At 74.2% G+C, this 56695-nt stretch carries 48 protein-coding genes and 2 pseudogenes (2 of these 50 cut by a window edge); 25 read left to right on the top strand and 25 right to left on the bottom strand.

Going from position 1 to position 56695, the window contains the following annotated elements:
* On the top strand, positions 1-1005 hold the 3' end of the coding sequence (locus tag ACH4PY_RS31620; RefSeq protein ID WP_398190817.1) for a beta-galactosidase. Its footprint begins 3174 nt before the window's first position; only the last 1005 of its 4179 coding nucleotides appear in the window; its start codon lies off the left edge, out of view; it ends in the stop codon at positions 1003-1005.
* Positions 1006-1114: 109 nt separating this feature from the next.
* Here ACH4PY_RS31620 and ACH4PY_RS31615 read toward each other — a convergent pair whose 3' ends face one another.
* Together ACH4PY_RS31615 and ACH4PY_RS31610 are read right to left on the bottom strand one after the other, a co-directional pair.
* The gene (locus tag ACH4PY_RS31615) at positions 1115-1513 is read right to left on the bottom strand and encodes an alpha/beta fold hydrolase (protein WP_398190814.1); all 399 of its coding nucleotides are present in this window, start codon (positions 1511-1513) and stop codon (positions 1115-1117) included.
* A 137-nt stretch (positions 1514-1650) separates the two neighbouring features.
* Positions 1651-2781 (bottom strand): N-acetylmuramoyl-L-alanine amidase, encoded by a 1131-nt coding sequence (locus tag ACH4PY_RS31610; RefSeq protein ID WP_398190811.1) that lies wholly within the window; start codon positions 2779-2781, stop codon positions 1651-1653.
* 208 nt (positions 2782-2989) lie between these two features.
* On the opposite strand from ACH4PY_RS31610, the gene ACH4PY_RS31605 reads away from it, so the two are divergent.
* The 3 genes from ACH4PY_RS31605 to ACH4PY_RS31595 all read left to right on the top strand — a co-directional run bounded on the left by ACH4PY_RS31605 (position 2990) and on the right by ACH4PY_RS31595 (position 4397).
* Entirely contained in the window at positions 2990-3238 is a 249-nt protein-coding gene (locus tag ACH4PY_RS31605; RefSeq protein WP_398190808.1) for a DUF6480 family protein, read from the top strand.
* A gap of 108 nt (positions 3239-3346) precedes the next feature.
* On the top strand, positions 3347-3781 hold the full coding sequence (locus tag ACH4PY_RS31600) for a universal stress protein (RefSeq protein WP_398190806.1): 435 nt from the start codon (positions 3347-3349) through the stop codon (positions 3779-3781).
* A gap of 115 nt (positions 3782-3896) precedes the next feature.
* Positions 3897-4397 (top strand): macro domain-containing protein, encoded by a 501-nt coding sequence (locus tag ACH4PY_RS31595; RefSeq protein ID WP_398190803.1) that lies wholly within the window; start codon positions 3897-3899, stop codon positions 4395-4397.
* Positions 4398-4434: 37 nt separating this feature from the next.
* Here ACH4PY_RS31595 and ACH4PY_RS31590 read toward each other — a convergent pair whose 3' ends face one another.
* Complete coding sequence (locus ACH4PY_RS31590; RefSeq protein WP_398190801.1) at positions 4435-5040, bottom strand: GPP34 family phosphoprotein; 606 nt, start codon at positions 5038-5040, stop codon at positions 4435-4437.
* Positions 5041-5310: 270 nt separating this feature from the next.
* Between ACH4PY_RS31590 and ACH4PY_RS31585 the strand changes: the two genes are divergently transcribed.
* Entirely contained in the window at positions 5311-5748 is a 438-nt protein-coding gene (locus tag ACH4PY_RS31585; protein ID WP_398190798.1) for a VOC family protein, read from the top strand.
* Positions 5749-5763: 15 nt separating this feature from the next.
* Here the strand turns inward: ACH4PY_RS31585 and ACH4PY_RS31580 are convergent, their stop codons facing one another.
* Positions 5764-6129, bottom strand: a complete 366-nt coding sequence (locus ACH4PY_RS31580) for a DUF488 domain-containing protein (protein ID WP_398190795.1) — start codon at positions 6127-6129, stop codon at positions 5764-5766.
* Between the two features lie 123 nt (positions 6130-6252).
* Between ACH4PY_RS31580 and ACH4PY_RS31575 the strand changes: the two genes are divergently transcribed.
* Positions 6253-7059 (top strand): uracil-DNA glycosylase, encoded by an 807-nt coding sequence (locus ACH4PY_RS31575; protein WP_398190793.1) that lies wholly within the window; start codon positions 6253-6255, stop codon positions 7057-7059.
* A 103-nt stretch (positions 7060-7162) separates the two neighbouring features.
* Here the strand turns inward: ACH4PY_RS31575 and ACH4PY_RS31570 are convergent, their stop codons facing one another.
* The gene (locus ACH4PY_RS31570; protein ID WP_398190790.1) at positions 7163-7591 is read right to left on the bottom strand and encodes a hypothetical protein; all 429 of its coding nucleotides are present in this window, start codon (positions 7589-7591) and stop codon (positions 7163-7165) included.
* Entirely contained in the window at positions 7588-8259 is a 672-nt protein-coding gene (locus tag ACH4PY_RS31565) for a helix-turn-helix transcriptional regulator (RefSeq protein ID WP_398190787.1), read from the bottom strand. The genes ACH4PY_RS31570 and ACH4PY_RS31565 overlap by 4 nt, the downstream gene beginning before the upstream one ends.
* Before the next feature lie 178 nt (positions 8260-8437).
* Here ACH4PY_RS31565 and ACH4PY_RS31560 point away from each other — a divergent pair, with 178 nt between their 5' ends.
* From ACH4PY_RS31560 to ACH4PY_RS31545, 4 genes are read left to right on the top strand one after another with little or no spacing between them, the layout of a single operon-like run.
* Positions 8438-8824: a cupin domain-containing protein gene (locus ACH4PY_RS31560; protein WP_398190784.1), complete on the top strand. Its 387-nt coding sequence runs from the start codon at positions 8438-8440 to the stop codon at positions 8822-8824.
* A 30-nt stretch (positions 8825-8854) separates the two neighbouring features.
* Positions 8855-9316 (top strand): low molecular weight protein-tyrosine-phosphatase, encoded by a 462-nt coding sequence (locus tag ACH4PY_RS31555; protein WP_398190781.1) that lies wholly within the window; start codon positions 8855-8857, stop codon positions 9314-9316.
* The gene (locus tag ACH4PY_RS31550) at positions 9313-10170 is read left to right on the top strand and encodes a fructosamine kinase family protein (protein WP_398190778.1); all 858 of its coding nucleotides are present in this window, start codon (positions 9313-9315) and stop codon (positions 10168-10170) included. Before ACH4PY_RS31555 ends, ACH4PY_RS31550 begins: the two co-directional genes overlap by 4 nt.
* Positions 10171-10212: 42 nt before the next feature.
* On the top strand, positions 10213-11184 hold the full coding sequence (locus tag ACH4PY_RS31545; RefSeq protein WP_398190775.1) for an aldo/keto reductase: 972 nt from the start codon (positions 10213-10215) through the stop codon (positions 11182-11184).
* An 80-nt stretch (positions 11185-11264) separates the two neighbouring features.
* On the opposite strand, the gene ACH4PY_RS31540 is transcribed toward ACH4PY_RS31545, so the two are convergent.
* From ACH4PY_RS31540 to ACH4PY_RS31530, 3 genes are all read right to left on the bottom strand, one after another.
* Positions 11265-15239 (bottom strand): Ig-like domain-containing protein, encoded by a 3975-nt coding sequence (locus tag ACH4PY_RS31540; RefSeq protein WP_398190772.1) that lies wholly within the window; start codon positions 15237-15239, stop codon positions 11265-11267.
* 280 nt (positions 15240-15519) lie between these two features.
* Positions 15520-17226 carry a purine-cytosine permease family protein gene (locus ACH4PY_RS31535; RefSeq protein WP_398190769.1) on the bottom strand — a complete coding sequence of 569 codons (1707 nt, stop codon included), beginning with the start codon at positions 17224-17226 and terminating at the stop codon, positions 15520-15522.
* 404 nt (positions 17227-17630) lie between these two features.
* Positions 17631-18737, bottom strand: a complete 1107-nt coding sequence (locus ACH4PY_RS31530; RefSeq protein ID WP_398190766.1) for a substrate-binding domain-containing protein — start codon at positions 18735-18737, stop codon at positions 17631-17633.
* A gap of 149 nt (positions 18738-18886) precedes the next feature.
* Here ACH4PY_RS31530 and ACH4PY_RS31525 point away from each other — a divergent pair, with 149 nt between their 5' ends.
* Positions 18887-19384: a MarR family winged helix-turn-helix transcriptional regulator gene (locus ACH4PY_RS31525; RefSeq protein ID WP_398190763.1), complete on the top strand. Its 498-nt coding sequence runs from the start codon at positions 18887-18889 to the stop codon at positions 19382-19384.
* A 24-nt stretch (positions 19385-19408) separates the two neighbouring features.
* Here ACH4PY_RS31525 and ACH4PY_RS31520 read toward each other — a convergent pair whose 3' ends face one another.
* Entirely contained in the window at positions 19409-21811 is a 2403-nt protein-coding gene (locus ACH4PY_RS31520; protein WP_398190761.1) for a phosphoketolase, read from the bottom strand.
* A 200-nt stretch (positions 21812-22011) separates the two neighbouring features.
* Here ACH4PY_RS31520 and ACH4PY_RS31515 point away from each other — a divergent pair, with 200 nt between their 5' ends.
* Entirely contained in the window at positions 22012-22521 is a 510-nt protein-coding gene (locus ACH4PY_RS31515) for a signal peptidase II (protein WP_398190758.1), read from the top strand.
* A gap of 40 nt (positions 22522-22561) precedes the next feature.
* Here ACH4PY_RS31515 and ACH4PY_RS31510 read toward each other — a convergent pair whose 3' ends face one another.
* From ACH4PY_RS31510 to ACH4PY_RS31500, 3 genes are all read right to left on the bottom strand, one after another.
* Positions 22562-23017 (bottom strand): MarR family winged helix-turn-helix transcriptional regulator, encoded by a 456-nt coding sequence (locus tag ACH4PY_RS31510; RefSeq protein WP_398190755.1) that lies wholly within the window; start codon positions 23015-23017, stop codon positions 22562-22564.
* A 288-nt stretch (positions 23018-23305) separates the two neighbouring features.
* Positions 23306-23770 carry a DUF6220 domain-containing protein gene (locus tag ACH4PY_RS31505; RefSeq protein ID WP_398190752.1) on the bottom strand — a complete coding sequence of 155 codons (465 nt, stop codon included), beginning with the start codon at positions 23768-23770 and terminating at the stop codon, positions 23306-23308.
* A gap of 177 nt (positions 23771-23947) precedes the next feature.
* Positions 23948-24559, bottom strand: a complete 612-nt coding sequence (locus tag ACH4PY_RS31500; RefSeq protein WP_398190749.1) for a TetR/AcrR family transcriptional regulator — start codon at positions 24557-24559, stop codon at positions 23948-23950.
* Between the two features lie 205 nt (positions 24560-24764).
* Here ACH4PY_RS31500 and ACH4PY_RS31495 point away from each other — a divergent pair, with 205 nt between their 5' ends.
* The 8 genes and pseudogenes from ACH4PY_RS31495 (at position 24765) to ACH4PY_RS31460 (ending at position 34596) form a co-directional block, all read left to right on the top strand.
* Positions 24765-26678 carry a multicopper oxidase family protein gene (locus tag ACH4PY_RS31495; RefSeq protein ID WP_398190746.1) on the top strand — a complete coding sequence of 638 codons (1914 nt, stop codon included), beginning with the start codon at positions 24765-24767 and terminating at the stop codon, positions 26676-26678.
* Between the two features lie 84 nt (positions 26679-26762).
* Positions 26763-27221: a nitroreductase family deazaflavin-dependent oxidoreductase gene (locus tag ACH4PY_RS31490; RefSeq protein WP_398190744.1), complete on the top strand. Its 459-nt coding sequence runs from the start codon at positions 26763-26765 to the stop codon at positions 27219-27221.
* A gap of 247 nt (positions 27222-27468) precedes the next feature.
* Positions 27469-29106, top strand: coding sequence for an ABC-F family ATP-binding cassette domain-containing protein (locus ACH4PY_RS31485; RefSeq protein ID WP_398190741.1), 1638 nt, complete (start codon positions 27469-27471; stop codon positions 29104-29106).
* 87 nt (positions 29107-29193) lie between these two features.
* Positions 29194-29631, top strand: a pseudogene (locus tag ACH4PY_RS31480) (cellulose binding domain-containing protein); the annotation flags it as partial.
* A 150-nt stretch (positions 29632-29781) separates the two neighbouring features.
* Positions 29782-31530, top strand: a pseudogene (locus ACH4PY_RS31475) (rhamnogalacturonan lyase); the annotation flags it as partial.
* Positions 31531-31617: 87 nt separating this feature from the next.
* A complete protein-coding gene (locus ACH4PY_RS31470) occupies positions 31618-32439 on the top strand; it encodes a DUF4184 family protein (RefSeq protein WP_398190738.1) in 822 nt (273 codons plus the stop codon).
* Complete coding sequence (locus tag ACH4PY_RS31465) at positions 32436-33167, top strand: sulfite exporter TauE/SafE family protein (protein ID WP_398190735.1); 732 nt, start codon at positions 32436-32438, stop codon at positions 33165-33167. The genes ACH4PY_RS31470 and ACH4PY_RS31465 overlap by 4 nt, the downstream gene beginning before the upstream one ends.
* 661 nt (positions 33168-33828) lie before the next feature.
* On the top strand, positions 33829-34596 hold the full coding sequence (locus ACH4PY_RS31460; protein WP_398190732.1) for a L,D-transpeptidase family protein: 768 nt from the start codon (positions 33829-33831) through the stop codon (positions 34594-34596).
* A gap of 59 nt (positions 34597-34655) precedes the next feature.
* Here the strand turns inward: ACH4PY_RS31460 and ACH4PY_RS31455 are convergent, their stop codons facing one another.
* Positions 34656-35519, bottom strand: a complete 864-nt coding sequence (locus ACH4PY_RS31455; protein ID WP_398190729.1) for an NAD(P)H-binding protein — start codon at positions 35517-35519, stop codon at positions 34656-34658.
* A 127-nt stretch (positions 35520-35646) separates the two neighbouring features.
* Between ACH4PY_RS31455 and ACH4PY_RS31450 the strand changes: the two genes are divergently transcribed.
* Positions 35647-36075 (top strand): MarR family winged helix-turn-helix transcriptional regulator, encoded by a 429-nt coding sequence (locus tag ACH4PY_RS31450; protein WP_398190726.1) that lies wholly within the window; start codon positions 35647-35649, stop codon positions 36073-36075.
* 21 nt (positions 36076-36096) lie between these two features.
* On the opposite strand, the gene ACH4PY_RS31445 is transcribed toward ACH4PY_RS31450, so the two are convergent.
* The 6 genes from ACH4PY_RS31445 to ACH4PY_RS31420 form a co-directional block, all read right to left on the bottom strand.
* On the bottom strand, positions 36097-37482 hold the full coding sequence (locus ACH4PY_RS31445) for an alkaline phosphatase family protein (protein WP_398190723.1): 1386 nt from the start codon (positions 37480-37482) through the stop codon (positions 36097-36099).
* Entirely contained in the window at positions 37479-38657 is a 1179-nt protein-coding gene (eboE, locus tag ACH4PY_RS31440) for a metabolite traffic protein EboE (RefSeq protein ID WP_398190720.1), read from the bottom strand. The genes ACH4PY_RS31445 and eboE overlap by 4 nt, the downstream gene beginning before the upstream one ends.
* A 15-nt stretch (positions 38658-38672) precedes the next feature.
* A complete protein-coding gene (locus ACH4PY_RS31435) occupies positions 38673-39527 on the bottom strand; it encodes a TatD family hydrolase (protein ID WP_398190717.1) in 855 nt (284 codons plus the stop codon).
* Positions 39528-39574: 47 nt separating this feature from the next.
* Positions 39575-41107: an EboA domain-containing protein gene (locus ACH4PY_RS31430; RefSeq protein ID WP_398190714.1), complete on the bottom strand. Its 1533-nt coding sequence runs from the start codon at positions 41105-41107 to the stop codon at positions 39575-39577.
* The gene (locus ACH4PY_RS31425) at positions 41104-41967 is read right to left on the bottom strand and encodes an SCO3242 family prenyltransferase (RefSeq protein ID WP_398190710.1); all 864 of its coding nucleotides are present in this window, start codon (positions 41965-41967) and stop codon (positions 41104-41106) included. Before ACH4PY_RS31425 ends, ACH4PY_RS31430 begins: the two co-directional genes overlap by 4 nt.
* Before the next feature lie 419 nt (positions 41968-42386).
* The gene (locus ACH4PY_RS31420; RefSeq protein WP_398190707.1) at positions 42387-43559 is read right to left on the bottom strand and encodes an inositol-3-phosphate synthase; all 1173 of its coding nucleotides are present in this window, start codon (positions 43557-43559) and stop codon (positions 42387-42389) included.
* Positions 43560-44261: 702 nt separating this feature from the next.
* Here ACH4PY_RS31420 and ACH4PY_RS31415 point away from each other — a divergent pair.
* From ACH4PY_RS31415 to ACH4PY_RS31405, 3 genes are all read left to right on the top strand, one after another.
* Complete coding sequence (locus tag ACH4PY_RS31415; protein ID WP_398190704.1) at positions 44262-45566, top strand: ROK family protein; 1305 nt, start codon at positions 44262-44264, stop codon at positions 45564-45566.
* 434 nt (positions 45567-46000) lie between these two features.
* Positions 46001-47230 carry a ThuA domain-containing protein gene (locus ACH4PY_RS31410; protein ID WP_398190701.1) on the top strand — a complete coding sequence of 410 codons (1230 nt, stop codon included), beginning with the start codon at positions 46001-46003 and terminating at the stop codon, positions 47228-47230.
* Between the two features lie 231 nt (positions 47231-47461).
* A complete protein-coding gene (locus tag ACH4PY_RS31405; RefSeq protein ID WP_398190698.1) occupies positions 47462-50383 on the top strand; it encodes a PQQ-dependent sugar dehydrogenase in 2922 nt (973 codons plus the stop codon).
* A gap of 66 nt (positions 50384-50449) precedes the next feature.
* On the opposite strand, the gene ACH4PY_RS31400 is transcribed toward ACH4PY_RS31405, so the two are convergent.
* The 3 genes from ACH4PY_RS31400 to ACH4PY_RS31390 form a co-directional block, all read right to left on the bottom strand.
* Positions 50450-51511: a substrate-binding domain-containing protein gene (locus tag ACH4PY_RS31400; protein WP_398190695.1), complete on the bottom strand. Its 1062-nt coding sequence runs from the start codon at positions 51509-51511 to the stop codon at positions 50450-50452.
* 66 nt (positions 51512-51577) lie between these two features.
* Complete coding sequence (locus tag ACH4PY_RS31395) at positions 51578-52666, bottom strand: ABC transporter permease (protein ID WP_398190692.1); 1089 nt, start codon at positions 52664-52666, stop codon at positions 51578-51580.
* Positions 52663-54147, bottom strand: coding sequence for a sugar ABC transporter ATP-binding protein (locus tag ACH4PY_RS31390; RefSeq protein ID WP_398190689.1), 1485 nt, complete (start codon positions 54145-54147; stop codon positions 52663-52665). The genes ACH4PY_RS31395 and ACH4PY_RS31390 overlap by 4 nt, the downstream gene beginning before the upstream one ends.
* Positions 54148-54412: 265 nt before the next feature.
* Here ACH4PY_RS31390 and ACH4PY_RS31385 point away from each other — a divergent pair, with 265 nt between their 5' ends.
* On the top strand, positions 54413-55306 hold the full coding sequence (locus ACH4PY_RS31385) for an alpha/beta fold hydrolase (protein ID WP_398190685.1): 894 nt from the start codon (positions 54413-54415) through the stop codon (positions 55304-55306).
* 28 nt (positions 55307-55334) lie between these two features.
* Here the strand turns inward: ACH4PY_RS31385 and ACH4PY_RS31380 are convergent, their stop codons facing one another.
* Positions 55335-56129, bottom strand: coding sequence for a ferritin-like domain-containing protein (locus tag ACH4PY_RS31380; protein WP_398190682.1), 795 nt, complete (start codon positions 56127-56129; stop codon positions 55335-55337).
* Between the two features lie 176 nt (positions 56130-56305).
* Positions 56306-56695, bottom strand: the final stretch of a protein-coding gene (locus tag ACH4PY_RS31375; RefSeq protein WP_398190679.1) for an endo-1,4-beta-xylanase. 708 nt of this gene lie beyond the right edge of the window; the window shows 390 of its 1098 coding nt (coding positions 709-1098); its start codon lies beyond the right edge, outside the window — the gene reads right to left on this strand; the stop codon is at positions 56306-56308.

Raw genomic sequence — 56695 nt, 5'->3', positions numbered from 1 at the left:
GTCAACTACCTCGGCCCGCAGCACTCCTTCCCGATCCCCAACGGCATCCTGAATCCCGACGGGAACAACAGCATCGCCCTCGCGGTGTGGAACCTCGACGGCAGCACCGGCGGCCTCGGCACGGTGGCCCTGACGAACTACGGCAGCTACACCTCGCCGCTGAAGGTCGCGCAGAACCCCGCGCCGCGCTACAGCCACGCCGTCTACGCGATGCCGGCCGCGCCCGGCACCGACGTCACGCTGGACGTGCCCGGCACGGTCCAGGCGGGCAAGGCGTTCACGGCGACGGCCACCGTGGCCGTACCGGCGAACCAGCCGCCGGCCAGTTCGGTGTCGGCCGCGCTGAAGCTGCCCGCCGGGTGGACGGCGAGCGCCCCGCAGCCCGCGTCCGTCGCGCGGGTGCTGCCCGGCAGGTCCGCCGCGATCCGCTGGACGGTCACCCCGCCCGCCGGAACCCTGCCGGACGCCTCCGCGCTGAGCACGACCGCGCGGTACGTGCAGCGCGGCAGACCCGCCACGGCCGGGGACGAGCGCATCGTCAAGGCCATCCCGCCGCTGCCGCCGGCCGGGCAGAACGCCGTGAGCGACCTGCCGTTCCTGTCGTCGAGCAACGGCTGGGGCCCCGTCGAACGCGACACCAGCGTCGGCGAGCAGGCGGCGGGCGACGGCAAGCCCCTCACCGTCGCCGGCACGACCTACGCCAAGGGGCTCGGCACCAACTCCGTCAGCGACGTGCAGCTCTACCTCGCCGGCACCTGCACCCGGCTGACCGCGCAGGTGGGCGTCGACGACGAGACGGGCGGTGGCGGCACCGTCACCTTCTCCGTGATCGCCGACGGCAAGGTGCTCACCACCACCGGGACGATCCGCGGCAAGCAGGCGGCCGTGCCGCTCGACGTCGACATCACCGGCGCCCAGGTCCTCGACCTCAAGGTCGGCGACGCGGGCGACGGCAACGGCAACGACCACGGCGACTGGGGAGCGCCCACACTGACCTGCGGCTAGCCGCCACGGGAAGGACGGCGGCGCGGGCCGGCCGGGGAACGCCCCCGGCCGGCCCGCGCCGTGTCGCGCGGCTCAGGACAGGCTCAGGACAAGAAGGCGTCGGCCGCCTTCACGAAGGCCTCGGCGCCGTCGAACCACGGATAGTGCTCGGGGCGACCAGCACCAGCCGCCGCACCCGCACCGGGTGCCGGGCCGCGTACTGCACGGCGACGTCCGCCCCGCCGGCGTGCGCCAGCAGGTCGAAGCGCTCCAGCCGCAGATGCGCGCGCAGCGCCTCCACGTCCGCCACCTGGCGGTCGCAGCGGTACGACGACGCGTCCGCGGGCCGTTCGGAGCCGCCGGTGCCGCGCGGGTCGGCGAGGACCAGCCGCCGGTACGCCGCCAGGCCGTTCAGGTCGCCGAGGGGGCCGCAGCCGGCGGGCCCGCCCGGCGGGCAGACCAGCGGTGCGCCGCCGCCGGTCATGCGGTGGGCGAGACGGGTGCCGTCCGGCGCGGTGAAGGTGGGCATGCCCCGCAGTGTCGCAGGGCCCCGCGGCCGCCGGCCGATCCCGAGGTGAACGCGAGGGTACGCCCGGCGGGCGCGGGCGGGGCGCCGCACGGGGTGACCGTACGGCGCCCGCCCCCGGGCCGGGGTCCGCTACCGGCTCAGCCGCACAGCGCCTCGCGCACGGTGCCGCCGACCACCGCGCACCAGGTGCTCAGGTCGACCTTGCCGTTCGGGCGCAGCCCGTGCAGGCGCTGCATGGACTGCACGGCCTTCATGGTGGCGTGGTCGTACGCGCCGCTCGCGGTCACGTCCGCGTAGCCCTTGCGGGCGAGCATGAACTGCAGGGCCGTGACCGGCAGGCCGGTCGCGTGCTTGTCCAGCGGCGGGGCCAGCGCCTCCCACGTGGCGGTGTCGAAGGTGGCGTCGGGGGTGACCGGGATGCCGTGGGTGGTCTGGAAGTCGGCGAGCGCGTCGTTCATGTCGTAGCCGAAGACGCCGTCGGCGGTCAGGGAGTAGCCCGCCGCGTCCAGCAGGTACTGGCCGACCTGCACGACGGGGCTGTCCACGAAGCGCCAGATGTCCGGCCAGCGCCGCGCGGGCGCCGCCGACGCCGGGACGCCCAGCTCGTGCAGCACCCGGGTGCGGATCATCGGGAACTGCGCGTAGAAGGCGATGCCGGGGCAGTCGGTCTCCCGGAAGTCCCAGTGGCCGAAGATGTCCCACGCGTTCAGCCGGAACTGGCGGCACACCGCGGTGCACAGCTGCACGAGGGAGTCCAGCAGCGCCTCGGGCGGCGTCTCGGTGATGTACGTGCCCTCGTTCTCGATGCCGATCGCGTTGCCGTTCTCACCGGGGCAGTGCGCCGCGGTGACCTGGTGCTCACCGGCGTCCAGGGTCTCCAGGCTGCGGTGCCGCCCCTCCAGGACGTACCCGCCGCGGCTCACCGTGAAGTGCTGGCCGGTGTCCGCCCAGCCGTTGGTGTCCATGTGCAGGTCCTGGCAGTCCCGGGCCAGCTGGAGCGCGTGGTCGCGTGAGTAGTCGGTGACGTTGGGGAACGCCATGTGGTGGAGGATGATCTTGTTGGTGGTGTTGCCGGTGATCTGGATCGGGCTGGACGGCGGCCGCGCGCCCCAGCTGTCGCAGTCGATGATCCAGGGGAACTCGCCGGACGGCGCCGCCTGCGCGGCGCCGGGAAGCGCGAGTTCCGTGCCGACGACCGCGGCGACCGCGGTGCCCAGGCCGACTCTGAACAGCGTCCGGCGTTCTACCTCGTGCTCGTGTCGGGTCATGCACACTCCGCAACGGAGAGGGGACGGCAGCCGGATCGCGGCTGCCGATGACCTCCGGAGAATACGGAGCCAGCTGACGCGCAGCCAGGACTTCCGCGCAACGGGCCGCGCTTGACGTGGAAGATCCCCTTTGCGCCCGGTGGGGTTCACCCGTGCGGCAGCGGGTAGCCGAGGTGCGGAGCCAGGAACCACCACCACGGAGGCCACCATGGCGGTCACCCGCGCACCACAGCCCGTGAACCCGCACCTGCCCGACGAGGGCCTGGGCGTGCCCGGGGACTCGGTCCCGGCCGCCGGGCACTCCGCGCCCGCCGAGTCCGGCGTCTCGTCCCTCGACGCGCCCGAGCGCGTGGCGTTGAGCCGCGGCTGGGCGGCCGGGCCGGTCGTCTGGATCTTGCTCGTCGTCGCCGTCTTCGCCGCGGGTGTGCTGGGAATGGCGGTCGAACTGATGCGGTGACGTGGCCGTCGTCACGTCGCAGGGGGGAATGCACGCCCGTGTCCGGAGGCTGACCCATGAGGGCGGGCCACGAACCCCTGGGGCCCTTTCGGACAAGGAAGTTGATAAATGTACAAGAACATCCTCGCCGCCGTCGACGGTACCCCGCACGGCACCGGGGTACTGGACACCGTCGCGTCGCTGGCCAAGCTCACCGGTGCCGCGGTCCACGTCATCCACGTCCGGCCCTCCCACGTGGTGACCGACGGGATGTCCGGCAGCGTCTACACCTCGGAGGAGCCCGCCGAGGGGCGCCAGGTCGTCGAGGACGCGCTCGCCCGGCTGCGGGCGGACGGCGTCACCGCGGACGGCGAGGTCGACGAGGGCCTGAGCGAGGACCTGGCGGCCATCCTGGTCGAGCGCGCGTCCGCGCTCGGCAGCGACCTCATAGCGGTCGGCCCCGGCCACTACAGCGGCATCTCCGCGCTGCTCCACAACAGCGTGAGCCGCGGCGTGGCGAAGTCCGCGCCCGTGTCCGTCCTCCTGGTGCGCGCCGAGGCCTGATCCCCCCCGGGGACCCTCGGAACGCCGGTCCCGACGCCTGCTGCCCGACGCCCGGCCCCGGTGCCCTGACGGATATCAGGGGACCGTGGCCCGGTGCGGGTGCGAGGATCGGGACATGGTCGAGATCGAAGTGGTACAGGGCGACATCACGCAGCTGCCGGTGGACGCCATCGTCAACGCGGCGAACGAGTCGCTCGGGGGCGGTGGCGGGGTGGACGGCGCGATCCACTACGCCGCGGGCCGGGCCCTGGCGCCGTGCCCGCGGGGCGAGGCGCGCACGACACCCGCCTTCGACCTCGATCCGCCGGTACGGCACGTCATCCACACCGTCGGGCCCGCATGGCACGGCGGTGTGCGCGGCGAGGCCGCGACGCTGGCCTCCTGCTACCGCGCGTGCCTGGCCGAGGCCGACGCGGTGGGGGCGCGCACGGTCGCCTTCCCCGCCGTTTCCACCGGGATCTTCGGCTACCCGGCGGACAAGGCGGCCCGTATCGCCGTGACCACACTGCGGTCCTGCCCCACCGCGGTGGAACGCGTCCTGCTGGTCGCCTTCGACAAGGCGGCCCGCAAAGTGCTGGAGGCCGCGCTGGCGGAGAGCCCGGCGGGGGAGGGCTGAGCGGCTCCCCGCAGCGGGCGCGGCCGCCCGGGGCCGGTCAGCCGCCGCGCCAGATGTTGTCGAAAGCCGCCTGCTCGATCCTGCGGCGCTGGCGCACCGCGTCCAGCTCCACGACCGCGTCGCCGACCGTCGCGAGGACGGCCTCCACGGAGTCGCTGCTGATCGCGGGCGGCTCGGCGGCCGGCCCCGGGTGGATACCGAGGGCGCCCGCCAGGACCGTCAGCACCGGGTCGCCGGAGCGCCAGCGCTCGGCAGCCCGGCGGCGCGCCGGGGTGTCGGTGGCCGTCGCGGGCCCGGGGCGGCCCGGCAGTATCCGGCGGTGCCTGCGGGTGAGCTGCCCGGCCTCCTCCATGACGGCCAGATAGACCGCAGCCAAACCCTCACCGCGGCGCCACAGCCAGTCCTGCGCCGATTCGTACGGCGGCCGCCGCACCAGCGCGCTCGCCGCGTCGACCAGCAGCCGGTCGGCAGGCGTACGGGCCAGGCCGGGCACGATCAGCTCGCCGTCCAGCGTGACGGAGCCGTCGCCGAGCAGGTCGATCAGCTCCGCCCCGGCGAGCACGAGGGAGAGATCGCCGGACTCCACGGGCCGGCTGGACGGCACGTCCAGGCTCGTGATCAGCACGTCCTGCGGTGTGGTCATGCGGGCACTCCCGGCTCGGCCGTCGACGCCGTCCCCGTCCCCGCCCGTCACCCGGGCGGCGGCCCGGTGACCGCGCTTCCGCTACACCCCCGACGGTAGCGCCCCGTCACCCCGCCCGACACCAGGACACTCCTGACGGCGCCCCGGCATGCGCCGGCGCCTGCCGGTCCGGGCGCCGGACCGCCCGCCCCGCGCATGCCGGGCGATCCGAACGGGGCGCCTGTAGCGTGAGCAGGAGCATTCCCGGCGAACGCGCACGAAAGGGTCCGCATGGCATCGGATGCGTCGGCCGACCGTGGCCCCCGGCTGGCCTCCGTGGTCGTGTTCGTCCGCGACCTCGACCAGTCGGTGGACTTCTACCGGGAACTCCTCCTGATGACCGAATCCGTTCGCACCGCGACCGCGGCGCTGCTCGTCGGAGCGGGGGACGCACAGCTCTACCTGCGCGTCATGGGCGGGGGAGGCGAGCACCCGCTCGGGGCGATCGGCGTCCAGTACGTGATCTGGACGGCGGACGGCCCGCAGGACCTCGACCGCTGCGAGCGCATCCTCAAGCAGCGCGCCGCGCACGTGTCGTCGCGCGACAGCGAGGACGGCGTCCGGATGATCGAGGGCCGCGACCCGGACGGCCTCCCCGTCGTCATCTCCCACCCCGGCCCCCAGGGCGCCTCCCGCCACGACATCATGGCCCGCATCTACGCGTGGTAGCCGCGGCGGGGGAGGTCAGGAGGCCTTGGCGGTGAGCCATTCCGCGAGGACCGCGGCCTGACTGTGCGCCAGGTCCTTCGTGGCCGTCACAAGGGTCAGCCGCTCGTGCCCGGCGAGATCCCGCAGATGGGCCACCGCCTCCTGGTGCCCCGCGTCCCGCAGCTCCGCGCGGTAGCGGCGGCGGAACTCGGGGAAGCGATCGGGGTCGTGCCCGTACCATTGGCGCAGCTCGGACGAGGGGGCGGCGTCGCGCAGCCACTCGTCGAAGCGCGCGTCGTCCTTGCGCATGCCGCGCGGCCAGACGCGGTCGACGAGCACCCGGTGGCCGTCCCCGGGCGCGTTCTCCTCGTAGACTCGGCGGTAGCCGATCGGCTCGGTCATGGGCGACACCTCTCGCCGGCGCGGAGCCCCTCACGGGGCACGGGCGCCGCTGTCGGGCGGCATGTTCATTTTACCGGCGCGGCCCGGGCGCGCGCGGTCACCCACCGAGAGGCGGACCAGGGCATGGCGCCGAGCGCACCGCGGGACGACGGCGCCGAAGGCCCCGGTCCTGGCCCCGACGACCCCGGATTCCCCGCCGCGGCGGCCGCCTCCGCCGCCGACGTCGCCGCGCTCGACGCACGGCTCAGCGGCTGCCGGGCCTGCCCCCGGCTGGTGGCGTGGCGCGAGGAGGTCGGGCGGGTCAAGCGCCGCGCGTACCTCGGCTGGACGTACTGGGCCAGGCCCGTTCCCGGCTTCGGCCCGCCGGACGCGGCCCTCGCGGTCGTCGGCCTCGCTCCCGCCGCGCACGGCGGCAACCGCACCGGGCGGATGTTCACCGGCGACCCGTCCGGTGACGTCCTCTACGCGGCCCTGCACACGGTGGGCCTCGCGTCGCAGCCCACCGCCGTCGCAACCGGCGACGGACTCGCCCTGCGCGGCGTGCGCATCACCGCGCCCGTGCACTGCGCGCCGCCGGACAACAAACCCACCACCGTCGAGCGCGACACCTGCCGCCCCTGGCTGGCCCACGAGATGAGGATGCTGCGGCCGACCCTGCGCGCCGCCGTCGTGCTCGGCGGCTTCGGCTGGCAGGCCCTGCTGCCCGTCCTCGCCGACGCCGGCTGGCTGCTGCCCCGCCCCCGTCCCGCCTTCGGCCACGCCGCCCGGGTCCGGCTGCGCGCGTCGGACGGCGGCGCCGAGCTGGTGCTCATCGGCTGCTACCACCCGAGCCGGCGGAACATCTCGACCCGTACGGTGACCCCCGCGATGATCCGCGACGTCCTGCGGACGGCCGCGCAGGAGGCCGGCCTGCCCACCCGCACCGGGTGAGCCCCGCCGGGACCCGCCGCCGAGGCCTCGTCGCGGGCCACGCTCTCCGGCGCCGCCGTCGGGGCCCCGGACCGGGCGGACCACCGGCCGCCCGGCGGCCGGTTCAGGACGTGGCCGCTGCCACGCCCAGGGCGACGAGGAGGGCCACCTTCGCGATCTCGAAGGCCACGTAGGCGAGATGGCCGCGGGAGCGCGGGAGGGTCTCGCCGGCCAGTACGCGGTCGGAGCGGCGGGTGAGGCGGCGGCGGACCACGCCCACCTGGACGGTGAGCAGGACGGCGACCGTCGCCGCCAGTGCGGTGGGGGCGGCGGGGGCACCGCCCGCGGCCAGCGCGGTGAGCACCGCAGCCGCGAGCACCGCCTCGACGGTGTTGAGCGCGCGGAAGACGAGGCGGCCGATGCCCAGCCCGATCGGGATCGTCACGCCCGGGGCGCGGAATTTCAGCGGGGCCTCCAGGAACGAGACGGCCAGCACCATCCCGAGCCAGACGAAGACGAACGCGCTTGCCGTTGCGGCAGAGCCGGAGGTCACCGGAGCGCTCCTTCCGGGCGGGGCCCCGCGGGGGCCAGACGGGCGAGACAGGAGTCGGGCGCGGCGAAGGGTTCGAGGCGCCCGGCGGTCACCGGGGCGCCCATCGCGGCGAGCGCTCCGCGCATCAGGCCGAGGTGGACCGAGCAGACCACCTCGCCGTGCTCCTCGGCGAGTTCGAGGAAGGGGCAGTGCCGCAGCCGGATCGCGCCCGGCTCGACGGCGGGCTCGAACCCGAGGTCGGCCAGCAGTTCGGTGAGCCGCTCGGCGGCGGTGTCGGCGGTGGCGGCCGGGGGCTGCGCCGGATCGACGAGGAAGCCGCCCCACGCGCGCCCCGCTTCCTCCGCGTCTCCGCGCCCCCGCCCGTCCTTCGCGGCGAGCCCGCCGACCAGCACCTGCGCGAGCAGCCGGTAGCCGCGGGCGCCGCCGCGGTCCATGCCGGGGGCGCCGGTGTAGACGGTGCGCGGCCGACCCCGCCCGGCGGGCCGCTGCGTGCGGCGGCTGACGGCGCCTTCGGCGACCAGCGCGTCCAGGTGGAAGCGGACGGTGTTGGCGTGCACGCCGAGTTCACCGGCCAGCTCGGCGACCCCTTGCGGCTCGCCCGCGGCACGCACCGCGTCCAGCACGGCCCGCCGCCGTACGCCCCGCGAGCGCTCCTGCGGTTCCGCCACCGCGACCTCCGTCCCTAGGCCCCGGGCCACCACGCGTTACGCGCCGGGTGCGGCCCCGAGCCGTACCGCCCGCCGTGCCGGGGCCTGCGGCGGAGTTCCGCGGAAGGCCCCGTACTGCTTTTTCACGAATGCTACATGTAATAATTCGGGGACTGTCAGCGGGCCCAGGGAGGCACACATGGCGCCACCGTCCGAAGCGGAGTCCGAGCGAGTACGGGTGGTGGGCGAGGCACGGGCGGCGGCCGGTGACGCCGACGAGGCCGCGGGCGTGCTGTGGAAGCTCAGCGAGCCGGGGCGGCAGCTCGACGCCAACGTGGTCCGGCTGGGCCCGGGCGCGCGGGTCGCCCCGCACGTCGAGTCCGACCTCGACGTGCTCGTGCTGGTCCTCGGCGGCACCGGGGAGCTCGCGGGCGGCGAGGCCCCCGAGCAGCTCGCCGAGGGGTCCCTCGCCTGGCTGCCGCACGGCGCCCGGCGCTCGCTCACCGCGGGCGGCGCGGGGCTTACGTACCTGACCGTCCACCGCCGCCGCCCCGGCATGACCGTCGGCCGCCGCCCGTCCGGCTGAGACCGGGCCCGGCGACGTAGGCTGAGGCCCGTGCACATCTGCTTCGTCTGTACGGGAAACATCTGCCGCTCGCCCTCCGCCGAGCTGGTGTTCCGGGAGAAGCTGCGCGAGGCGGGACTCGCGGGTCAGGTGCGGGTCAGCAGCGCCGGGATCGGCGACTGGCACGAGGGCGAGAGCATCGACGAGCGGGCGGGGGAGGCGCTCGTCCGGCACGGCTACCCCGTCGAGCACGTCGCTGCCCAGGTCGGCGCCGGGCATCTGCGCGCGGATCTGCTGGTCGCGATGGACCGCGGGCACGAGAAGGCGCTGCGCGCGCTCGTCGACGACCCGTCACGCGTACGGCTGCTGCGCTCGTTCGACCCGGACGCCGACGGCACCGACGTGCCGGACCCGTACTACGGCGGTCCGGCCGGATTCGACGCGGTGCTGGCTATGATCGAGGACGCCTCTGCCGGCCTGCTGGACTGGGTGCGCGAGCACCTGGGCGGATGAGCGGCGGCGCGGCCGCCGCGGTCGCGCGGCTCACCGGGCTGCGGGTCACCGGCGAGCGCCGGGTGTCCGGCGCGCTCGCGGAGGTCGAACTCGACGGCGGGCGCGTCGTGATGGCCAAGCACACGACCGCCCCCGGCGCGGTCGCCGCCGAGGCGGCGGGCCTGGAGTGGCTCGCGGCGGCCCGCGCGGTGCGGATCCCCGCGGTGCGCGGGTGCGACGGGCAGTGGCTGGTGACCGACCGGGTCGCGGAGGGCCCGGCGACCCCCGCCGGGGCCGAGCGCTTCGGCCGCGCGCTCGCGGCCCTGCACGCGTCCGGCGTCCCGGCGTTCGGCGCCGCCCCGCCGGGCGGACCGGAGCAGGCGTACATCGGCGCCGCCCCGATGCGGAACGTGCCCGGCTCCGACTGGCCGGGCTGGTACGCCGGGCAGCGCGTCCTGCCGTACCTGCGGACGGCGGTCGACGCGGGAGACCTCGGCGCCGCGGACGCCGCCGCCGTGGAGCGGGTGTGCGCGCGGCTGCCGGAGCTCGCCGGGCCCGCGGAACCGCCCGCCCGGCTGCACGGCGACCTGTGGAGCGGGAACGTGCTGTGGGGCGCGGACGGCGAGGTGCGGCTGATCGACCCGGCCGCGCACGGCGGCCACCGCGAGACCGACCTCGCGATGCTGCGGCTGTTCGGCTGCCCCCACCTGGACCGGGTCCTGGCCGCCTACGCCGAGGCGGCCCCGCTCGCCCCCGGCGCCGGCGCGCGCGTCCCGCTGCACCAGCTCTTCCCGCTGCTGGTGCACACCGTGCTGTTCGGCGCGGGCTACGGCCGGCAGGCGGGCGCCGCGGCCCGCGCGTCACTCGCCGCCTGACGCGGCGGTGGCTCCCGCCGCCTGGAACGTAGGCTTTCGGCCATGGACTATGTGAAGCTCGGGACGACCGGACTCGACGTCTCCCGTATCTGCCTCGGCTGCATGAGCTACGGGATCGCGGACCGCGGCAACCACAGCTGGACCCTCGACGAGGAGGCGAGCCGGCCGTTCATCCGGCAGGCCGTCGAGGCGGGGATCAACTTCTTCGACACCGCGAACGTCTACTCCGACGGCACCAGCGAGGAGATCGTCGGCCGGGCGCTGCGCGACTTCGCCTCCCGCGACGAGATCGTGCTCGCCACCAAGGTGCACGGCCGGATGCGGCCCGGCCCCAACGGCGGCGGCCTGTCCCGCAAGGCGATCATGGCCGAGATCGACCACAGCCTGCGCCGCCTCGGCACCGACCACGTCGACCTCTACCAGATCCACCGCTTCGACCCGCACACCCCGGTCGAGGAGACGATGGAGGCGCTGCACGACGTGGTGAAGGCGGGCAAGGCCCGCTACATCGGGGCGAGTTCGATGTACGCCTGGCAGTTCGCCAAGATGCAGCACACCGCCGAGCGGCACGGCTGGACGCGTTTCGCCAGCATGCAGGACCACTACAACCTGCTCTACCGCGAGGAGGAGCGGGAGATGCTGCCGCTGTGCGCGGACCAGGGCGTCGGTGTCATCCCGTGGAGCCCGCTGGCGCGCGGCCGGCTGACCCGGCCGTGGGACGCGACGAGCGCCCGCAGCGAGACCGACGAGTTCGGCAAGACGCTCTACCAGGACGGCGACCGGCACATCGTCGCGGCGGTCGCGGCTGTCGCCGCCGAACACGGTGTCTCTCCCGCGCAGATCGCGCTCGCCTGGCTGCTGCGGCAGCCCGGGGTGACGGCGCCGATCGTCGGTGCGACCAAGGAGCAGCACCTCGCCGACGCGGTCGCGTCGGTCGCGGTGGAGCTGAGCGACGACGACTGCCGCCGCCTGGAGGAGCACTACGGCCCGCGCGGCATCGCCGGGCACGCGTAAATCCGTGCCGAACGCGTGATGCGGGGGCGGTCCGGCCGGACCGCCCCCGCGTCGTGTGCGCACCTCCCGGTGTCGGTGTGTCAGGTCACCGTGACCGCCACGGCGGCCGGAGCGGCGGGGGTGCCGGTCGGGTCGGTGGCGGTCGCCTCCAGGGTGTGCGGGCCCTCGGCGAGCGGTGCGTCCGCGGTGCACGTCCAGGTGCCGTCGGCGGCGACGGACGCGGCGCACAGCGCCGCCCCGTCCGCCGTCACGGCGACCCGGGCGCCCGGCTCCGCGGTCCCGGTGACGGCCGGGGTGGCGCCGACGGCCGCGCCCGCCGCGGGGGAGGAGACGGTCACCGGCGGCGCGAACAGCGTGCGGTCCGGCACCCCGTCGCCGCTGATCCTCACCGTGACGCTGTGCACCGTCACCTGCCCGCCGCCGTTGCGCAGCCGGAAGTCGGCGGCGGAGTGCTGCTGCCCGCCGAAGTAGGCGTCGGTGGCGGTCACGGTGGCGGTCTTCCAGGTGCCGGTGCCGGTCAGCGCGATGCCCGCGGTCGACTTGTACGGGTCGGAGGTGCCGTTGTCGTACTGCACGGAGAACGAGCCCGTGCCCTGGTCGTAGTAGGAGACGGTGAAGGACGCCGAGTAGTACCCGGCGTGGGCGATCGAGTCGTCGATGTCGAAGTAGATGTTGCTCTGGGTGCTGGTGCGCGCGGACAGGCCGTCGATCACCGAGGCGGTCGTCGGGCCGTCGAAGCCGCCCGAGGGCCGCTCGTCCTGGCTCAGGCCGTAGGCCGCGTTGTCCTCGCCGACGACCGTGCCGACCACGGCGGTGCCCGGCGGCAGGTCGGAGGCGTCGAAGGCGACCCCGGCCGAGGCGTCGCTGACCGGGCCGGAAGGGTCGGTCACGGTGGCCGTGGCGGTCTGCCGCCCCGGGGTGAAGCCGCCGTCAGGGGCGCAGCTCCACGCCCCGGCGTCGTCCGCGGTCGCGGTGCACAGCGGTCCGGACGCCTCGCGCACCGTCACGGTGCCGTTCGGGACAGTCGTGCCGGAAACCGCGGAGTCCAGCTTGACGGTCGCCCCGGTGCGCGGGGTGGTGATCGCCGGGGCGGGCGGGAAGGCGTGCCGGTCAGGCACCCAGGCGCCGGTGACGCTCAGGGCCGCGCTGTGCACGCTGAACGGCCCGGCGGCCGAGTGCAGCCGCAGGTCGCCGCCGCCCGTCTGGAGGCCGCCGAACCAGGCCCCGTCCAGGGTGACGCTCGCGGACTTCCAGGTGTTGCTGCCGGTCAGCGCGATGGTGCCGGCCTCGTGGTAGCGGTCCTTCGCGCCCGCGTCGTACTGCACCGACAGCGAGCCGGTGCCCGCGTCGTAGTACGAGACGTCCAGCTTCGCGCCGTAGGAGCCGGTGGCGGCCACGTCGCCGGCGACGTCGAACGACAGGTCGCTGTCCGCGGTGCGGGCGGTGAGCCCGCCGACGTCGCCCGGGGACGACGCGGTGGCCGCGGTCAGGGACAGGCCGAAGTCCCGGTCGGTGCCGCCCAGCACGGTGCCGACGGTGGCGCTGCCGGAGCGCAGCCCCGCGTCGAGGCCGAGCTGCACACCGCCCAGGTGCCGGGCCGCCTTCGGGGCGGTGCCGGTGACGGGCGCGAAGGGCAGGTCCGCGGTCGGCGCTGCGGCCTGCTGCACCACGTAGGTCCTGCCCTTCTTGACCGGTACGGTCAGCAGGTCCGCGCTGCTCGCCCGGACGACGGCCTTGCCGTTCTTGCCGTCCACGACCTCGGTCGCCTTGCCCGGCCACGGGTTCTTGACCGTCAGGGTGCCGGTACCGCCCGCCTCGATCGCGGCGGTCGTGAGCTGACCGTCCTGCACCTGCACGTCGGCCTTCGTGCCGCCCTGGAGGTAGACGCTGCCCGCGCCGTTCCAGTCGGCGGGCCAGGCCGGGGCGAAGCGCACGATGCCGTCGTAGCTCTGGGCCAGCGCCTCGGCGACGGCGGTCGCGGCACCGGACTCCTGCTCGATGTAGGGCTGGAAGCCCACGGAGTTGCCCAGGTCGGCGAAGCCGTTGGGGTAGACCTGGTGCCCCTCGGTGATCGAGATCAGCGCGGCCCGCACCTCGGCCGGGTCCTGGAGCCGGGCGGCGTCGATGGCGTCCATCGACCAGTCGTTGCCGCCCTTGTTGGGCCGGTGGTCGTAGGAGCGCTGCTCCACCGCGAAGAGGCTCGGGTCCTGGTCGCTGACGGTGTTCCACGGCCACAGCGGTTCCAGCTCGATGTTCTCGCCGTTGCGGCGCTCGGCGGCCGGTTCGTACGAGATCGCGATCATGTCCGTGCCGGTCGCGTCGGCCGCCGCCGTCTCCGCCTCGGTGTAGCCGGGGTTGAGCAGCTTGCTGCGGGTGGCCTGGTCGGTGCGCGGGTAGGGCGGGATCCGGGTGAGCGCGGTGCCGACCCGGGAGACCAGGTCCTTGTCGGCGCCCTTGGCGGTGCCGAGGACGTCGGCGATCTGCCCGATCAGCGGGAAGACGGCCCGGTCGACGGCGATGTCGGTCGTCGGGTCCTGCACCGCCCACTGTGTCTCGTGCGCGTTGGCGTTGGCGTGCAGCAGCCCGTCGGCGCCCGGCTTCTGGTAGGCGAGCTGGAATTCGGTGACGGACTTGATGAACGGCCAGTAGCGCTTGAGCTGGGCCTTGTCGCCGGTGCCCTGGTACTGCTCCCACATGTAGAGGGCGATCTCCGGGCCCGAGGAGATGTCGAGGGCGTTCCAGTTGGGGCTGCCGGGCTCGCTGCACGAGCCGTTCTCGCCGGCTCCGGGGGAGATGCCGTTGCCGTTGAAGCGCATGGTCTCCGGCACGCAGGCGCCGGGGCGGCCAGCCATCTGCTGCTTCGTCCAGGCCTCGATGGCCGGCAGGTCCTCGGCGTACATGTCGAAGATCGGGGTGTTGAGCTGGTAGTTGCCGCTGCTCATGTTGGCGGCGATCTGGGTGCGCAGGTTCCACAGCCAGTACGCGGACGGGGTCCAGGTCTGGGCGTCCTTGTTCCAGGCGAACATGTCGGCCTCGCCGGCCTGGCTGCCCGGCAGGCTGCCCTCCTTCATCGACGCCGCCTCTTCGTAGAGGTAGAGCGTGCGGAGGTTCTCGATGTAGTCGGCGCTGCCGTCGGCCGAGGTCATCGAGATCAGGCCGGTGTGCGACCAGAAGTCGCCCCACCAGCGGTCCTGGCTCTTGAGCAGCTTCCCGACGGACGCGGTGGCGTCGCCGCCGACGGTTCTGGACGCGGCCTTGGCGGCGGCCTCGGGGGTGCCGCCGGTCCAGCCCGGGGAGGCGACGACGACCCGGAAGCTGCCGTCGGCGTGCGGGGTGAAGCCCACCGTCACCTCTGTGGGGCTCGCCACCGAGGTGCTCACCTGGCGGCCGCCCGCGGTGATCGCGGCGAGCGACCCGAAGGTCGCGCCGGTGCCGATCGGCGGGGCCTGGTCCGTCCAGGTCTCGGCGAGGGTGCCGACCGTGCCGGAGACGGCGGCGGTGGGCTTGCGGGGCGACCACAGGCTGATGCTCGCGGTCTGCGGGACGGCCGGGTCGGCGCCGGTCACGTCCACGACCAGCTCGTCCTTGTCCGCCGAGACCCACGCGCTGAGCGACATGCCGCCGCCGGACTCGTGCAGCACCCCGTCGGTGAGGTCGAGCTCGCCGTGGAAGTCGGCGGCGTGGGAGATGACCGACAGGCCGGGGATGGTGAGCCGGCCCGGCGACTTGCGGTCGGGCATGGTGTCGGAACGGTTGAGCTGGGCGGTGAAGCCGTTCTCCGCCCACGCGGCCACCCCCAGCGAACCGTTGCCGAGCGGCATCGACGCGGTGGGGTCGAGGTTGGGGGCGCCGAGGACGAGGTCGGAGCGGCTGACCACGCCGGACGGGTCGAGGGCGAACTGCCCGTGCCGCCAGGCGGTGGTGGGCCCGGTGGCCGCGGCGGCGGAGCCCGCGTCCAGCACGGCCGCGCCCGCGAGGGCGGTGAGCGCGGCCGTGCAGAGCGCGACGGCCCGTCTGTACGGAACCCGCCGGGGGCGGCGGGGGGATATCTGCACGAGGCCCTCCAGGGCGTCGATACGGCTCTCGGTCTACGGCAGTGCCGTAGTTGTCCGATGAATGCGCCTGCTTCCTGACGGGTTCTCTGCACGGCATGGCAGCCGCGTGCCCAAACGGGGTGCGCGGCTGCCATAACATCGGATGACTGTCGTTCTAGACCATCGACGGGGACGCCGTAAAGACCCCTGACGCAAGCAAAGTGCCGGCCCGCGGCATCAGCCGCGGGCCGGCACGTCGGACGTCCGGATCCGTGTCCGTGGACGCGGGGGTGAGCCGGTGTCAGCTCCCGGCGGGAGACGGCATCCCGAGATCGACCGGGCCGCCGCCGCGCCCGGCGGACTTGCACATGTCGTGGCAGTCCCGCTCCAGGCTGCAGCACAGCGAGCACACCGCCCCGGCGTGGAAGGGGCAGCCGGCGACGTCCGGGCGCTCGAAGTCCTCCGCGCACACCGAGCAGGTCAGCGTCGCCCCCGACAGCAGTCCGTCCTCGGCGAACAGCGGCTCGGGCTGGTCGTCGATCCGGGCGATGTAGTAGCGGCCCTTCGTGGCCACCGCCAGCAGCGGCGACAGCACCATGGCGACCAGCAGCGCGATGAAGGGCGAGAAGGCCTTGGCGTACTCGCCGAAGGCGTGGAAGTAGGCGGCGATGGAGACGGCGGAGGCCACCAGCATCGAACCGAAGCCCACCGGGTTGAAGTTGTACAGGTGCGCGCGCTTGAACTCGATGTAGGAGGGGCTGAAGCCGAGCGGCTTGTTGATCACCAGGTCGGCGACGACCGCGCCGATCCACGCGATGGCCACGTTGGAGTAGAAGCCCAGCACGGTGTTGAGGAAACCAAAGACACCGCCCTCCATCAGGGCGAGCGCGATCCCGACGTTGAGGAAGATGTAGACGACCCGGCCGGGGTGGCGGTGCGTCAGCCGGGAGAAGAAGTTGGACCACGACAGCGAGCCGGAGTACGCGTTGGTCGTGTTGATCTTGATCTGGGACAGGATCACGAAGAACGTCGCCAGTCCCAGCGCGACCGGCGCGGCGAACGTGTGGATGCCCGAGACGAACTGCTGGATCGGCTCGTTGGCCTTGCTCAGCCCGACGTGCCCGGCGATGTAGAAGGCGAGGAAGGCGCCGCCGATCTGCTTGGCCGCGCCCAGCACCACCCAGCCGGGACCCGCCGCCAGCACCGCGCTCCACCAGCGGCGGGAGTTGGCGGGCGTCTTGTCCGGCATGAAGCGCAGATAGTCGACCTGCTCGCCGATCTGCGCGATGAGCGACAGCGCCACCCCGGCGCCCGCGCCCACCCCGAGCAGGCTGACCGACGAGCCTGTCGGGGAGTTGCCGGCGAAGTGCGTGAACCGCGAGAAGGCGTGCGGGTCCTGGATCGCGATCGACACGAAGGGCGCCACCATGAGCACCAGCCAGACCGGCTGCGTCCACACCTGCATCTTCGACAGCGCGGTCATCCCGTAGAAGACCAGCGGCAGGATGATCAGCGCGCAGATCAGATATCCGGCGGCCAGCGGGATGTGCAGGCCCAGGTCGAGTGCCTGGGCCATGATCGAGCCTTCGAGGGCGAAGAAGATGAAGGTGAAGCTGGCGTAGATGATCGACGTCAGCGTGGAGCCGAGGTAACCGAATCCCGCGCCCCGCGTCAGCAGGTCCATGTCGATCGAGTAGCGGGCGGAGTAGTACGAGATCGGAATTCCGGTGAGGAAGATGGTGACCGCGGCGGCGAGAATCGCCAGCAGTGCGCTGCCGAATCCGTGCGAGATCGCGATGGAGCCGCCGATCGCGAAGTCGGCGAGGTAGGCGATGCCGCCGAGCGCCGTGGTGGCCACCACGTAAGGGCTCCAGCGGCGGAAGGACTTCGGCGCGTAGCGCAGCGAGTAGTCCTCCAGTGTGGTGTTCCTCGCCCAGTTGCCGTACCGGCGGGTCCTGGTGCCGGTGGCGCCGCCGGGGGGCGCGGAGGTGTCGACCGTGTCCGTCACGAGAACTCCCTTTTCACGTCCGCGGGTCGTGGTTCCGCCGCGCGGGGCGGGGCCCTTCGCGGCGTTGGAAGAGTCCCGCTCGCGTGTTTCCCGGCGATGTCCGGCTCTTTAAAAGGGGTGACCGGGAAAGAATGCGGGTGACGCGCGTAGAAAGAGAGGCGGAAGGAAATAGGGAGAGGTATTTCCGGGCGCACCGAGAAGTGCGCGGGCAATTCCGCCGCGGGCCCGGGGGCGCGGGCCGCCGATGGTACGGGCGGGCTGCCGTACGGCGGCCCGCCGGGCGCCGTCACAGGTGCGGCCGCCGGGCAGATGCTTCCCCCAGAAAATATTTCCTGCGGAAGGTACTGTCAATGCCCAGGCCGTGCGCGGCCGCCCGGCACCCGGTCGGCGGGGGAGGAGCGAGCTCACAGTTGCGCGAGCACAGCGAAGTCGAAGGCGTCCGCACGGGCCAGGTAGACGGGCTGGTCCAGATGGCTGCCGCGCAGCCGCAGGGCGCCGCGCGGGCCCTCGTACCCGACCGACTGCCGTACCGCGTGCATCGCCCGGACGTCGCAGCCGCCCGCCAGTTCGGCGAGCGCGCCCAGCAGCCGCAGCCCCTCGTAGCAGGACTCGCCGAGGCTGCCCACGACCGGGGCGTCGAGCCCGAAGCGGCCGGTCAGCCGCCCGGCGAAGTCCAGCGACTGCGCGGTGGCCAGGGACGCGAAGTAGCCCGCCGCCGCCCACAGCCCTGCGGTGCCCTCGGCGCCGCTGGCCAGCAGGATGTTCTCGTCCATGTGGGTGCTCAGCCGCTGGCAGCGGTCCGGCAGCCCGCGCGCGGCGAACGCCCGGTTGAAGCCCGCCGCGTCCGCCCCGACCAGCAGCATCAGCACCGCGTCCGCCTCGGCGCGCTCGATCCGCCGCAGCACCGGGCCGAAGTCGGCGGTGCCCAGCGGCAGCAGCGCCTCGCCCACGGTGCGCCCGCCGCAGTCGTGCGCGTACCGCCGGGCCGCGGCCGCCGTGACCCGCGGCCACACGTAGTCGTTGCCGACCGTGAACCAGCGCCGTACCCCGGTCGCCTCCGCCAGCATCCGCATCGCCGGGCGCAGTTGACGGCGGTCGGTCTCACCGGTGAGGAACACGCCCGGGGTGCGCTCGCCGCCCTCGTACTGCGCGGTGTAGACGTACGGCACCAGGTGCGCGACGCGCGGGGCCAGCTCCCGGCGCACCGCCGAGATGTGCCAGCCGACCACCGCGTCCACCGCCCCCAGCCGCACCAGCGCCTCGACCTCGGCGGCCACCTGACGCGGCGGTCCCGCCCCGTCCACCGGGACCAGCCGCACCGGGCGGCCCGCCACCCCGCCCCCGGCGTTCAGCTCCTCCGCGGCGAGCTGCGCGGCCAGCTCGCAGGACGGTCCGAGGATGCCGCCGGGCCCGTGCAGCGGCACCACCAGGGCCACCGCCAGCGGCCGGTCGGCGCCGGTGGCGGGCCTGCCGGGCGGGACGGTGCGGAGGCTGCGGGCCGGCGGGAGCATGCGGCCACCTCCGGAGGGGGCGAGGGTACGGGGGCGGCGCGCGGCACGGCGCAGCGCACGGCGGGGGAACGGCGGACCCGGTCCCGGCACCCTTGCGGAGACCTCCTAGTGTGGCCGAACAGTAGTCCCGGGAAAGGACACCGGCAAACATGCCCTCGCAGCCGTCGCGGCACCCCGGGCGCGACCTCGCGCTCGTCCTCAGCCGGGCCGAACGCCTCGTCGTGGCACGGCAGTCGGAGCTGCTGGCGGCCGAGGGCTGCTCGGTCGAGCAGTGGCGGGTGCTCAGCGCGGTCGCCGGGGCGGGCGGGCTGCCCATGTCGGAGATCGCCGACTACGCGCTGATGCCCGCGCCGAGCCTGACCAAGCTGGTCGACCGGATGGTCGCCGACAACCTGGTCCACCGCCGGGCCGACCCCGGCGACCGGCGCCGGGTGCTGCTGCACCTGGCCCCGCGCGGCCGGGCGCTGCACCAGCGGGCTGCCGCGCGGGTCGCCGCCGACCACACCGGGCTGCTGGCCGCCCTCGAAGCGGCGGCCGGGACGCGGGCCGCGGGCGGCGCCGGGGAACTGGCCGCCGCCCTGACCCTGCTCGCGGACCTCGCGGCGGAGCCGGGCGCCGCCGCGGGCCGGGCCCGGGTGCCGCGCTGACCGGGCCCGCGGGACGCCGGGCGGTCAGCCCTGCCAGTGCCACTCCGCGACCTCGGGCAGGTCGGTGCCGTGCTCGCGGATCCAGGTGTGGTGGCGCAGCCGGACCTCTTCCATGCGCTGGCGCACCCCGGCCGCGGTGACGGCGAGGCCGGGGACGCGGTCGATGACGTCCATGACGAGGCGGTAGCGGTCGAGGTCGTTGCGCAGCACCATGTCGAAGGGGGTGGTGGTGGTGCCGATCTCCTTGTAGCCGCGCACGTGCAGGTGGTCGTGGCCGCGGCGGCGGTAGGCGAGGCGGTGGATGAGCCAGGGGTAGCCGTGGTAGGCGAAGATCACCGGCTTGTCGGGGGTGAACAGGGCGTCGTACTCCGCGTCGGACATGCCGTGCGGGTGCTCCTCCCTGGGCAGCAGCCGGGCGAGGTCCACGACGTTGACGACCCGTACGGCCAGCTGCGGCAGGTGGTGGCGGAGCAGCTGGGCGGCGGCCAGCACCTCCAGGGTGGGGACGTCGCCCGCGCAGGCGAGGACCACGTCGGGCCCGCGCCGCACGTCCTCGCTGCCGGCCCACTCCCACAGGCCCGCGCCGCGCGCGCAGTGCGCGATCGCCGCGTCCATCGGCAGCCAGTCGAAGGACGGCTGCTTGCCCGCGACGACGACGTTGACGTAGTCGCGTGAGGCGAGCACGTGGTCGGCGACGGAGAGCAGGGTGTTGGTGTCCGGCGGGAGGTAGACCCGGACGACCTCGGGTGCCTTGTTGAGCACGTGGTCGATGAAGCCCGGGTCCTGGTGCGAGAAGCCGTTGTGGTCCTGCCGCCACACGTGCGAGGTGAGCAGGTAGTTCAGCGAGGCGATCGGGCGGCGCCAGGGGAGCTTGCGGGTGGTGCGCAGCCACTTGATGTGCTGGTTGACCATCGAGTCGACGATGTGCACGAAGGCCTCGTAGCAGGAGAACAGGCCGTGCCGCCCGGTCAGCAGGTAGCCCTCCAGCCAGCCCTGGCAGGTGTGCTCGGAGAGGATCTCCATGACCCGCCCGTGCCGGTCCAGGTTCTCGTCGACGGCCAGCACACCGGCCTGCCACGCCTTGCCGGTCGCCTGGTAGACCGACTGGAGCCGGTTGGACGCGGTCTCGTCCGGCCCGACGAGCCGGAAGTCCCGGCGCCCGGCGGTCTCGGCCATGACCAGTTCCAGCAGCTCGCCGAGCACCTGGGTGGGTTCGTGCTGCGAGGTGCCGGGGGTGTCGACGGGCACCGCGAAGCGGTCCAGCGGCGGCAGCGGCAGGTCGCGCAGCAGCAGCCCGCCGTTGGCGTGCGGGTTCGCGCCGAGCCGCCGCTCACCGGCCGGCACGCACTCCAGCACCTGCGGGCGCGGGCGGCCGTCCTCGTCGAACAGCTCGGCCGGGCGGTAGGAGCGCAGCCAGTCCTCCAGCTGCCGCAGGTGGCCGGGGTTGTCGCGGACACCGGCCAGCGGCACCTGGTGGGCCCGCCACGTCCCCTCCACCGGCTCGCCGTCCACCTCCTTCGGGCCCGTCCAGCCCTTCGGGGTGCGCAGCACGATGACCGGCCAGCGCGGCCGTTCGGTGGAGCCGCCGGTGCGCGCGGCGTCCTGGAAGGCGGCGATACGGTCCAGGGCGGTGTCCATCGCGGCGGCCATCGCACGGTGCACCTCGGCGGGGTCGTCGCCGCCGACGTGGATCGGGTCGTGGCCGTACCCGCGCAGCAGCTCGTCCAGCTCGGGGCGCGGGAGGCGGGCGAGCACGGTGGGGTTGGCGATCTTGTACCCGTTCAGGTGCAGGATCGGCAGCACCGCCCCGTCGTGGACCGGGTCGAGGAACTTGTCGGAGTGCCAGGACGCCGCGAGCGGTCCGGTCTCGGCCTCGCCGTCGCCGATCACGCACGCGACCAGCAGGCCGGGGTTGTCCAGCGCGGCGCCGTAGGCGTGGCTGAGCGCGTAGCCCAGCTCGCCGCCCTCGTGGATCGAGCCCGGCGTCTCCGGCGCGACGTGCGAGGGCACCCCGCCGGGGAAGGAGAACTGCTCGAAGAGCCGGCCCATGCCCGCGGCGTCCCGTGTGATGTCGGGGTAGGTCTCGGTGTAGCTGCCCTCCAGCCAGGAGTTCGCCAGCACCGCCGGTCCGCCGTGGCCGGGGCCCCACACGCAGATCGCGTCCAGGCCGCGGGCGCGGATCACCCGGTTGAGATGGGTGTGCACCAGGTTGAGCCCTGGGGAGGTGCCCCAGTGGCCCAGCAGCCGCGGCTTGATGTGCTCCGGGCGCAGCGGCTCGGTGAGCAGCGGGTTCGCCATGAGGTAGATCTGGCCGACGGCGAGGTAGTTCGCGGCCCGCCAGTGGGCGTCGAGGGCGCGCAGCTCGTCGTCGGGCAGAGCCGGTCCGGGATGCGTCGGGGGCGTCGCGGGTTCGGATGCGTCGGGCATGCTGGCCTCCAGGCGGCGGGGGAGTCGTCCGGGTCCAGCCTTCCCGCCCGCGGCGCCGGGCAGCGGGGCCGTTCGGGGGGATGTCCGGAAGCCGCCGGTCGGGGGACGGCGGTGGCCGAGGTCATGGCGGGCGGCCGTGGGGAGCGGGCGCCGCGGGCGTAGGCTCGTGGGGCGGGCGACGAGGACACGGGAGGCTGCCGATGCCGGGACGGGGTGTGGCGCAGCGCGCGCTGTGGATCACGGCGGCGGCCGGGATCGCCGTCGACCAGTCCACCAAGGCGGTCGCGGCGGAGCTGGTGGAGGGCCACCAGCCCACCCATGTGCTCGGCGGCCTGGTCACCTTCACGGCCTACCGCAACTCCGGGGCGGCCGGCTCCTTCGCGCCCCGTGCGACGCTGGTCTTCACCCTGCTGGCGATCTGCGTGCTGGCCTTCATCGCCCGCAAGGCGCCGGAGATACGGTCCACCGGCTGGGCCGTCGGGCTCGGGCTGGTCTTCGCGGGCGCGGGCGGCAACCTCGCCGACCGGCTCTTCCGCACCCCGGCCTTCGGGCGCGGCGCGGTGCTGGACTTCATCCAGGTCGGGCACGGCGGCATCTTCAATCTGAGCGACCAGTGCGTGACGGCGGGCGTGGTGCTGGTGATGGTCCAGCTGGTGCGCGGTGTCCCGCTCACCCCCGCGGCTCCGGCGGCCCCTGCGGCCCGCCCCTGACCCGCGCGGCCCGGCCCCGGCGTCCGCATCGGCCTCCGCCTCAGCCGACGCCGTCGGCGGCCTCGAACTCGGCGGACATCACCCGTACCAGCGCGGGCAGCCCGACGGCCAGGGCGTGCTGCTCCTCCGCGGACAGCGCGGCGAGCCAGCGCTCGTGCCGCAGCCGCACGGCCTCGGCGATCCGGTCGGCGACCAGGCGGCCCGCGCCGGTCAGCACCACCTTCTGGAAGCGCCGGTTGCTGGGGTCGCGGGCGCGTTCGACCCATCCCTTGGCCGTCATCGCGGCCACCAGCCGGCTCACTGTGCTCTTCTCCAGGCCCAGGTACGAGCCGAGTTCGTGCTGCACGCACGGTCCGGCGGACAGGTAGCCGAGCGCGAGCGACTCGGAGAGCGAGGCCCCGAGCCCCGGCACCGCCCGTGACGGATCCAGCACACCGCGCTGCCTGAGCAGGCCGTCCATCGCCATTTCCAGCACATGGTGCGGTGCGGCGTGCATTACCACCTCCGTGGGGGTCGCGAGGGACGACCCTGATCGGCGCCACCGCCGCGGCGGAGTGCTGCCGCAGGGGCGGTTGTTCTGTACAACTCAGAGATCCGGACATGGTATCCGACCCCGGCGGGATGCCGTGCCGGGCGTGCTCACCGTACTGAAAGCGCGCCATTTCGACGACCCGCGCGGGAAGTTGGGATCGCGGTGGAGGTGCGGAAAAACAGCGGTGGCCGTCTCCTCTGACAGGCGAGGAGACGGCCACCGGACCACGGGCTGCCGCGGACGGCGCGGGTGTCAGCCGACCGGGTCGGCGGCGGAGCCGGTGCCCGGGGCGGCGGGCGCGGCGGCGGGCTGCGGGTCGGCGCCGGACTTCATCAGGGTGCGGGCGCCGACGAACGCGGCGCGGGCGACGAACAGGATGATCAGGCCGTTGATCACGTGGAGGCCCATGATGGCGGCGCCGACGTGGCTGCTCCGGTCGTCGTCCCGGCCGCCGACGGTGTTGATGAGGACCTGTACGGGCACCAGCAGCGCGATCAGGAAGGTGGTGCCGATGAGCTTGCGGGGCACCTTCGCCACGGCCCCCACGATGGTGGCGACCACCGCCAGCGGCAGGATGATCATCTCCCCGTTCACCTTGTGCGCGTCGAAGGTGCTGTCCGTCTGCGGCTTGGTGAAGACGGCGACGCCGGCGAGGTAGAACTGCACGCCTATCGCGACGAGCAGCAGGACACACAGGACGAGGAAGACCTTGCGCATGGCGGGGCGTCCTTTCGGGATGCGGGCATGCCGGATCCGGCCGTGACGGAGCGACACCGGCCAGCTCCGTCTGCGCGTCAAGGGTAGCGAGCGCGGCCGGGCGGCACCCGGCTCCTAGGAGGATCTAGGGGTTGTCCCGGAATCCGTGCAGCGTAAGGCCGTTGCGCCTGCGCGCGGCTACGGCGCGGCCCCCGCGGTCATGAGCGACAGGATCGTCCGGCGCGCCAGGTCACCGGCCGCGCCCGGCTCCAGGCGGCCCTCGGCGACCTCCTCGGCGGCCAGGTGCATCAGCGTGTAGACGGTGGCCACCAGCCAGTCGGCCGGCAGATCGGTGCGGAAGTCCCCGGATTCGCGGCCGCGCCGCACCAGCCGCCCGATCGTGCCGAGCACCGACTCGGCGTAGCCGCGCAGATGCTCGGGCGGCAGTGTGCCGGAGGCCACCCGGTAGAGGTTGCGGTGCCGTTCCAGCACCTGCCAGGACGAGCCGATGAGCTGCCCGAGCACCTCGCGCGGCGGGCCGTCCTCCAGCGGCAGCAGCGCGATCACGTCCAGGGTCTGCGCGAAGGCCCGCTCCAGCGCCGCGTCGACGAGCGCCTCGCGGGTGGGGAAGTGGGTGTAGAGCGTCACCCGGCTCACGCCCGCGGTGCGGGCGATGGCCGACATGTTGACGTTCCCGTCGAGCGGGACGCACACGAGCGCGGCGTCCAGGATGGCGGCGATGCTCCGCTCGGCGTCGGAGCGGCGGCGCCGTGCCGCCCCCTCGCCGCGGCCCGCCGGGTCGTCGTCCATGGCCGCCAGGATATCCGCGCCGCGCCGGGCTGCCGCGGGCGGGCACACGGGGGTGTCCGCGGCAGTGCTTTGACAACATGTTAGATTTATCGGGCTGTCGGCGGGGACGGTACGGGCGGAGCCGTGCGCTCCGCACCCCCGGCGCGGTGCGGCCTGCACACGTTCACCCACCGGACGCGAGACAGGGACGACGAGGACACCGCCCGTGACTGCTGACCTGATCACCCTCGACCTGCTGGCCGTCGCGCTCACCGCGGCGGCCTGGCTCGCGGCGGGCGCCACCGCCGTCTCCCGCAAGGCGCTGATCGCCGCCGCCCTCACCGGCCTCGGCCTGCTGCTGACCGCGATACGCGTGGTGCTCGTGGTGCTGCTCGGCACCGGCGGCGGCTGGTGGTTCGTCCAGGAGAAGGTGCTGCTCGAACTCCCGCTCCAGGTCGTCACCGCCGCGGTCGCCGCGGTCGTCGCCACCCGGCGGCTGCTCCGGCCCGCGCTCGACCGCGGCCCGCTGGAGGGCGACACCGCGCCGGTGGCCGTCCCGCTCCTCGGTGCCGGGATCGCCGCCCTGGCCGGGGTGGTCGTGACGCTGCTGATCGGCTACCCGGTCACCGTGGCCGTCGCGCTCGTCACCGTCGCCCTGGTGGCGCTGCTGTCGCTCGCCGCGTGGTGGGTGCTGGACGGGCGGCCGCGCGGTGTCGTGCTCGGCGCCGGGGGAGTGGCCTTCGTGGTCGGGGTCGCGGGCGCGCTGACGACCTTCGCCGGGACCCCGGCGACCGACGCCGGGGGCGGCCCCGCGATCGCCTACCCGCCCGCCAAGGGCGTCTCGGTGGCCACCCTCACCGGCCCGTCCGCCCCCGACCCCGGCGGCACGGTGCGGCACTACAGCCTCCAGGCCCGCAAGGCGACCGTCACCCTGGCCTCCGGCCGCAAGGTCGCCGCCTGGACCTTCGACGGCACCGTGCCCGGCCCGCCGATCACCGCGGTGCAGGGCGACCTCGTCGAGGTCACCCTGCACAACGTCGACATATCCGCGGGGGTGTCGATCCACTGGCACGGCTACGACGTCCCGTCCGCCGAGGACGGCGCCGTCGGCCTCACCCAGGACGCCGTCACCCCCGGGCACAGCTTCACCTACCGCTTCCTCGCCGCCCAGGCGGGCACGTACTGGTACCACACCCACCAGGACTCCAACCAGGGTGTGCAGAAGGGCCTGTTCGGCTCGCTCGTGGTCACCCCGCGCTCCGCGGACACGGCCGGCGCCGCCGACATCTCCGTGCCCGTGCACACCTTCGACGGCGTCACCGCCGTCGGCACCCGCGACACCCTCGACACCCGGCAGGTCGCGCCCGGCAGGCCCGTCCTGCTGCGGCTGATCAACACCGACAACGTCACCCACCGTTTCACCCTGGCCGGCGCGCCCTTCACCCTCTCCGCGGTGGACGGCAACGCCGTCGACGGACCCGGCACCCTGCGCGGCACCGCGCTCAGCCTCGCCGCGGGCGGCCGCTACGACGTGCGGCTGACGATGCCGTCCGGCTCCGTCGCGCTGCTGGTCGACGACGACCGGGCGCACGGCCTGCGCCTGGTCCCCGGCGGCGGCAAGCCCGCCGCGGCCCCCGACACCGCGTCCTGGCCCACGCTCGACCTGCTCTCCTACGGCCGCCCCGCCGCGCGTCCGGCCGCCGGTACGGGCACCTACGACCGTCGCTTCACCCTCGTCCTGGACCGCGGCCTGTCGCTGTCCGGTCCGGTCAAGGGCCGCGACTGGACGGTCAACGGCCACGCCTTCCCGCACGTGCCGACCCTCGTGGTGCGCAAGGGCGACCGGGTGGAGATGACGGTGGTCAACCGCAGCCTGGCCACCCACCCCTGGCATCTGCACGGCCACTCGGTCCGCATCCTGTCCCGCGACGGCGACCCCGTCACCGGCAGCCCGCTGACGATGGACACCTTCGACGTCAAGCCGGGCGAGGTGTGGAAGGTCGCCTTCACCGCCGACAACCCGGGCCTGTGGATGGTCCACTGCCACAACCTGGTGCACGCCTCCCGGGGCATGTCCCTCACGCTCGCCTACGAGGGGGTCGACGACCCGTTCGACATGGCGGCCATGCACGGCGACTGACCGCCGCGGCGGCGCTTCCCGTGGGTCCCGGCGGCCGGATCCCGACCCCTCCCGCCGGGCCTGCGGCGTGGCAGGATGCCCGGCATGACGACGCGCAGCGCGATCAGCACGGCAGGCCGGGTACGCAACCGGGTGGTCGTCCTCCTCCACCGCGCGGGGCTGCCCCTCGGGCCGACGCAGCTGCTGACCGTCCCCGGCCGCAGGACGGGCCTGCCGCGCACCACGCCGGTCGCCCCGGTGACCATCCACGGGGCCACGTACATCTGCCAGGCCTACCCGCACGCGGAGTGGGTGAAGAACGCCCGCGCGGCCGGTCGCGGCACGCTCACCCGGGGGCGCGAGACCCGCGAGGTCGGCCTCGTCGAGGTGCCCGCGGGTGAGCGCGGGGTCGTCCTGCGGGAATTCCCTGGGCAGAATCCGCGCGGCGTCGGCGCCTTCCTGCGCAACGGCCTGGTGGCCGAGCCCACCGCCGACGCCTTCGCCGCCGCGGCCCCGGCCGTGCCGGTCTTCCGCGTCGTCGCCCGGGAGCCGGGCCGGGGCTGACCGCGCGGCCCGCCCCGGTCCGGGGAGGGCCTTGGTACAGTCGGAGAGCAGGAAGATCAGCTCCGGGCCCCGCGGGCCCGGGACGAGGGAGGCCACGCGTGGCGGGTGACGACGACATCTCCGGGTGATTCCGGAGCCCCGGGCCGCCGGGCGGCGCACGAGGTGCACCGCCGGGGGCCGATTCGTCGTCCCTGAACGCCCGCGGGTGAGCGCGCGCTCCCCGCCCTGCCGTACCCGAGGTCCCGTCATGTCCGACGCCCAGATCCTGTGCTCCCACCTGTCCTTCAGCTGGCCCGGGGACATCCCGGTCTTCCAGGACCTGTCCTTCACCACCGGCCCCGGCCGGACCGGGCTCGTCGCGCCCAACGGCGCGGGCAAGTCCACCCTGCTCCGGCTGATCGCCGGGGAACTGCGGCCCACCGGCGGCACCGTGACCGTCAACGGTGTGCTCCGCTACCTGCCGCAGACGCTGCCGCTCAGCGGCGAACTCACCGTCGCCGACGTCCTCGGGATCGCCCCGGTCGTGGCCGCGCTGGACGCCATCGAGTCCGGCGACACCGACGAGCGCCACTACGCCGTCATCGGCGACGACTGGGACGTGGAGGACCGCAGCCGCGCCCAGCTGGAGCGGCTCGGCCTCGGCGACGTCGCCCTGGACCGCCGGCTGCACACCCTCAGCGGCGGCCAGACCGTCACGCTCGGCCTGGCCGCGCAACTGCTGGCCAGGCCCGACGTGCTGCTGCTCGACGAGCCCACCAACAACCTGGACGGCGAGGCCCGGCAGCGGCTGCACACCGTCGTCGAGGAGTGGACCGGCTGCCTGCTGCTGGTCAGCCACGACCGTGCGCTGCTCGACCGCATGGACAAGATCGCCGAGCTGGACGACGGCGCGATCCGCACGTACGGCGGCGACTTCACCTCCTACCAGGAGGCGGTGGCCGCCGAGCAGGAGGTCGCCCTGAAGAACCTGCGGGCCGCCGAGGCCGACGTCAAACGGGAGAAGCGGGAGATGCAGCAGGCCCGCGAGCGCGCCGAGCGGCGGGCGAACAACGCCGCCCGCAACGTCGCCGACGCGGGTCTGCCGAAGATCGTCGCCGGCGGCCTCAAGCGCCGCGCCCAGGAGTCCGCGGGCAAGGCGGGCGGCATGCACGCCTCCCGGCTCGGCGACGCGCGGGCCCGAGCGGACGAGGCCGGGCGCGCGGTGCGCGACGACGACCAGATCGTGCTGGACCTGCCCGCCACCCGGGTGCCCGCGGGCCGTACCGTCTTCACCGGCGAGGGCCTGCGTGTCCGCCGCGCGGGACGCGAGATCTTCGCCGGGGAGGGCGTCGGCCTGATCGTCCGCGGGCCCGAGCGCATCGCGCTGACCGGGGCGAACGGCGCGGGCAAATCGACCCTGCTGCGCCTGCTCAGCGGCGACCTGGAACCGGACGCCGGGCGGCTGACCCGGGCCGAGGGCCGCTCGGCGTACCTCTCACAGCGCCTGGACCTGCTGGACGCGGAGCGGTCCGTCGCCGACAACCTGGCCGGGTACGCGCCCGGCATGCCGGTGGCCGAGCGGCTCAACCTGCTGGCCCGCTTCCTCTTCCGCGGGCCGCGCGCCACCGAGCTGCCGGTCGGCGCGATGTCCGGCGGCGAGCTGCTGCGGGCGACGCTCGCCTGCGTGCTGTACGCCGAACCCGCGCCGCAGCTGCTGCTGCTCGACGAGCCGACCAACAACCTCGACCTCGGCGGAGTGGCCCGGCTGGAGTCGGCGCTGACGGCCTATCAGGGCGCCTTCGTGGTCGTCAGCCACGACGAGCGCTTCCTCGCCGGGATCGGCGTGACCCGCCGGCTGGATCTCACCGGCGGCGTCCTGCGGGAGGCGGCCCTCCCGGCGCAGTGACCCGCGGCCTCGTTCCCCCTCCGTGCCCCGGCCGGGGCACGGAGGGGGAGGCGTGGGAGGAATCCGGGCGCGCCCGTTGACCCGGTCATGGGAGCGCTCCCACTATGGCTGCGGGTCACACTCCTTCCCCCCACGCCACAAGGAGGATCCATGACCACCCCTCAGCCACGCCCGCGCCGCCGCCGCGCCTGGGCGGCGACCACGGCGGGCGCGCTCGTCGCGGCCGGTGCCGCCTGGGCCGTGCAGGCACCGCCCGGCGCCGCCGCGGCCACGGCCGGCTGCGCCGTCGACTACTCCGTGACCAACTCCTGGCAGGGCGGCTTCGGCGCGTCCGTGACGATCCACAACCTCGGTGCCGCCGTCACGTCCTGGTCCCTCACCTGGACGTTCGGCGCCGGTCAGACCGTCAGCCAGGCGTGGAGCGCGAACGTGACGCTCGGCGCCGCCAAGGTGACCGCGACCAACGTCGACTACAACGGAGCCATCCCCTCCGGAGGCACCGCCTCCTTCGGCTTCAACGGCGCGCTCACCGGCTCGGCCACCGCCACCACGCCCACCGACTTCGCCCTCGACGGCGTCGCCTGCACGGGCTCCACCACCCCGACCACCCCGCCGACCACACCCCCGACAACGCCTCCCACGACGCCCCCGACGAGCCCGCCCGCCACCGGGCAGGGCCGCCAGGTCGAGAAGCTGGACCGCGGGGTCGTCTCGGTCCGCAGCGGCTCCGCCAACCTGGTGTCCTGGCGCTGGCTCGGCACCGACCCGAACGACGTCGCCTTCAATGTCTACCGCGACGGCACCAAGGTCAACGCCTCGCCGCTGACCGGCGCGACGGACTACCTCGACAGCGGCGCCGCGGCCGGGGCCTCGTACACCGTGCGCGCGGTGGTGAACGGCACGGAGCAGGCTGCCTCGCCCGCCTCGCTGTCCTTCGCCAACGGCTACCACGACGTGCCGATCTCGCCCCCGGCGGGCGGCACCACACCCGACGGCGTCGCCTACACCTACGAGGCCAACGACGCCTCGGTCGGCGACCTCGACGGCGACGGCCGCCTCGACCTGGTCCTCAAGTGGTACCCGACCAACGCCAAGGACAACTCGCAGTCCGGCTACACCGGCGACACGATCCTGGACGGCATCACCCTCGACGGCACCCGGCTGTGGCGCATCGACCTCGGCCGCAACATCCGCTCGGGCGCGCACTACACGCAGTTCCAGGTCTACGACTACGACGGCGACGGCAAGGCCGAGGTCGTCATGAAGACCGCCGACGGCACGGTGGACGGCGCGGGCACGGTGATCGGCAGCTCCGGCGCGGACTACCGCAACTCCTCCGGCTACGTGCTGTCCGGCCCGGAGTACCTGACCGTCTTCAACGGGCGCAGCGGCGCGGCCATGCAGACCGTGAACTACGACCCGCCGCGCGGCACCGTCTCCTCCTGGGGCGACTCGTAGGGCAACCGCGTCGACCGCTTCCTCGCCGGTACGGCCTACCTCGACGGCAAGCGCCCGTCGATCGTCATGGCCCGCGGCTACTACACCCGCACGGTGATCGCCGCGTGGGACTGGCGGGACGGCAAGCTCACCGAACGCTGGAAGTTCGACAGCAACGACTCCGGCAACAGCGCCTACGCCGGACAGGGCGACCACCAGCTCGTCACCGCCGACCTCGACGGGGACGGCAAGGACGAGATCGAGTACGGCGCCATGGCGATCGACGACAACGGCGCGAAGCTGTGGAACACCGGCCAGGGCCACGGCGACGCGCTGCACGTCGGCGACCTCGACCCCAGCCACCCCGGCCTGGAGGTCTTCAAGGTCGACGAGGACACCTCCAAGCTCGCCGCGTGGTTCGCCGACGCGAAGACCGGCCAGATCCTGTGGTCCAACCCCAGCTGCGGCTGCGACAACGGCCGCGGGGTCTCCGACGACATCTACGCCGGCAGCCCCGGCGCGGAATCCTGGTCCTCCGGGGTCAGCGGCCTGTACAGCGCCAAGGGCCAGAACATCGGCCGCAAGCCCGGCTCCACGAACTTCCTCGCCTGGTGGGACGGCGACCCCGTCCGCGAACTGCTCGACGACACCCACATCGACAAGTACGGCACCGGCTCCGACACCCGGCTGCTGACCGCCTCCGGCGTCCACTCGAACAACGGCACCAAGGCCACCCCGACGCTGTCCGGCGACCTGCTCGGCGACTGGCGCGAGGAGGTCGTCTGGCCCACGTCCGACAACCGGGCGCTGCGGATCTACGCCACCCCGACCCCGACCGACCTGCGGATCACCACACTGCTGCACGACACGCAGTACCGCACCGCCCTCGCATGGCAGAACACCGCCTACAACCAGCCGCCGCACCCCAGCTTCTTCCTCGGCAACGGCATGCCGACCCCGCCGCGGCCCCAGGTCTACACGCCCTGACGCCGCCCGGCACCGGCGGCCCGGACAACGGCGGTCCCCGACCGGGCCGACCGGGCCGCCGGTGCGGGCGAGGGGCAGAATGGCGGGGTGCCGTTCACCTTGAGCCACCCCGCCGCCGTGCTCCCGCTGCTGCCCGGCGGGCGGCCCCGCGGCCCACTGGTGGCCTCGGCGCTGGTCGCCGGATCGCTCGCGCCCGACGTGCCGTACTTCACCGAGTCGCTGGTGCACGGCACCTTCGGCTACGGGCAGTTCACCCACAGCCCGCTGGGCATCCCCACCGCGGACGTGGCGATCGCCGCGCTGCTGGCCGCCGGGTGGCACCTGCTGCTGCGCGAGCCGCTGTTCGCGCTGCTGCCCGCCCGCTGGGCCGACGCCGCCGACGCGCTCACCGCCCCCACCGGCCGCAGCCGCGGCGCTGCGGGGGCCGGCTGGTTCGCCGTGTCCGCCGCGGCGGGCGCTGCCACGCACGTCGTCTGGGACGCCTTCACGCACGGCGGCCGGGTGGGCGTACGCCTGCTGCCCGTGCTGGACCGCACCGTGCTGGGGCGTCCGCTGTACTACGACCTCCAGTTCTCCACGTCCGTGCTGGGCCTCGGCGTGATCGGCTGGTACGGCGTGCGCACGCTGCGGGCCGCCGCGGCCGAACCCGCGCCGCACGCCGACCGGCCGGTGCGGCGGCTGCGGCTGTCCCGCCGGACGAAGGCGGCGGCGGGCGTGCTGATCGGTGCGGCCACCGCCGTGGGCGTCGCGACGCGGCTGGCGGGCTGGGACGGGCCGCTGCGCGACGCGACGGTCTTCGACCTCATCCCGGCCGTCGCCTTCGGCGGCGGCGCGGGCGCCGCCGTGGGCCTCGCCGGATACGCGGCGGTGGCCAGGGCCGCACTGGCCCGCCGCGGCGGCACGGCGTGAACGGCCCCGCCGACGCGCTCGCACTGGCCGGCATCGTCCTCGCCGGTTCCACCGTGCAGCGCATGTCGGGCATGGGCTTCGCGCTGGTCGCCGTCCCCTCGCTGGTGCTGCTCGTGGGGCCCGGCGAAGGCGTGGGCCTGTCCAACTGCGCCTCGCTGCTGATCAGCGCGGTGGGCCTGATCGACACCTGGCGCCAGGTGCGGCTGACCGCGATGGTCCCGCTCGTCGCCGCGGCGGCCTGCACCGTACCGGCCGGTGCCTGGGCGCTCGGCCACGTCCCCGAGCCCGGCCTGCTCACCGGGATGGGCCTGCTGGTCGTGCTGGCCGTCACGGTGATCGCGTGCGGGGTGCGGGTCCCCGCGCTGCGCGGGCGGGGCGGGGCGCTCACCGCGGGTGCGGCGAGCGGCTTCATGAACGCCTCCGCCGGGGTGGGCGGCCCCGCGGTCTCCCTCTACGCGGTCAACGCCGAGTGGTCGGTCGCGGAGTTCGTGCCCAACGCGCAGTTCTACGGCGTCGTGGTCAACGCCTTCTCGCTGGCCGCCAAGCGCGGCCTGCCGCACCTGGCACCGCCGGTATGGGCACTGGCCGCCGCGGGCATGGCGGTCGGCACCCTCGCGGGCCGCGTCCTGGCCGACCGCGTCCCCGAACGCTGGGCCCGCGTCGTGATCCTCACCCTCGCCCTCGCGGGCGGCGTGACGACGACAGCGAAGGGCCTCTGGTCGATGTGACACGCCGCCACCCGGCAGGCCCCGCCCGGCGCCCGGCCACGGCCGCACCTGGCGCGGTCGGCGCCGGACCTGAAGCCCGCGCGGCTGGTGCTGGCTGTGTGGGTGTCGCCGTGACTCGGTCCCGAGGCCGCTGCTGCGGAGCCTCGGGTCCGTGCGAATGGCGCCGCGGCTGAAGCCTGCGCGGCTGGTGCTGGCTTCAAAGCGCGTGCGAGGGCCGTTGGGGCTCAGCCCCCGTCACGGCGGCGGCCTGGGCCCTTGCGGCCGGTGCCGGGCCCAAGCCCGTGGCGGTGCCGCCGGCGCGTACGGCGACGCGCGCACGCGGTGGGGCGCGTCGTCCCGCCGGTCGGGCGTGTACGGCCGCGCAGGGGTCCGCGTGGGGGCGGGGTCCCTCGATGCGGGTGGCTGTCGCAACTTCCCGCACAGGGCGGGCTTCGTGGAATCGCGGGTGGGGCGGGGCAACCCGGGGACGGGGCCCGATGGTTGCTACAGGTATGGCCAGTGATTCACGTACGGCGGTGGTGACCGGGGGCGGCGGGTGGCCGCCCGTGGCGGGTCGTCCGCGTGCCGTGACGGCGCCGCCGCGTGCGGCGGCCCGCAGCGGGTAGGCGCCCGCAACAACCCGCCGTTCGCACACACTTCCGCACCGAAGGACTTCACCTCCATGGCATCCCCCTCCCCGCGCGTCCTGCTGTCCGGCCTGGGCGCGGTCGTGCTCACCGCGCTCGCCGGCTGCGGCACCGCCGTCGGGTCCGGCGCGCAGGACCACGCGGCGACCTCCGGCGGCACCCCGCCGGGTGCCGTACGGACCGTGCCCGCGCCGCCCGCCGCGACGACGCCCGCGCTGCGGACGCCGGCCGGGCTCGGGCCCGAGACGCTCGCGCGGATACCCCGCGCGAGCCGTCAGCTGGTCGTGGTCACCGGTCGCGGAATCGATTCCGCGCAGGCCACGGTCGTGGTCTACGGGTGGACCGCGAGCGGCTGGCAGCCGGGCGCCGCCTGGCCCGCGCACAACGCCAAGGACGGCTGGACCGCCGACCACCACGGGGGCGACCTGCGGTCGCCGATCGGGGTCTTCACCCTCTCCGACGCGGGCGGCCTGCGCGCCGACCCGGGCAGCAAGCTGCCCTACCACCACTCCGGCGGCTTCCATGTCGGCGGGCGCGGTTTCGAGGGCGAGCCGCTCGCCGGGTCCTTCGACTACGTCGTGGCGATCGACTACAACCGCAAGCCCGGTACGTCCCCGCTGGACTGGACCCGGCCGATGGGCGCCTCCAGGGGCGGCGGCATCTGGTTCCACGTCGACCACGGCGGCCCGACGCACGGCTGCGTGAGCGTCTCCGAGGCGCACATGAAGCAGCTGCTCGCGACGCTCGACCCCGCGCTTCACCCGGTCGTGGTGATGGGTGACGCGGCGTCACTGGCCGCCTGAGCCGGGCTCGCGCGGCGTTCCCGCCCGGACGGCCCCCTCCGCCGCCCGGAGGGGAACGGTCAGGCGTCCGCCGCCGCCCGGAAGACGTCGGCGTGCCGCGCGCACCAGTCGGCGAAGGTGGCGGGCGGGCGGCCCAGCAGCTTCTCGACGGTGTCGGTGCGGTAGCCCTCGACGTCGTCGCGCATGAGGTGGAAGCCCTCGACGATCGCCTCGGCGAGGGCGGGGGGCGCGCCGTTCGGGAAGCGGGCGGCGACCGCCTCCTCGGCGGTGGTGACGGGGCGCGCGGTGACCGTCCTGCCGATGGCGGCGGAGATGACCGCGGCCTGCTCGGCGACGGTGAACAGCTCCGCCCCGGTGATCTCGTACGTCCGGCCCTCGTGCCCGCCGGTGGTCAGCGCGTGGACGGCGACGGCGGCGATGTCGGCGGGGTCGATCGGTGCCATGCGGCCGGGGCCCACGGGGTCGAGGACGTAGTTCGCCGCGCGGATGGTGGGTAGCCAGTCCAGCGCGTTGGTCATGAAGCCGCCGGGCCGCAGGATCGTCGCCGGGACGCCGGACGCGCGGACGATCTCCTCGCGGGCGTGGTGCCACCGGCCCATCTTCGGCATCGGGTCGCCGAGCACGTTCGTCGAGGACAGGAAGACGATGTGCCGTACGCCCGCGGCCTTCGCGGCGGTGACCGCGAGGTCGGCGGCCTGCGTGGTGATGCCTGGGGTGAGCAGGAACATCCGGTCGGCGCCGGCGGCCGCGCCGGCCAGCGAGTCCGGCGAGAGCAGGTCGCCGGTGAAGCGCTCGGCGCCGGCGGGCAGCGTGGCGGCCCGCACCGGATCGCGTACCAGGATCCGTACCGCGGCGCCGGCCGCGTCCAGTTGGCTGACCAGCTCGCGGCCGATGTTCCCGGTCGCACCGGTGACCAGTATCATGAAGTCCCCCCGAATCGTTTGCCGTCTAATGATCGGTTCGAGGGGAACGTTAGCCGGTTAATCATTAGCCGTCAATCGATTCCCGGGGCGGTCCGCGCCGCCGTGCCGGGCGGAAGGCCGATCGCTCATGCCCGAGTTCCTCGACCTGCACAGCAGGACCACCAAGGCGCTGCGCGCGCTCGCCGAGGAGGGCATGCGGCGGCACGGCCTGCACTACGGGCAGCACCACCTGCTCGCCGCGCTGTGGGAGCAGGACGGCCGCACCCCGGGTGAGGTCGCGGCCAGGCTGCACGTCACGACGCCCACGGTGGTGAAGATGGCCGACCGCATGACGGCCTCCGGGCTGCTGGAGCGGCGCCGCGACGAGCGGGACGCCCGGCTGGTGCGGCTGTGGCTGACCGACGCCGGGCGGGCGCTGCGCGGACCGGTCGAGTCCGAACGGCGTGAGCTGGAGCGGCAGGTGACCGCGGGCCTCACCGCGGCCGAGCGCGACCGGCTGATGGCCGCGCTCGGCACGGTGCTGCACACCGCGGAGGAACTCCTCGGCGAGGGCTGACGCCCCCGTCCGGGCCGGGCGTCAGCCGCCCAGCCCGGCCAGGCGCAGCAGCAGGTCCTTCACCTCCGTCGCGTGGAAGCGGTCCTTGCCGTACGCCGGGTCGGAGCACAGCAGCAGTGGGCCGTCGCGCGGGTCGTCGGGCAGCCGGCCGTGGCTGCCGCGCACACACGTCGGGTCCAGGCCGACGACCTGGAGCGAGGTGCGGATGCCCAGCTTGAGCTTGGCGACCGACATCGCCGCCCGCACCTTCACCGTCGGGTCGGTGGGGTCGAGGAACAGCTCGGCGGGGTCGTAGCCCGGCTTGCGGAAGATCTCCACGCCGGTGGCGAAGTCCGGGGCCAGGTCGTCGTCGAGCCAGTAGTAGTACGTGAACCATGCGTCCGGCTCGGCCACGGCGACGAGGTCGCCCGCCCGCTCGTGGCCGACGCGCAGCCGCTCCTGCCCCGCGCGGTCCAGCACCTCGTCCACGCCCGGCAGTTCGCCGACGACGGCCCGCACCCGCGGCAGGTCGGCCGGGTCGTGGACGTAGAGGTGCGCCACCTGGTGGTCGGCGACGGCGAAGGCCCGCGAGGTCCACGGGTCCAGGTACTCCATGCCCTGCTGGACATAAACGTCCAGCAGCCCCGCGCGGCGCAGCGCCCGGTTGACGTCGACCGGGCGGCGGGCCGCGGTGATCCCGTACTCGCTGAGCGCCACCACCGTGCTGCCCTCGGCCCGCAACCGGGCCAGCAGCGGGGCGAGTTCGGCGTCCACCGCGCGGGCGGCCGCGGCTGCCCCGGGCCCGTCCGGGCCGTACCGCTGCACCTCGTAGTCCAGGTGCGGGATGTAGACCAGCAGCGTGTCGGGCGCGCGGGTGTCGAGTACGTGCCCGGCGGCCGCGACGATCCAGCGGGTGGAGGCGATGCCCGCGCCCGGACCCCAGTAGCTGAACAGCGGGAAGCGGCCCAGCTTCTGCGTCAGTTCGTCGTGCAGCGCCTGCGGATGCGCGTAGCAGTCCTCGGACTTGCGCCCGTCGTAGTGGTAGACCGGCCGCGGGGTGACGGTGCTGGCGACGTCCATGCCCATCGCGTACCACCAGCAGATGTTGCCGACGGTGTAGCCGGGGTCGGCGCGGCGGCCCGCGGCCCACAGCTTGTCGCCCAGGACCAGGCTGTTGGACTGCCGCCAGTGGAAGATCTCCCCGGCGTCGCGGAAGAACCAGCCGTTGCCGACGACGCCGTGCCCGTCCGGCATCAGCCCGGTGAGCATGCTGGACTGCACCGGGCAGGTCAGGGCGGGGAAGACGGTGTCCAGCCCGGCGCGAAAGCCCTGGTCGGCGACCGCCCGCAGCGCCGGCATGTGCGGCAGCAGCCGCGGGGTCAGGCCGACGACGTCCAGCACGACCGTCCGGCCCCGCCGCCCCGTCACGCCCCCGCCCCCTTCAGTCCCAGGGCCGTCAACGTGCCCGCCGCCCACGCCACTTCGGCGGCGATCCCGGCGGCCAGCGCCGCGTCGCCGTCCGGGCGCTGCGCCGCGGGCAGCACCGACCAGGTGTACGTCTCGACCTCGATGTGGTCCGCGAGCGCCGCCTCGCCGCCCAGCAGCAGCGCGAGGGTGCGCTCCAGCACGTCCGAGGTCCCGGCCAGCGGCGGCTGCGGCGGCGCGTGCAGGGGTACGTGGAAGTGCACCCGCCAGGGCGCCGTCCCCGGCAGCGCCCCCGGCCCGGCGAGCGCCTCGCCGAGGTCGTCGGCGGCCCGGACCGCGCCGGACGAGGCGCGCTCACGCGTCTGGTGCAGGAAGCGCGGCTCGCAGAAGCCGGCCAGCGCCTCCCGGACGGCGGGATCGGCCGGGTCGTCGGCCTGGAGGGCGCACGACGCCTGCACCTTGACGACCGGCAGGCCCGCCGCCGACAGCCGGGCGAGGACGTCGGCCGGATCCTCGAACGCCACCGCGAGATGGCACACGTCCAGGCACAGGCCGAGCAGACCGCCCCCGAAACCGGCGAGTTCGGCCTCCACCTGGGCGACCGTCTCGACCGCGCAGCCCGGTTCGGGCTCGAAGCCGACCCGCACCGGGCGCCCGTCGCGCACCGCCCGCTCGGCGAGCCCCGCCTCCAGCGCGCGCACCCGCTCCCCGGCCGCCGCCCGGCGGCCGCCGTCCCACGGATCGCGCCAGGCCAGCGGCAGCGTCGAGACGCTGCCGTGCGGCACGTCGTCCGGCAGCAGCACCGACAGCACGTCGGCGAGGTCGAGCGTGTACGCCAGCCGGTCGGCGGTCGTCCAGTCCGGGTGGTAGACCGCGCCCTTGACCACGGGATCGTGGAAACCGCGGTACGGGAAGCCGTTGAGGGTCACCACCTCCAGCCCCCGCGCGGTCAGTTCCGCCCGCAGCCGGGCGGACGCGGCCCGGTCGGCGGCGAGTCCGCGCGCCACGTCGTGGGCCAGCCACAGCCCGAGGCCGAGCCAGTCGGCGCCCAACTGCTCGCGGACCGGCACCGCGAAGCGGTCGAGCTGGCCGAGGATGCCGGCCAGGTCCTCCGCCGGATGGACGTTGGTGCAGTAGCCGAGATGGACGGTGGTGCCGTCCGGGTGCAGCAGTCGCATCGGGGACCTCCTGGTTCAACGGGAGCCGCGCTGGACGGAATTGCCCTCGAACAGAGCGCCGGGCTCGCCCGCCGCGCCGGTGACGTCGAGGCGGCCGCTCGCGCCGTAGAAGGCCACCGGGTTGCGCCACAGCACGGTGTCGACGTCGTCCGCGGAGAAGCCCGCGGCGAGCATCGCCTCGCCCGTCGCCCTGGTACGCAGGGGGTCCGAATGACCCCAGTCCGCCGCCGAGTTGACCAGGATCCGCGCGGTGCCGTACTCGCGCAGGATCGCGACCATCCGGTCCGGCTCCATCTTGGTGTCGGGGTAGATCGAGAAGCCCGCCCAGCAGCCGGAGTCCAGTACCTGGCGGACCGTCAGTTCGTTGAGGTGGTCCACCACGACTCGCTCCACCGCGATGCCCGACTCCCGGATCACGTCCAGCGAGCGGGCGGTGCCCGCGGCCTTGTCGCGGTGCGGGGTGTGCACCAGCGCCGGGAGGCCGTGCTCCACCGCGAGCGCCAGCTGCGCGGTGAAGGCCTTCTCCTCGGCGGCGGTCACCGAGTCGAAGCCGGTCTCGCCGACCGCGACCACCCCGTCCTTGGCCAGGTAGCGCGGCAGCAGCTCCAGCACGGGCGCGCAGCGCGGATCGTTGGCCTCCTTCGGGTTGAGACCGATCGCACAGTGGTGCCGGATCCCGAACTGCGCCGCGCGGTAGGGCTCCCAGCCCAGCAGGCCGTCGAAGTAGTCGGTGAAGCTGCCGGGCGAGGTGCGCGGCTGGCCCAGCCAGAACGCCGGTTCCACCACGGCCCGTACGCCTGCCGCGTACATCGCCCGGTAGTCGCCGGTGGTGCGGGAGGTCATGTGGATGTGCGGGTCGAAGATGCGCATGGGGGTGCTCCTCGGTCGGGACTGCCGGTGGGGGGCGGAGCGGCGGCTCAGCTCAGGGCGGCCAGCACCCGGCGGGCCGCCTCGGCTCTGCGCGGCTCCGGCGAGTCGGCCTCCGCGTGGATCGGGGAGGCGGCCAGCAGCGCCGGGTGGCGGCGCAGCAGCGGCAGCACGTCGGCGGGCACGTCCCGCCCGGCCGCGACCCGCTCGTGCGCGAAGTCCAGTAGCATCCGGGCGAGTTCGGCGTCCGCGCGGTCGTCGAGGGCGGCCACCGCGGCGAGCGGCACGCCCAGGAAGACGCACTTGAGCACGCCCTGCCGCCACGCCGCGTCGTCCAGCACCGCCGCGGCCGGGCCCAGCGCGGCGGCCACCAGCGCGGTGTCGTTCGTCCGCAGCGCGTCCTCCAGCAGCGGAGCCGCGACGCCGTCCGCCCGCTCCAGGAACGGCAACGCCCGCAGCACCGCCCGCCGTTCGGCCCGGTCGCCGCGCGCGTAGAGGTCACGCACCACGTCGGCGGGCGCGTCCGCCAGCAGCACCGCGCGGACCGCCTCGTCCAGCGTCCAGCCCGCCCAGCCCGGCGCGCCCAGCGCCCCGCGCCCGCACGTCCGCCCCACGGCGGGGAAGTCCGCGAGCAGCGCGGCCGGGTCGGCGGCTGCCCTGGCCAGCGCGGCGGCCAGCCATTCCCGCCCCCGCGCGGTCAGTTCGGCGTCCACCGCCCGCGCGGGCGCGACCGGAGCGGGGCGCGCGTGCGCGCGCAGGAACTCCAGCGAACGACGGGCCGTCTGCGGCGCGCTGTGGCTGTGCCGCGGCAACTCGACCGCGACCAGGCCCCGGTAGCCCGAGGACTCCAGCGCCGCGAGCACGGAGGTGAAGTCGATCTCGCCGGTACCGAATTCGAGGTGCTCGTGCACGCCCCGCCGCATGTCGTCGATCTGGACGTTCACCAGATCCGCGGCCGCCGCGCGCACACACTCGGCGACCGGCAGCGGCTCCAGGCAGCGGCAGTGGCCGATGTCCAGGGTCAGCCGGAAGGACGCCGGGGCGCCCAGCGCGTCGCGCAGCCGCCGGTAGCCCGCCAGATCCTCCACGAGCATGCCCGGCTCCGGCTCGAAACCCAGGAGCACGCCCTCGCGGGCAGCCGTCGCCGCGAGCCGCCCGCAGCCCTCCGCCAGCAGCTCCCAGCCGCGCTCCGGCGCGGTGCCCGGCGGCAGTACGCCGCTCCAGAACGACACGGCCTCGGCGCCCAGCCCGGCGCCGATCCGGATCGCCCGCTCCAGGAAGTCCACCCGCACCTCGCGGCCGTCCTCGTGCAGCAGCGTGGGCGCGTGCTTGTGCCAGGGGTCCAGCAGGTAGCGGGCGCCGGTCTCCACCACCACCGCCAGCCCCAGCGCGTCCAACCGGCGGCGCACGGCCGCCAGCCGGGCGGGCAGATCCGGGGCGTAGGGGTCCAGGTGCGCGTGGTCCAGCGTCAGGGCGACACCCTCGTAGCCGAGCCCCGCGATCACCTCCAGCGCCTCGTCCAGACGGTGGTTGGCGAAGCCGTTGGTGCCGTAACCGAAACGCAGGTTCGCGGGTGCGGTCATGTCGGGGAGACCTTCCGGGAGAGCCGGCGGGCCAGCGTGAACGCCGCGAGCAGCGGCGGCGCGGCCCGGGTCGCGCCCGCGCGGGCGGCCAGCGCCGCCTGCAGCGGGACCGCGCCGAGGACGCCCGCGCCGACCGCCCGTTGCAGACGGCGGGCGTCGGGCTTGCGGACGGCGTCGAACTGCGCGCCGCCGAACGTGCGGACGTACACCGCGACCAGGGCGGCCGCCGCCGCGCGGCCGCGCGGCGGCGGGCCCGGGGCGGCGGCCACGCCCGCCGCCAGCGCCGCCGTCGCGGCGAGCGTGGCCTCCGGCAGGGCGGGGGAGGAGCCCTGCGCCTCGCGGCGGCTCAGCGCCATCACGACGCCGGTGTGCGCGGCAACCGCCGCGGCCGCGGGCGCCGCCGCCCTGCGGCCCGCCGGGCCCGCCGCGAGCAGCACGTCCAGGCCGCGGGCCGCGGCCATCGCGGGAGCGGCCAGCACGGTCTCCTTGAGGGCGAGGTCGTACGCCCACACCACCGCGGCGAGCGCCGCCGCGGAGCGCAGCGCGGGGCGTCCGCCGGACGCCCGCGCCGCCGCGAGGCCCGCCGCGGTCAGTGCCGCGGCGGTGGCCAGCGCCTCCGCCGGGGTCACCCGGCCCGCCGGGACGGGGCGTTCGGGCCGCTCCACGGCGTCGATCTCGCGGTCCGCGAAGTCGTTCAGGGCCATGCCGGCCCAGTAGAGCAGCACGGACGCGGCGCCGAGACCGGCGCTGCGCGCCCCGTACGGCCACCCCGCCGCGGCCCCGCCCACCACCACGTCCCCCGGCACGGTCAGCGCCGCCGGCGCCCGCACGAGCTCCGCGTACGCCCTGAGCCTGCTCATGCGTCGTCCCTCCGCCGGGTTCGCCTCGTCCTGCGTGGTGCGGTGCGTTGCGCGACCTCGCGCCGTTGGGCGGTTGCGCGCGCAGTTCCCCGCGCCCCTTTCGCCTGGTCCTGCCTCGTGCGCCGAGTCGCGCGTCCTTCCCGCCGTCGTGGCTTGTCGCGCAGTTCCCCGCGCCCCCGAAAAACGCGCACCCCCAGGCGAGGTCTCCGGGGAAGAACGGACCGAGCAACCACCGGCCACCGCAAGCTCGCGAGTGCGCCGACGGTGGCGCGGGGGCGCGGGGAACTGCGCGCGCAACCCTCCACCGGCCGGGGGGCGCGGGACGGCCGGTGTGGGCGGCATGGGGCGTGGCAAGCCACCACGGTGAGGAGGTCGCGGAGCCCACCGCGCGTGGCGGCCGGGAGCGCACGACGGGCAGCTCACCGCGGTGAGGGCGCGTGAGTCGCCCAGGCGAGGAGCCGTTCGAACTGGGGGACGAGGCGGTGCTCGTCCGCGGAGAGCGGGTCCTTGAAGAAGAAGGCGAACTGCGGCTGGACGCCCACCGCGCCGCGGGTCATCGCGAGGTCCAGGAGCCGTACGAGGTCCAGGACCAGCGGCGCGGCGAGTGCCGAGTCACAGCCCTGCCAGGTGAACTGCATCGTCATCCGCACGCCGAGGAAGCCGTCGAAGGCGATGTGGTCCCACGCGGTCTTCCAGTCGCCGAGCGCGGGCACCTCGTCGATGTGGACCTCGCCCTCGACGGGGTCGGGGAGGAGTTCGGCGAGGCTGCGCGCCTTGGAGGCGTTCTTGCTCGCCGCGGCCGCGGGGTCCGCGAGCGTCGCCCCGTCGCCGCCGCCGAGCAGATTCGTGCCGGACCAGGCGCGTACCCGCAGCGCGCGGTGCGCGAACATCGGGGCGAGGGCGCTGCGGACCAGCGTCTCACCGGTCTTGCCGTCGTTGCCGGTGTAAGGGACACCGGCCGCCGCGGCGAGCTGGTCGAGCGCGGGCAGCCGCATCGCGCCCGACGGCGTGAAGTCGATGTAGCCGCAGCCCGCGCCGAGGGCCGCGTACGCGTACAGCGCGTGCGGCGGCAGGACGGGCTCGGGCCCGGCCAGCGCGGTGCGCAGGGCGGCGAGGTCGGCGTGCGCGGGGTGCGGGTCGGGCTGCGGGGCGGTCGAGGAGAGGTTGACCACGACGACGTGTTCGAGCCCGTGCCGTTCACGGAAGTCGGTGAGCTGCCGGGCGAGCGCGGTGGCCTGCGGGGCCTGCCGTCCTGCCGCGGCGGCGACGCCGGGCCGGATCTCCCGTTCGGCGGCGGCGAGCGCGGGTCCGACCGCGGCGGGCAGGTCGGCAGGCAGCACCCCGGCGGCGACGAGCTGTTCCGCGCGCTTGGCCAGCGGCACCCCGGTGACGTCGCAGCCGCCGAACACCAGGCCGGAGTAGGGGGTGAGGCCCGCGGCGCGGAAGCCGGGCAGTTCGGTGACGCAGCCGGTGGGCGGCACGAGCCCGGCGGCGAGGGCGGCGGCGCCGACGAGCGCGGTGGTGGCGACCGAGCCGCGCGCGCCGACGATCCACACCCCCAGCCGGGCGCCGTGTGCGGTGGCGGATCCCATGCCTTCACCTCCGGTTCTGGCCTGCCGCGGGCGTGCCGCGCAGGACGGGCGGGGCCGAGCGTTGCCTGGAGTTGCGGGGGAGCGGGCCGCGGCGGTGCGCGAGCGGGTCGGCGGTGGCCGCGGGACGTGCGCGTACGGAGCCGGTGCGGGGACGGTGCGGGCTGGTACGGACGGGTGCGGGGGTGTCGCGCGGGGAACGGGCGCGGCGCCGTACGCAGCCGGGACGCGCCGGGGGAGCGGGGTGGGACGGGCGGGCCGCCGGGACCCGCGGTCCGGCCGTGCCGCCCGCGTCCTCGACACCGGCGTAGCGGTTCGTCAGTTCAGCAAATAAACTAATCACCCCTTCCCCCTGCGGCAAGAGGCGGTCAAGAATCCGTTGAACGCACCACGCGCCAGGGCTGGTCGGGCGACTCTGGGGGCGGGTGCACGGCAACTGCCGGGGGCCGGGATGCGGGCCGCGGAAGTCGCCGCGTAAGGTGCGTTCCCGGCATCCGCAACGATCATCGCGGGCGGGCTGCGGCAGGCCGCCGTACCCCGCCGCCGTAGGCTCCCGGGAGACGTCCGTCGCTTCCTGTGAGTGTCCTGTGGGTCGTTGACCTGCCATGAAGCCTCTATTAGTTTATTGAATCAATTAATGGGCCTAAGAGGTTTCCGGGGCCGGACCGGTCGAGGTCCGCGCCCGCGGAGAAAGGTCGCAGTGTGATGAACGGCGGCGGGCAGCCGGCGAGCAAGCAGAGCATGCGCCGGCACAACCTGGCGCTGGTGCTCCGTCAGGTCGCGGCCACTGAAAGCGCCTCGCGGGCCACTGTCGCCGCCCGGGTGGGGCTGACCAAGGCGACCGTGTCCTCCCTGGTGGAGGAGCTGCGGCTGGCGGGGCTGGTCGTCGAGCACGTGCCGGAGAACCAGGGCCGGGTCGGGCGTCCGGGGGGCGCGCTCGCGCTCAACCCGCAGGGCGCCGCGGGCGTCGGGGTCGAGGTCAACGTCGACTACATCGCGGTGTGCGTCGCCGACCTCACCGGCGCGCCCCGGGTGCGGCTCACCGAACGCGCCGACAACCGCGGGCGGGACGCCGAGGAGACCCTGCACGCCGCGGGCCGGCTCGCCGGGCGGGCCATCACCGCCGCGCGCCGCGCCGGACTGACGCCGGTACTGGTCACGCTGGGGGTGCCGGGCCTGGTCCACGACGACAAGGTGCTGCACGCGCCCAACCTGGACTGGCGGCACGTGCCCGCCGCCGAGCTGCTGGGCCGGGGTCTCGGCCGGCAGCGGCTGTCGGTCGCGGTCGACAACGAGGCCAACCTCGCCGCGATCGGGGAGTTCCAGGTGCGCCCGCCGGGCGCCAGGGCGAGCTTCCTCTACGTGTCCGGCGAGATCGGCATCGGCGCCGGGCTGATGGTCGACGGCACGCTCTTCCGCGGCGGCGGCTTCGCGGGCGAGATCGGCCATGTCACGGTCATCCCGGACGGGCCCGAGTGCGGCTGCGGCGCGCGCGGCTGCCTGGAGCGGTACGCGGGCCAGGACGCGCTGCTGGAGGCCGCGGAGCTGGACACCGCGAGCGCGACCCGGCTCGGTTCGGCTCCCGCCGCGCCCGCCGCCGGGAGCCGTACCGGCGGCGGGCGACGGCAGGCCGTGCAGGACGCCCCGGCGGAGGCGCACGCCCCGGTGGACCGGCTGGCGGCGCTGGCCGCGGACGGCGACGAGGCCGCGGCGGGGGCGCTGGCGGTGGCCGGACGGGCGCTCGGCGTCGCGCTGTCGGGCGCGGTGAATCTGCTGGACCCGCCGGAGGTGGTCATCGGCGGGATCTACGCCACGCTCGCGCCCTGGCTGGTGCCCAGCCTCCAGGTCCAGCTGCACGAGCGGGTCACCTCGGGCCGCTGGCGCTCGGACCGGCTCCAGGTCTCCGGGCTCGGCACCGAGGCGGCGGTGCGCGGCGCGGCGGTCGCGGGGGTGCAGGCGATCCTGCGTGACCCTTCCGCGTACATCGACCTGACCAGTCCGGACGCCTGACGGCCCGTCGGCCGCCGACGGGGCGCGCCGTGTGCTGCTGCCCGTCCGGTGACCTCGCCGGCCGTGCGAAGGCGCCGGACGGGCCGTCAGGCCGCCCGGCGGTGGCGGCGGGAGCAGGAGCGGCCCCCGGGGGACAGGAGGCCGACGGGCATGTCTGTGACAACCCTTGACGCTCCGCTGCCGGGCAATTAGTTTTTTGACCCAACGAACCAATCCATCACCCTGCTTGTGGTTTGCGCTGATCAGCGGGCCGCGAGCAGGCTGAAAGCATCCCTTGACGGCGCAGTTTCCTCGAGGTGATGCCGCCCTACCGCGAGACGGACCCGTTGCTGCCCGGTGCGAGCAGACGTGCTCCGCCGCGCCCCGGCGCGGTCCGTCGTCCCCCGCGGTACATCCCCCCATCCCGCAGCACGTGCGTTCCACGAGGAGCCGCCATGCGCACCCCCCGCACACGCACCCGCCTCGCCCTGGCCGCCGCCCTGAGTCTGACCGCGGCGGCCGTCCTGACCGCCGTCGCCCCCTCGGCGGGCGCCGCGCCCGCGAAGGCGCCCGCCGCGCACTCCGCGGCGGCGGCACCGTTCAAGATCCTGGTCTTCTCCAAGACCACCGGCTTCCGCCACGACTCCATCCCGGCCGGTGTCGCCGCCATCCAGCAGCTCGGCCAGCAGAACAACTTCACGGTCGACGCCACCGAGGACGACTCGGTCTTCACCGACGCCAACCTCGCGCAGTACGCCGCCGTCGTCTTCCTGTCCGCGACCGGCGACCCGGTCACCACGCAGGCCGAGAAGGACGCCTTCCAGCGCTACATCGAGAACGGCGGCGGCTACGTCGGCATCCACGCCGCCTCCGACAGCGGCTATTCCTGGGCCTGGTACGGGAACCTGGTCGGCGCGTACTTCAAGCAGCACCCCGCCATCCAGGCCGCCACCGTCGAGGTCGAGGACCACGTCCACCCCTCCACGCAGGGGCTGCCGGACACCTACACCCACACCGACGAGTGGTACGACTTCCAGACCGACCCCCGCTCCCAGGTGCACGTCCTGGCGTCGGTCGACGACAGCAGCTACACCGGCTCGACGATGGGCGACGACCACCCCACCACCTGGTGCCACGACTACGACGGCGGGCGCGCCTGGTACACCGGCATGGGCCACACCGCCGAGAGCTACGGCGAGCCCCAGTTCCTGCACCTGCTGCTCGGCGGCATCCGGACCGCCGCCGGTGTGGTGCCCGCCGACTGCTCGGTCGACTCCACCCCGCCGCCCGTCGAACACGGCGTCAGCCTCAAGGCGCACGCCAACGGCAAGTACGTGACGGCGCCGAGCGCCACCTCGCCGCTCATCGCGAGCAGCGCCGCCGTCGGCACGCACGAGACCTTCGACGAGATCGACCTCGGCAACGGCAACGTCGCGCTGCGCGCCCACACCGACAGCCAGTACGTGACGGCGGAGAACGCCGGGGCGCAGTCGCTGATCGCCAACCGCGGCGCGGTGGCGCAGTGGGAGACCTTCCAGCTGATCCACAACGGCGACGGCAGCATCAGCCTCAAGGCCGCGGTCAACGGCAAGTACGTGACGGCGGAGAACGCCGGGGCGGCGCCGCTGATCGCCAACCGGACGGCCATCGGCCCCTGGGAGGAGTTCGACCTCACCACCCGCTGAGGCCGCACCCCCGCGTACCGCACCCCCGCCGTACCGCACGACCCCGTACCGCGTACGCCCCGCAGGGGTGTACGCCGCACGCCCGCGTACGCCCCGCAGTGCGGGACCGCGGGCACCGCTCCGGCACGGCCGCACCGCCATCCGCAGCCGTGCAGAGTGTCATGCCCATGATCGCAGGCGCCCCGAGCGCGTCCGCACATGACCATCCCCCTCAGCGAGGAGACCCACGTGTTGCCCGTACGACCACACCCGCGCCCCGGGCTGCGACGCCGCCTGCGCGGCTGGCTCGCCCTGCTGGTGGCGCTGCTCGCGCTGCCCGCCCTCGCGGTGCTCACCACCGCCCCGGCGAACGCCTCGGCCCCGCACGCGGCCGCCGCGAAGCCGGCCGTCGCCGGCGTCCCGGACAGCAGCTTCCAGAAGGTGCTGCTGAACAACTCGGGCGGAAACCCGCTGCAACTGGACATCGCCAGTGACGGCCGGGTCTTCTTCATCGACATGCTCGGCGACGTCCGGATCATCAACACCAACGGCACCACGGTGACCGCCGGGCACCTCGACGTCTTCACGGCGAACGAGAGCGGCCTGCTGGCGATGGCGCTGGACCCGGCCTTCGCCACCAACCACTGGATCTACCTCTACTACTCGCCCACCGCGGCGAGCGTGGACCGGCTCAGCCGTTTCACCGTCAACGGCTCGACGATGGACCTCACCAGCGAGAAGGTGCTGCTGGAGCTGCCGGTGCAGCGCGCCGAGTGCTGCCACCACGGCGCCGGCATGGCCATGGACCACAAGAACGGCAACCTGTGGCTCTCGGTCGGCGACAACACCAACCCCTTCGCCTCCGACGGCTACGCCCCGATCGACGAGCAGTCCGGCCGCGCGGCCTGGGACGCCCAGCGCACCGCGGGCAACACCAACAGCCTGTCCGGCAAGGTGCTGCGCATCCACCCCGAGGCCAACGGCACGTACACCATCCCGTCCGGCAACCTCTTCCCGCCCGGCACCGCCAAGACGCGGCCCGAGATCTACGCGATGGGCTACCGCAACCCCTTCCGGCTCGCCCTGGACCCGAAGACGGGCAACGCCGTGGTCGGCAACTACGGCCCGGACGCGGGCGCGGCCAACTCCGCGCGCGGGCCGCAGAACACCGTCGAGTGGGATCTGCTGAGCAGGCCGGTCAACGCGGGCTGGCCGTACTGCATCGGCAACAACACCCCGTACATCGACTACAACTTCGCCACCCAGACCTCCGGGCAGCCCTTCGACTGCGCGGGCGGCCCGACCAACGACTCGCCGAACAACACCGGCCTGACGAAGCTGCCGCCGGCCACCCCGGCGACGGTCTGGTACCACTACAGCGCCGACCCGAACAACTTCCCGCTGCTCAGCGGCGGCGCCCCGATGGCCGGCCCGGTCTACCGCTACGACGCGAACCTGAACTCCGACCGCAAGTGGCCGCAGGCCATGGACGGACAGGCGATCTTCTCCGAGTGGAACACCAGCAAGGTCTACACCTTCCATGTGAAGTCCGACAGCAGTGGCATCGACGACATGCAGCCGTTCCTGCCGTCGGTGGCGTTCAAGAAGCCGATGGACATGAAGTTCGGCCCCGACGGCGCCCTGTACATGGTCGAGTGGGGCACCGGCTACGGCGGCAACAACGCCGACGCGGGCATCTACCGCATCGACTACCTCAACGGCGGCGCGCTGCCGGTCGCCAAGGCCGCCGCGAACAGGACCAGCGGCCCGGCGCCGCTCGCGGTGACCTTCTCCAGCAGCGGCTCCAGCGACCCGGCGGGCGGCAGCCTCGGCTACAAGTGGGACTTCGGTGACGGCGCCACCTCCACCGCCGCCAACCCCAGCCACACCTACAGCGCGGTCGGCAACTACACCGCCGTGCTGACCGTCACCAACAGCGCAGGGAAGTCCGCGACGTCCAGCGTCGACATCACGGCCGGCAACACCGCGCCCACGCTCACCATCCACTCGCCGCCGAACGGCGGACTGTTCGAGTGGGGCGACAAGGTGAGCTTCTCGGTCACCGTCACCGACCCCGAGGACGGCACGGTCGACTGCAACCAGGTCAAGATCCAGGCCATCCTGGGCCACGACACCCACGGCCACCCGCTCGACCAGTACACCGGGTGCAGCGCGACGGTGTCCACGACGCTGTCCAACGGCCACAGCGACGGCGACAACGTCTTCTACGTCATCGAGGCCAGCTACACCGACAAGGGCGGCTCCGGCGGCGCGGCCCCGCTCACCGGGCGCGCCCAGATCACCTTGCAGCCCAAGCACAAGCAGGCGGAGTTCTTCACCGACACCGGCCGCGCCGCCAACGGCCAGGGCACCGACACCCCGGGTGTCACGGTCGAGAACGGCGCCGACAGCGCGGGCGGCGGGCAGGACATCGGCTTCATCGAGGACGGCGACTACTGGACCGAGTCGCCCATCGCGCTGGACAACACCACCGCGGTGACCTTCCGGGCCGCCTCGGCGAACTCCGGCGGCCGTATCGAGGTCCGCTGGAACGCGGCCGACGGACCGCTGCTCGGCACCGCGACCGTCCCCAGCACCGGGGCCTGGCAGACGTACACCGACGTCACCGCCAACCTCAGCAACGTGCCCACCGGCAGCGGCAAGGTCTACTACGTCGCCCGCAACCCCTCGGGCAGGACCGGACCCGGCGCGCTGATGAACGTCAACTGGATGGTCTTCACCGGCGCCGGGGTCGGCACCCCCGGAACCCCCGGCGGCACCGGCGGCATCAGCCTCAAGGCGCACGCCAACGGCAAGTACGTGACCGCCGACGACGCCGGGGCCTCACCGCTGATCGCCAACCGCGACAGCGTCGGCCCGTGGGAGACCTTCGACGAGATCGACCTCGGCAACGGCAACATCGCGCTGCGCGCCCACGCCAACAACAGCTACGTGACGGCGGAGAACGCCGGGGCGCAGTCGCTCGTCGCCAACCGCGCGACGGCCGGCTCCTGGGAGACCTTCCAGCTCGTGCACAACTCCGACGGCAGCGTCAGCCTCAAGGCGGGCGTCAACGGCAAGTACGTCACGGCGGAGAGCGCCGGGACGAAACCGCTGATCGCCAACCGTGACGCGATCGGCCCGTGGGAGGAGTTCGACCTCGCCACCGTGTGACCCCCACCGCACGGCGAAGTGCCCCGGGCCGCGACGGCCCGGGGCACCTTCGTGCGGGTGCGCCGGTCAGGTGAAGGACGTCGGCAGGTACTGGTCGACGTTGTCCTTGGTCACCGTCGCCGAGAAGAGCGTGATGAAGGTCGGCACCTCCTGCTCCACCAGGTCGCCGATGCCCTTGCTCTGCCCGATCAGCCGGGCGAGCGTCACCGCCGAGGCCGACATGCTCGACGGGTAGACCACGGTGGCCTTCAGCACCCCGCTGTCCGCCTTGATCTGCTGCATCGCGTGCTTCGACCCGGCGCCGCCGACCATGAAGAACTCGCTGCGCCCGGCCTGCTTGATGGCCGCCTCGACGCCGATGCCCTGGTCGTCGTCGTGGTTCCAGACCGCGTCGATCTTCGAGCGGGCCTGCAGCACGTTGCTCATCACCTGCTGGCCGCTGTCCGCGGTGAACTGCGCGGCCTGCCGGATGCCCACTGAGAAGCCCGACTTGGCGAGCGCGTCCTTGAAGCCCTGGCTGCGCTGCTTGGTGAGGTCCAGGTTGTCGATGCCGGCGATCTCGGCGATCACCGGCTTGCTCACGCCCTTGGCCTTGAGCGTCTTCGCGATGTACTGGCCCGCGTTGACGCCCATGCCGTAGTTGTCGCCGCCGATCCAGGTGCGGTAGGAGAGCGAGTTGTCGAAGACCCGGTCCAGGTTGACCACCGGGATCCCCGCGTCCATCGCCTGGCCGCCGATCGCGGTGAGCGCCTTGCCGTCGAACGGCAGGACGACCAGGACGTCGACCTTCTTGTCGATGAGCGTCTGGACGGCGCTGATCTGCGCGTTGACGTCGTTGGTGCCCTCGGCCGCCTGGAAGCTGACGTCCGTGTACTGCCCGGCCTGCGCCTTGGCGTTCTTGGTGATCGCGGCCATCCACCCGTGGTCGGCAGCGGGTGCGGAGAAGCCGATCGTGACGTGCTTGCCCGGAGTGCCGGACGAGGCCGCGTCCGTCGCCTTCACATTGGCCTTGGCGTCGTCGTTGCTCGCGTTGCTGGTGCACGCCGACAGCAGCAGACCGCTGCTCAGCGCGCCCGCGCCGAGCAGCATGCTTCTGCGGCCCATCGCGGCGGATCCGGTCTCTTTCATGCGGGTGGTCCCTTCGTCGGGAAGGTCGGAGGGTGGGCGGAGGTGGCGGGAGGGGGCGACGGGCGGTCAGGTCGCCGGGGCGGCGCGGCCGGCGCGGGTGCGCTGGAGCAGCACGGCGCCGATGATGATGAGCCCCTTGGCGATCTCCTGGGTGTCCGTCGTGAGGTTGTTCAGCACGAAGATGTTGGTGATCGTGGTGAAGACCAGGACGCCGAGGATCGACCCGATCAGCGAGCCGCGCCCGCCGGCCAGCAGGGTGCCGCCGATGATCACCGCGGCGATGGAGTCCAGCTCGTAGAGGTTGCCGAGGTTGCTGGCGCCGCTGGTGGTGCGGGCGGTGAGCATGACCGCGGCGACACCGCAGCACACCCCGGACAGCAGGTAGAGCAGCATGGTGTGGCGGCGTACCGCGATCCCGGCGAGCCGGGCGGCCTCCGGGTTGCCGCCGACGGCGAAGGTACGGCGGCCGAAGGTCGTGCGGTTCAGCAGCAGCCAGCCGGCCACCACGATCGCGGCCATCAGGTAGACCAGCAGCGGGACGCCGAGGAACTTGTCTGTGGCGATCCGGTTGAACGAGTCCACCGTCACCACCTGCGACTGCCGGTCGGAGATCCGCTCGGCGACACCGCGGGCCGAGGCCATCATCGCCAGCGTGGTGATGAAGGCGACGATCTTGCCGTACGCGATCAGGAAGCCGTTGAGCAGCCCCACCACCGCGCCGACGACGACCGCGGTGAAGAGCATGCCGGCCAGCCCGTGCGACTGGGTCGCCACCGTGGTGCACCACACCGACGCCACGGCCACGATCGCGCCGACCGACAGGTCGATGCCGCCGCCGATGATGACGAAGGTCTGGCCCACCGTGATGACCCCGATGACCGCCGCGCTGGTGAGGATGTTGAGGATGTTGTTGCTCGTCAGGAAGGTCCCCGAGGTCGCGGTGCCGACCACGCCGAGCAGCAGCAGCACCACCACGAGGCCGAGGCTGTGCATCTGGCTCAGCGGCAGCAGCCGCGCCCACCGCGCCGCGCCCCCGGACCCCGCGGGCTTTCCCCGCGCGGGCTTCACCGGCGACGACGGGCCGGTGACCGCCGCGCCGGACCCGGACGGCGGGGACGCGTCCGGCACGGGTCTCGGAGTGGTCTGATCGCTCATGGGCGGCTCTCCTCCATCACCAGGTCGAGTACATGGGATTCCTTGAGCGAGGCGGCGGGAGCCTCGTGGACGATCCGGCCCTCGCGCAGCACCAGCGCCCGGTCGGCGAGCCCCAGCACCTCGGGCACCTCGCTGGACACGAACAGCACCGCGACCCCGGAGTCCGCCAGTTCGCGGACCAGCGCGTACAGCTCGGCGCGGGCGCCGACGTCCACCCCGCGGGTCGGCTCGTCCAGCAGCAGCACCCGGCAGCCGCGCAGCAGCCAGCGGGCCAGCACCGCCTTCTGCTGGTTGCCGCCGGACAGCGTGCCGACCGCCCGCGAGGGGTCGGCCGGGCGCAGGTCGAGGGCGGCGACGCGCTCGGCGGCGGCCGCCCGCTCCCGCCGCCGGTCCAGCCAGCCGAAGCGCGCGAAGCGCCCGAGCGAGGAGATGCTGACGTTGCGGACGACGCTGTCGTGCAGGAAGAGCGCCTGGCCTTTGCGTTCCTCGGGTGCGAGCCCCAGCCCGGCCCGCACCGCCGCGGTGACCCGGCCCGGCGGCAGTACCGCGCCGTCCACCCGGACGGTGCCGGACGACGGGCGGGACGCGCCGTACACCGCGTGCAGGATCTCCGAGCGGCCCGAGCCGACCAGCCCCACCAGCCCGACGATCTCGCCGGCGTGCACGGTGAAGCTGACGTCCTCGAAGCTGCCCGGCAGCGTCAGGTGCTCGACCCGCAGCAGTTCGGACCGCTGCCCGGCCGGGACCGCGGGCCGGTCGGGGAAGGCGTACGACGCCTCCCGGCCGGTCATCAGCGCCACCAGCCGGGCGGTCGGGGTGTCCGCGGGGAGCCCGGCGGCGACCGTGCGGCCGTCCTTGAGGACGGTCACCCGGTGGCCGATGGTGCGGATCTCGCCCATCCGGTGCGAGATGTAGAGGACGGCGACGCCCCTGGCGGTCAGGTCGCGGATGACCCGGAAGAGGTTGCCGACCTCGTCCTGGGTGAGCACCGCGGACGGTTCGTCCATCACGATCAGCCGGGTGTCGTGGGACAGCGCCCGCGCCATGCTGACGATCTGCTGCTGTGCGGGGGACAGGCTGCCGACCTCGGTGCCGGGGGAGATCTCCGGGTGGCCGAGGGAGCGCAGCAGGACGCGGGCCGCACCGGCGGTCTCGCCGCGGCGGGTGACGCCGAAGCGGGCCCGCTCGTGGCCCAGGAAGATGTTGTCGGCCACCGACAGGCCGTCCACCAGGTCGAGTTCCTGGTAGATCGTCGCGATGCCGTGCCGCATGGCGGCGGTCGGGCTGGGCAGCGTGACGGGCTCGCCGTCCCAGGCCAGATCGCCGCCGTCCGGCTGGTGCGCGCCGGCCAGCACCTTGATGAGGGTCGACTTGCCGGCGCCGTTCTGGCCGAGCAGGCAGTGCACCTCACCGGCCCGTACCTCCAGATCGACACCGTCCAGCGCCTTGGCGCCGGGAAACTCCTTGGTGATTCCCCGCATTCGGAGCAGAGGAGAACTCACATCGCCACCTAGGGAAGGGGGAAGTGTGCGCGAGAGATGAACTGTCCGTGCCGGAACGGGCACAAAGTGTTTGTTCGTCAGTTCAGCGAACAAACTAATGAGCGCCGTAGGTGAGGGCAAGAGCGGGGACGGCACCAGTTTGGAAACCACCGGCGTGTCAGATGCATTGTGTACGGTGTATAGTTTACGATGTATACGTAGCTGGGAGCATGCGCCGGCGCACCACCGCGAGGAGCCGATGCCGATGACCACCGAGACCTCCCCGACCACCCGCACCGTCGAACTGACCGCCGGTCAGGTCGACTACCGCGACACCGGCGGCACGGGCCCCACCGTCGTCCTGCTGCACGGCCTGCTCATGGACGGCACACTGTGGGACGAGGTCACCGAGCGGCTGCGCACCGGCCACCGGGTGCTCGTGCCGACGCTGCCGATGGGCGCCCACACCCGCCCCGCACGGGCCGGCGCGGACCTGTCGCCCACCGGACTGGCCCGGCTCGTGGGCGAGTTCCTGGACCGCCTCGACCTGCACGACGTCACCCTCGTCGGCAACGACACCGGGGGCGCGCTGATCCAGCTGCTCGTCGCCGAGGCCGCCGCGGGATCCGCGGACGCGGCGGCCGCGACCGAACGGGTCGGCGCGGTGGTCCTCGCCTCCTGCGACGCCTACGACAACTTCCCGCCCGGCCTCACCGGCCGCACCGTGGTCCTCACCGGCAAGCTGCCGCCCGCCCTCTTCGGGCTGTTCATGCAGCAGATGCGGCTGCGGCCGATGCGCCGGCTGCCCGTCGCCTTCGGGCAGCTCACCCGGCGCGGCGACGCCGCCACCGCCCGCTGGGTCCGCGCCCTGCTGGCCGACGCCGACGTGCGGCGGGACGCGATCGCGGTGCTGCGCGGCATCGCCGCCGACCGGCAGGCCCTGGTGCGCGCCGCCGCCGCACTGCCCGGCCTCGACCGGCCCGCACTGGTGGTGTGGGCCGAGGGCGACCGCGTCATGCCGCCCGAGCACGGCCGCCGGCTCGCCGCGGAGATCCCGCGGGCCCGGCTGGTCGTCGTCCCCGACAGCCGCACCCTGCTGCCGCTGGACCAGCCGGGGCCGCTCGCCGACGCCGTCCGCGAGCTGACGGGCGCCCGCTGACGCCACGGGCGGGCGGGGCGGGCGGGTCTCAGGTGGTCGCCTCGGCCGCGACCGGCCCGCCGCCCAGCGCGTTGCGCAGCCGCGGCTCCGGCATGGACAGGCTCGTCATCCGGCGCCAGCCGGCCAGCCGCTCGTAGCTGTACACCGCGTGGATGCCCGCCCGCAGCAGCGCGGACTTCGCCGCCGACCAGCGCAGGATCTGGCCCATGTGCGTCATCACCGCGACACTGACGTCCCGGTAGATCGCGATCTCGGCCATCGCGCACTCGCGCAGCGTCCGCTGGATCAGCCGCCCGTGGCCCTCCCCGGCCAGCCGCAGCAGCTCCTCGTGGCAGTAGGCGAGGTGGTTGTCCTCGTCACGGGCGATCTGCCGCACCGCGCGGCCGATCTCCGGGTGCGTGCCGAACAGCTTGACCAGCAGCGCCATCTGCTCCGAGGCGCGCTGTTCGGTCACCCGGCTGTGCGCCAGGTAGGTGATGACGTCCTGCTCGCTCAGCGCCTCGTCGGCCTTCAGCCGGGAGTGCGCGAGCCCGATGCCGGACCGCTCCAGCAGCATCGTGTAGTCGGTGTCGGCGGGCACCGGCGCCGGTTCCAGGTGGCGGCCGTGCAGCAGGCCGTTGAAGATCCGGCCGTGCTTCTCCTCGTCGGCGCCGTGCCGGGCGATCTTCGGGGCCAGCTCCGCGAGCGCGGGCGGCACCAGGACCGCGATCCGGCCGTTCTCCCAGCCGCCCTGCGACTCCCCGCTCGCCGCGATGGAGCAGAAGAGCCGGAAGGACTCGTCGTTGTCGAGGATCTCCGTGAAAAGGCTGCGCGCCGACAGCATCGCGCTTCTCCTCTCGCCGCCACCGGATGTCACGACGAGTCAAGGCCGAGCCCGCAGGGCCCGCAACCGGGCGGTCGCCGCCCTGCGCCGTCCGGGGGAACCGGCTCGCGCCGGGCCGGTCGGGACCCCGCCAGGACCGGTCCGAGCCGCCGGCCCGGTCCTGGCGGGGAGCGCGGTCAGCGGCGGGCCTGCCGCAGGCCGGCCGCGAGGGCGGTGTAGGCGCTCTTCGGGCGGTAGTGGTCGTCGAGGATCGTCGCGTCGCCCTCGCCCCGGAAGGAGTCGGGCACCCACGAGTGCTTGTCGGTGAAGCCCCACACCGTGAAGCCGGTGCAGTGCGCGGTGCGCAGGCAGCCGTCCAGCAGCACCTGGTACGCCCGCTGCTGCGCCTCCCTCTCGCCGCTGTCGGCGGGCAGCGGGATGCGCACGTCGGCCTCGGTGATCGCGGTCCGGACGCCGAGCGCGTCGAAGCGCCCCATGGTCGCCGCGAGGTCCTGCGGCGCCGGGTAGCGGGTGTCGAGGTGGCCCTGGAAGCCGACGCCCTGCACCGGGACGCCCTTCGCCCGGAG

This window comes from Streptomyces sp. NPDC021224 (assembly GCF_044332905.1).
Classification (GTDB): Bacteria; Actinomycetota; Actinomycetes; order Streptomycetales; family Streptomycetaceae; genus Actinacidiphila.
Note: the sequence above shows the minus strand (reverse complement) of the source record. Positions and strands in the feature narration are given on the sequence as shown.

Bases quoted from the DNA above. Each gene is read 5' to 3' on its own strand.
- ACH4PY_RS31615 (WP_398190814.1), bottom strand. From the start codon at position 1,513: ATGCCCACCTTCACCGCGCCGGACGGCACCCGTCTCGCCCACCGCATG.
- ACH4PY_RS31610 (WP_398190811.1), bottom strand. From the start codon at position 2,781: ATGACCCGACACGAGCACGAGGTAGAACGCCGGACGCTGTTCAGAGTC.
- ACH4PY_RS31605 (WP_398190808.1), top strand. From the start codon at position 2,990: ATGGCGGTCACCCGCGCACCACAGCCCGTGAACCCGCACCTGCCCGAC.
- ACH4PY_RS31600 (WP_398190806.1), top strand. From the start codon at position 3,347: ATGTACAAGAACATCCTCGCCGCCGTCGACGGTACCCCGCACGGCACC.
- ACH4PY_RS31595 (WP_398190803.1), top strand. From the start codon at position 3,897: ATGGTCGAGATCGAAGTGGTACAGGGCGACATCACGCAGCTGCCGGTG.
- ACH4PY_RS31590 (WP_398190801.1), bottom strand. From the start codon at position 5,040: ATGACCACACCGCAGGACGTGCTGATCACGAGCCTGGACGTGCCGTCC.
- ACH4PY_RS31585 (WP_398190798.1), top strand. From the start codon at position 5,311: ATGGCATCGGATGCGTCGGCCGACCGTGGCCCCCGGCTGGCCTCCGTG.
- ACH4PY_RS31580 (WP_398190795.1), bottom strand. From the start codon at position 6,129: ATGACCGAGCCGATCGGCTACCGCCGAGTCTACGAGGAGAACGCGCCC.
- ACH4PY_RS31575 (WP_398190793.1), top strand. From the start codon at position 6,253: ATGGCGCCGAGCGCACCGCGGGACGACGGCGCCGAAGGCCCCGGTCCT.
- ACH4PY_RS31560 (WP_398190784.1), top strand. From the start codon at position 8,438: ATGGCGCCACCGTCCGAAGCGGAGTCCGAGCGAGTACGGGTGGTGGGC.
- ACH4PY_RS31550 (WP_398190778.1), top strand. From the start codon at position 9,313: ATGAGCGGCGGCGCGGCCGCCGCGGTCGCGCGGCTCACCGGGCTGCGG.
- ACH4PY_RS31545 (WP_398190775.1), top strand. From the start codon at position 10,213: ATGGACTATGTGAAGCTCGGGACGACCGGACTCGACGTCTCCCGTATC.
- ACH4PY_RS31530 (WP_398190766.1), bottom strand. From the start codon at position 18,737: ATGCTCCCGCCGGCCCGCAGCCTCCGCACCGTCCCGCCCGGCAGGCCC.
- ACH4PY_RS31525 (WP_398190763.1), top strand. From the start codon at position 18,887: ATGCCCTCGCAGCCGTCGCGGCACCCCGGGCGCGACCTCGCGCTCGTC.
- ACH4PY_RS31520 (WP_398190761.1), bottom strand. From the start codon at position 21,811: ATGCCCGACGCATCCGAACCCGCGACGCCCCCGACGCATCCCGGACCG.
- ACH4PY_RS31515 (WP_398190758.1), top strand. From the start codon at position 22,012: ATGCCGGGACGGGGTGTGGCGCAGCGCGCGCTGTGGATCACGGCGGCG.
- ACH4PY_RS31510 (WP_398190755.1), bottom strand. From the start codon at position 23,017: ATGCACGCCGCACCGCACCATGTGCTGGAAATGGCGATGGACGGCCTG.
- ACH4PY_RS31505 (WP_398190752.1), bottom strand. From the start codon at position 23,770: ATGCGCAAGGTCTTCCTCGTCCTGTGTGTCCTGCTGCTCGTCGCGATA.
- ACH4PY_RS31500 (WP_398190749.1), bottom strand. From the start codon at position 24,559: ATGGACGACGACCCGGCGGGCCGCGGCGAGGGGGCGGCACGGCGCCGC.
- ACH4PY_RS31490 (WP_398190744.1), top strand. From the start codon at position 26,763: ATGACGACGCGCAGCGCGATCAGCACGGCAGGCCGGGTACGCAACCGG.
- ACH4PY_RS31485 (WP_398190741.1), top strand. From the start codon at position 27,469: ATGTCCGACGCCCAGATCCTGTGCTCCCACCTGTCCTTCAGCTGGCCC.
- ACH4PY_RS31460 (WP_398190732.1), top strand. From the start codon at position 33,829: ATGGCATCCCCCTCCCCGCGCGTCCTGCTGTCCGGCCTGGGCGCGGTC.
- ACH4PY_RS31455 (WP_398190729.1), bottom strand. From the start codon at position 35,519: ATGATACTGGTCACCGGTGCGACCGGGAACATCGGCCGCGAGCTGGTC.
- ACH4PY_RS31450 (WP_398190726.1), top strand. From the start codon at position 35,647: ATGCCCGAGTTCCTCGACCTGCACAGCAGGACCACCAAGGCGCTGCGC.
- eboE (WP_398190720.1), bottom strand. From the start codon at position 38,657: ATGCGACTGCTGCACCCGGACGGCACCACCGTCCATCTCGGCTACTGC.
- ACH4PY_RS31435 (WP_398190717.1), bottom strand. From the start codon at position 39,527: ATGCGCATCTTCGACCCGCACATCCACATGACCTCCCGCACCACCGGC.
- ACH4PY_RS31430 (WP_398190714.1), bottom strand. From the start codon at position 41,107: ATGACCGCACCCGCGAACCTGCGTTTCGGTTACGGCACCAACGGCTTC.
- ACH4PY_RS31425 (WP_398190710.1), bottom strand. From the start codon at position 41,967: ATGAGCAGGCTCAGGGCGTACGCGGAGCTCGTGCGGGCGCCGGCGGCG.
- ACH4PY_RS31420 (WP_398190707.1), bottom strand. From the start codon at position 43,559: ATGGGATCCGCCACCGCACACGGCGCCCGGCTGGGGGTGTGGATCGTC.
- ACH4PY_RS31415 (WP_398190704.1), top strand. From the start codon at position 44,262: ATGAACGGCGGCGGGCAGCCGGCGAGCAAGCAGAGCATGCGCCGGCAC.
- ACH4PY_RS31410 (WP_398190701.1), top strand. From the start codon at position 46,001: ATGCGCACCCCCCGCACACGCACCCGCCTCGCCCTGGCCGCCGCCCTG.
- ACH4PY_RS31400 (WP_398190695.1), bottom strand. From the start codon at position 51,511: ATGAAAGAGACCGGATCCGCCGCGATGGGCCGCAGAAGCATGCTGCTC.
- ACH4PY_RS31395 (WP_398190692.1), bottom strand. From the start codon at position 52,666: ATGAGCGATCAGACCACTCCGAGACCCGTGCCGGACGCGTCCCCGCCG.
- ACH4PY_RS31390 (WP_398190689.1), bottom strand. From the start codon at position 54,147: ATGCGGGGAATCACCAAGGAGTTTCCCGGCGCCAAGGCGCTGGACGGT.
- ACH4PY_RS31385 (WP_398190685.1), top strand. From the start codon at position 54,413: ATGACCACCGAGACCTCCCCGACCACCCGCACCGTCGAACTGACCGCC.
- ACH4PY_RS31380 (WP_398190682.1), bottom strand. From the start codon at position 56,129: ATGCTGTCGGCGCGCAGCCTTTTCACGGAGATCCTCGACAACGACGAG.